Origin of the sequence: Iodobacter violaceini (genome assembly GCF_011601265.1) — a bacterium.
Classification (GTDB): domain Bacteria; phylum Pseudomonadota; class Gammaproteobacteria; order Burkholderiales; family Chitinibacteraceae; genus Iodobacter; species Iodobacter violaceini.
The window spans coordinates 114,596-172,266 of record NZ_JAAOLX010000008.1 but is presented as its reverse complement, the minus strand read 5'-3'; the positions used below and the strand labels follow the sequence as shown (position 1 = coordinate 172,266).

Below are 57,671 nucleotides of genomic sequence, written 5' to 3'. Positions count from 1 at the left end.
GCCGCGTTTAATTACAGCGTCAGGTCGCTTAATTTTGCACTGAGCACGCCCAAGCTGGATCTGAGTACCGTATCGGCAGGCGGCAGCGTGGGGGTGTCGGTCAATCTGAGCAATAGTGACACAGGCCTGGCCTTGGAAACACCTGTTAGCGTAAGTTTTAGCTCGCCTTGTGCTGATGCAGGCAAGGCCTTGCTGTCTTCGCCGGTTTTGTCGGTAGTGAGTACGGTTAATGGCGTAAAAACGGCGGTGGCATCCAGTACTTACCAGGATAAATCCTGTGCGGGCAGCGATGAAATTACTGCAACGGCGACGCTTGGGGGCGTGAGCCGGTCGGCCAAAACCACGCTGTCTGTACTGGCGGCCTCGGCGGGCAATATTGAATTTGTAAGTGCTGTTCCTGAGCTGATTTCTTTGCCGGGCACAGGCGGCAATACCAGTGCCGTGGTGCAATTTAAGGTGAAGGATTTACAAGGCAGCCCCTTGGGCGGGCAATGGGTCGATTTTGCTTTGAATACCACGGTTGGTGGCATCACCCTGGTGCAAAGTGCCGCGCAAAGCCAGCCTGGCTCAGGCCTCGTGCAAGTGGTGGTGAATGCCGGGGCGGTGAGTACGGTGGTGCGGGTAACGGCTACGCTGCGGGGGGCTAATCCTGCAATCAGCAGCCAGTCTAATGCGTTAACGATTTCAACTGGTTTGCCGCATCAGAACGGCTTTAGCTTATCGGCAGATATTGTGAACCCGGAGTTTTATACCATTGATGGCAATAGCATTGTGCTGACAGCCAGGGCATCAGATCGTTTTGGTAATCCTGTGCCCGATGGCTCTGCTGTGAGCTTTATGACTGAGGGCGGTATCGGGACGATTACGCCGCGCTGCACCATGGCAAATGGGGCATGCAGTGTCACCCTGGTCAGCTCGGGAAACCGGCAAAAATTAGTGGGAGCCGGGCGAATGACCGTGCTGGCGCATATGGTGGGAGAAGAAAGCTTTAATGATTTGAATGGCAACGGGGTGTTTGATACAGGGGAAAGCTGGTCGGATCAGGGCGAGGCTTTTTTAAATGCCGATGAAACTGCACACGCTGCGCCTATGACTTTGCTGGCGGTTGATGGGGCTGGCTATGTTGAGCCCTTTATTGATTTTAATGGCGATGGCGTATACAACGGGCCGGATGGGCAATATAACGGCGTGCTGCGCTCGGCCAGTATTCCGGGGTCGGTTGCTAAAACGATCCATGTATCAAGCAGCAGAGTGGTGATCTGGTCGGCAAGTGCCCTTGGCAGTAATGTGCTGACTTACCCTCTGAGTGCAGGCCGGCTTTGTGCGTCAGGCAGCCTGCTCAGCCAGTTTGCTTTGGCTTTGAGGGATGCGAATGGCAATGTTTTACCGGCTAAAACACAGCTTGATTTGGAAATAACGCAAACAGTTTTGGTCGATGCGCTGGGGAACGCGATTAATAACCCCGCGCAGTTAAGCGGCCTGAGTAGTTTTACTGTGCCAAGTACTGCGGTTGTTCCGCAATTTACCGGTACTTTATCTGCAGTGGCCTGCCCGATTCCGGCTGATGCGCAACTGGTGGTGAAAGTGAAGTTTCCCAGCGGGGTTGAGACCTCGCAAAGTGTGCCCCTGAATTAAAAAAAAGGCCATGTCGGATGACATGGCCTTGTTACTATTTAATCCAGTGACTGGCGGCAATAAACATCCCGCCAGAGAGTGCCATCGATACCGGCAGGGTCAGTACCCATGCCAGCAGAATGTTTTTTACGGTCTGGCTTTGTAAGCCACTGCTATTGGCCACCATGGTCCCCGCTACTGCAGAAGACAATACATGGGTGGTGGAAACAGGCATGCCGGTGATGCTGGCAATACCAATTGCAGATGCGGCGGTGATTTGCGCGGCCATCCCCTGGCTGTAAGTCATGCCCTTGTTGCCGATTTTCTCGCCAACAGTCAGTACAATCCGCTTCCAGCCGATCATCGTGCCCAGCCCCAGTGCCATCGCAATGGCGATAATGACCCACTGTGGTGCATATTCGGTGGTGGCGGATAAATCTTTACGTAAGCGGTCCAGATCGGCTTTTTCAGTTGAGGTGATGCTTGGCAGCTTGCTTACTTTTTTGGCGGTGTCGTCAAGGCAGAGCAGCAAACGGCGTACGCGAATACGTTCTGTTTCAGAAAGTTGTTCGTAGTTATGAATGCCAGCCAGCTTGGTCACCAGCTCATTACTGGCGGGCATGGTTTGCTTCGAGTCACATTTAAATTGCGGTGGCAGCGGATCTTGCGCATTTTGATCAATGTAGTCGTTCAGGCGGTAGCTGTTGCGGCTGTAAAATTGTTGTAAATGCAATGCTGCGTCGTGAGTACGCTCAATTTGGTAGGTAGTGCTGCTCATATCCACCACAAATTTACCCGGTACAATGCCGATCAGAACCAGCATTAACAGGCCAATACCTTTTTGCCCGTCGTTAGAGCCGTGTGCAAAACTGATGCCCAGTGCAGATAAAATCAGCGCAACGCGGGTCCAGAACGGAGGATGTTTTTTGCCATCCAGTGCTTTGCGTTCGTCAGGGGTGTTGTGCATGCGCGAATCAGCGCGAAATTTTTTCAGAAGCAGCAACAGGCCACCGGCCACCAGAAAACCCACGGTAGGGGAGATCAGGAGGGAGAGCATAATGTCGATTGCTTTCTGGGTGTTAATGCCTTCAAGCAGGGGGATGTCTGTCATCCATGCATTGGCAATGCCCACGCCCAGAATAGAGCCAATCAGCGTGTGCGAGCTTGATGCAGGCAGCCCCAGATACCATGTACCCAGATTCCAGATAATGGCTGCGGCCAGCAGCGCAAAGACCATCACAAGGCCTTGTCCGGATCCTACATTCAGTAAAAGCTCAACAGGCAGCAGGTGAACAATGGCATAGGCAACGCCTAAGCCACTGAGTAATACACCAAAGAAATTACAGATGCCCGATGCAACCACGGCAAGATGCGGAGGCATTGCTTTGGTGTAAATGACGGTGGCAACGGCGTTAGCCGTATCGTGAAAGCCGTTAATAAATTCGTAGGTAAGTACAAAGCCAAGGGCCAGAACCAGGCTGATGGCAACGCCATAGTCAAGGCCACTAAAAATATCGGGCATGGTAGGGGTAAATGAGTGATGACGGCGCGATTATGCCCCAAAAAGGCCCTAACCTGTTTTGATTTCAGCTGTATTGCAGTAAATATTCTTTATAAAATATTTACTGCTTTTAGGACGAGCAAGAAACGCCAATCTGTGCCGCCCACTCTGGCGGCAGCTCTGCATAATGTTCAAAATCGGTTTGCTCATCAAAGGGATGCATCAGGCATTGCTGTAAGGCTTTGATTTCTTTGAAGTCACCTTCGTCTCTTGCCTTGCGGATGGCAATCTCAGCCAGATAGTTGCGTAAAACATATTTGGGATTAACCCGGTTCATTGCGGCTTGCCGCTCGTGTGGGTCACGGTTTTCGGTGCTGAGGCGAATCTGATAATCAGCAAACCAAATATCAAATGCGCCTCTGTCCTGAAAGTGGTCACGCAGCTTTGCGCCATGCTGTGGCAGATTGCGCCAGAAGTAAGTCCAGTCGCAGCGGCTGCGATGCATCTGCTCAAACAGTATGGTGATCAGCCCCCAGTCGCTCTCCTGCCAGCAAAGCAGGCCCAGCTTCTGGCGCAGTAAATCGGCAAAGTGGCTTTCAAAATGCCCCTGATACTGCTGCAGGGCATGCAGTGCTGATTCTCTGTTCATCAGAGGAAGTAAGGCCTGCGCCAATACCTGCAGATTCCACAGGCCCATCTCCGGCTGCTGTTGGTAAGCGTAGCGGCCACTGTCATCAGAGTGGTTGCAAATATGCCCCGCATCGAAGCCATCCATAAAACCAAACGGGCCATAATCAAGCGTCAGACCCAGAATCGACATGTTGTCGGTATTCATTACGCCATGGCAAAAGCCGGTGGCCTGCCATTTTGCAATCATGACAGCAGTGCGCTCTGCGACGTTTTCGAGCAGGGCCACATAAGGATTAGGGGCAGAGGCACATGCCGGGTAGTGATGTTGTATCACCCAATCGGCCAGCTCTCTGAGTGAATCAATGTCATTGCGATAGTGCTCAAAATGACCAAAGCGCACAAAAGTGGGCGCAACCCGCAATACAACTGCGGCGGTTTCCATGCTTTCCCGCCATACGCCCTGAGCTGATCCGGCCATCCCTAAGGCACGGGTGGTTGCAATGCCCAGCCCGTGCATTGCTTCAGAGCATAAATATTCACGAATCGACGATCTGAGTACGGCCCGGCCATCTGCGCGGCGGGAATAAGGCGTAGGGCCCGCACCCTTAAGCTGCATTTCCCAGTGCTGGCCGTTGTCCGCCAGATATTCGCCAATCAAAATAGCTCGCCCGTCGCCCAGCTGGCCCGCATTGACGCCAAACTGATGGCCGGAATACACGCTGGCAACCGGCTCGCTGCCTTGTGGTAAGCGATTGCCGCAGAGATAGTCCGCGAGGCTGGCTGTTTGCTCTGCGTCACTGGCAAGGCCCATCTCATTGGCTAATTCGGCATTCCATGCAATCAAATATGGGGAAGGCAAAGGCGTTGGCTGGATGCGAGTGTAAAAATGTCCGGGTAGACGGCCAAAACGCGGTGTGAGTAAAATTTGGTCAAAAGTAAGTTTTGTCATGGATTAACCGCGTTAAGCTTGAGTAATTTAGTCGGGTATTATAACGCTTACACCTCGTTTTGAGGCGGGAAATCAGCGAAAAATGCCAGTCTGCCTGATGACTTGCTCACACATAAAAATATTGGAGAAAACCAAAATGCGACATTTTCCTGAAACCCCTGCAACCCTGTTTTTAAAGCAACAGGCGGCGGTTTTTGCCAGCCATCTCTATGCCTATGAAGAGCATGGGGGCACGAAGGTGTCTGCGCGCGAGCTGGATGTTGAAGAAAACTGTGTAGTAAAAACTTTAATTATGGAAGACGAAGCAGGAAAACCTTTGATTGTGCTTATGCATGGTGATTGCAAAGTATCGACCAAAGAATTGGCGCGTCAGGTTGGTTGCAAGAAAATTGAACCGTGCAAACCTGAGGTGGCCAACAGGCATACCGGCTTTCTGGTGGGGGGGACGAGCCCATTTGGAACTAAGAAAAAAATGCCAATTTATATTGAGAAAACAATTCTTGATTTGCCGCTGATTTATATTAACGGCGGGCGTAGGGGCTATTTGGTTTCGCTGGCCCCCGCTGAATTAATGCGAATACTTAAAGCGCAAATCGTTGAAGCCGCACTCCGGTGAGTTAAAGCCACTCTGTTGGTTTGTTCAGGATGGGTGATTGTTTCTTTATTGAGCATCAGCAAAATCTCATGGCCCGTAAATACGATTGGGCTACCATCATAAAAAAGATGGAATTGAATGATGGTAGTGTGATTTTTGCGCAGGGATGAGGGCAAAGCGGGCTTTGTCACCGGAGTGGGGCTGGACATCCCTTGATTTGCTGATCTGGATATTTATTAGCCCTGCACTTGTTTACATTTTCTTGGCTTCTTGGCTTCTTGGCTGTCTGCGGAATACAGGCCGGCCATATTATTCTCCTTCTTTCTCCTTGTTTGGCTTGAGACAAGCTGCCAGCGTGGGTTGAAAATCTATGCCGCACTCTGCAGGGCTTATTCCCTCGTATATTAGGAAATAATGTCAATCTGTCTTTGTGTAGTTTGACTGGTATTATTTTGACGTAAGAATGGCGTGATCAATGTTTAAATGTTGTTGTGTTAACTATTAAATGTGCCGTGTCATGAATGCCCAGTTTCTCATTGACCAACTCAGAAAAAATATAAGTCCGGAGCACTTTCCCATTCAGCTGGAGGCGCGTTATCCAAGCGTTTTAGCGCAAATAATGAATAGCTGGGAGCTGGATCAGCTCGATGCTTGTTTTAATGATTTACTGCTCCAGGGGCAGCAAAAGCAGGATGAATTTCCCGGGGAAATCGTTCTGGAGATTTTTCGCCTGCAAGTTGCACTCGATGCCGTTCCTAAGAAAACGCTGGAGTTATGGGGCGATATCCCTGAAGCCAAGGTTAATCCGGAGGCAAAGGCTTATCCTCTGTCTAAGGCCGCTCTGCAAGCTCAAATACGCAGGGATGCCCAGGCTATTCTGGCTCAATATGGGTTTGGTGTAAGTTCCGAAGGCTTGCATCAGGCTATTGAGCAACGCCACTATAACTTGCTGCCGCAATTTGTCCGTGCGGGAATGCCCGTTGAGCTGGCAGACGATGCGGGCTGGACGCCCGTCATGCACGCCTGTTTTGCCGGAAGACTTGATATCGTCGTTGAACTGATTGAGCTCAATGCCAATCTCTTGGTTACAGATTGCTATGGATATACTTTGCTGCATTGGGCTGCGCTGAACGGCAATGCCGATCTTGTTGCGCTCTTAATGACTTATGATTTAAATCCGCAGCAAACGAGCAGTAAAGGGATTACGCCACTGATGCAGGCGGCGGCTGGTGATCATGTTGCGGTGATGAAACTGCTTGTTGCAAAGTGCGGCATGCTGGCTGTTCACACTCAGTGTAAGGAGGGCTGGACGGCGCTGCATAAGGCGGCGGTGAACAAAAAAGTGAGCGCGGCGCTCTGGCTTGCTGAACACGGCGCCGACCCCTATTTACGCAATCAGCGTGGTGAGTCCGCTTGTTCATTGGCGCTCGAATTAAATCAGCATCGTTTGTACGATTTACTGAGCGAATGGGCCGATCGTCATGCTGCAAAGTAAATGGCCACCCTGCCAATCAAAACGCAGCAAATCTGTTGCGGTGCTTTTTGCAAAAATATCTATTTAATTTACCTGCAACGGCAGGAGCTGTTGCTCATAAAAAGAGACCGCTGAGGCGGTCTCTTTTTATGAGCGTGAATCTTTAGATTTATTTTAGGTTAAAAGCTTACAGGTTGAAGCGGGCAACCACTGTATTAAGCATCAGCGCTTGTTTATCGAGCTCCAGTGCGGTGTCCGTGTTGGCTTGTACCGCAAGATTGTTTTCTTCACTGGCCTGCGCAATACGCTCGATATTCTGGCTGATCAGATTGCAGACCTGACGCTGTTCGCGCAGTGAATCCACGATGGCATGAATGGCGGTGTGGACGGATTGGGCCGCATCATGGCTGTTTTGCACTGATTGAGCGGCCTCGCCTGCGTGCTGCACCCCAATCTGCACTTCGCTAAGAGCCTGATTCATGATAGTTGCGGCTTCGGTGGTGCCTGTCTGAATGGCATTAATGGTCTCATTGATTTCCAGCGTGGATTGGGTTGTGCGTTCGGCTAGTTTTCTGACTTCGTCCGCAACAACTGCAAAGCCCCGGCCCATGTCTCCGGCGCGTGCGGCTTCGATAGCCGCATTCAGCGCCAGTAAATTGGTCTGGTCTGCAATATCGCGAATAACCCGCGCAATCTGGCCTACTGCGTTAGAGCGGTCCTGCAACTGAAGAATGCGCTGCGTTGCCGAGCCTATGGTGTCGCTCATTTGTGATAGTGCGGTTTGCGTGGACTGAATCACTTCACTGCTGGTGTGGGTGGCAGCCAGTGCAATATTGGTTGATGCACTTACTTCTTCTGAGTTATCAGTGATGATGGATACGCTGACGGTCATTTCTTCAACAGAGGAGGCCAAAGAAGCGGAGGCCTGATTCTGTAAATCAATGGCCGATGATGTTTGTGTGCTGCCCTGGCTTAGCTCATTCGATGCACTGCCGATGGCTTTGGAGCTTTTGGCGATTTCCTGTACGGCGCTTCGCAGACTGCTCTGCATATTTCCAAGGCTGTCGAGTAATGCGCCCAGCTCGTCTTTGCTTGAACTGGGCTTGTCTTTGCTTAAATCGCCTGAGGCAATGATGCTGGCAAAGAGCGTGGTGCTGCGTACAGCATGGCTGATATCACGGATCAGCCATGCTGATATCACAACCAGGATGAGGGTGATTGCGGCAAGCAGCAAGATGTTATACGTGCGGGTGGACAGATAGGCCTGCTCAGATGTCTCGTGATCTTGTTTGGCCACATCAAGCTGCAAGGTGATGAGCTCCGATATTTTGTCGGATACCGGCTCTATTGCCGGATACATTTCACGAACAACCAATTGATCTAATGCGCCCGTGTCTTTGTTTTGCATCGCTTGCTTAAGTTTGCCGCTGACCTGATTGGCCAGTTTCATCCGCTGCTCATTTTCATGCGCGAGGCTGCTTTCTTTGTCATCCATTTTACTGGCCATATAATTGCCCCAGTCACGGCTGATTCCTGCTTCTGCTGTATTGATCAGGGCAATGCCCTGTTCTGCGGTCAGGCTGCCATTTCGCACTTTATGGCTTGTATCCACAATATTCACCGCGTAGAGATCTGCTACGCTTTTAAGATCGCGTAATGGCACAACGCGGTCCTGGTAAATACTATTCATGGTCTGGTTTGCCTGGTAAATGCCATTGAGCCCAATCAGGCTGGTAATCATTATGGCAATAATTCCCAAAGCACTCATCAGGATTAAGCGTAAGCGTAAAGACATGGCTGTCCCCGGTTGTTCTGTAAACATTATGTTAGGTATTTTTAAATAGATTAGTATTTATTTCTATTCGTTTTTTGCATGAAATAAAAAATGCATGGTTTTGTGTTGTATTTTTAATAAATTATGTGTTTTTCCGCAGGAGGGGCAGATTGTCTTTTTAAATTTTCAGAAAGTTTTTTAGTAAGAATTAATTTTTCTGTATTTGCTGTGGTCAGGCATGGGGGTGTGGTTTTTAATTTGAAGTAGCCGTTTGTTTTGACTGTTGGTTGTTTTATTGCTTAATCAGGTGTGTATGTGAATTTTTGTTGCGCGTCATCGTTATTCTTGCAATAGATTATTTTAGATTGAGGGGTGTTTTTTTTTGAGTCTTTTCTCAATTAAAATAATTGTTTTATTTTTTTGTAAGTATTTTATATAAGAGGGGATTGCCCGTTTGCGCGGCAGTCCCCTGTGTAATGTGTAAAAAAATATGCCGTTCAGTCTTTTTATTTTATGAAAAAGGGTGTTCGGTTTGTATCCATTCTTCAAAATGATCATCTTCAAAACGGTATATGCCACGGTCTTCTCTGGATAAATGCTGCTTTTCAAATAAGCGGGCCAGCGCATTATTGACTGTGTGGTTAGCAAGCTCGCCAAGTCCTAAGTGTTCGCCTAGTTTTTGCCGTGTGCTTTTACTGCTTAATCCTGTTTGCCTTGCTGCAATAAATTGCAGAATGATTTGATCTACAGGGAGTAATTCATTCCACAGGCTGTCAAAGCCCTGATCGGTATATGTTTTAGCCAGTGCTCTTTCTATGGCCGCTTCGCAGCCATAAAAGGGGCGAATTAAATATTCTTCTAAAAAACGCCGGAATAATTCGGGGGTTTGTTTGAGCTGATCAAATGCAGATGTGCCGTCTTCAATACTCAGGTGGTAGTTGCTGTCCAGAATATGATTACTTACATTGATCATATATTGGACAAATAAATTATCCAATAGCGGGAAGGGCTCTACTGGCGCCCAGTTGTAAAAAGGCTGATTGGATTTGGCAAACATATCACGCAAAGTGTGCTCGCTGCTGCCTGTAAATATCACGTGAATTCTCTGCTTGCGAATATCCAGCCCGGCGCGCAGCGCTGCGGCTAAATCGTTGTTGCTGGCGCTGGCTAAAATTTGCGCCTCGTCGATAAGCAGTAAAATGGTGTCATAGGTTTGGTCTATTTTTTGCCACATTTTACTGATCAGGCTGGACGTGGCCGCGTCGCTCTCAAAACGGGTTTCCAGGCTGCCTTCGGCCAGCGGGCTTTTGGCGTTGAGCTTGATGGAGCCAATTTTTTTGCTGCTTATTTTTTTCAGGCGGTCAAGTAAGCCGTCGCTGTTTTGCAGGCTGTGAATCACGGCCGTTGCAACGCCCTCGCTGGTGTTGTCCCGGCACTCCCATAAATTAATATAAATCACCCGATAGCCTTGCCTGCTGGCCAGCGGGGCAAGATCTTGAAGTAAAAATTCGGTTTTTCCCATGCGTCGCCGTGCAAACAGTGCCCGGCTGTTGCTGAGCTTTAATGCAAAGCTTTTAAGGTAGTAGTCAGCCAGTTCCGGGCGCTGAAAGTGCCAGTCGGGCGCGCTTTTTTCACTCATGTTTATCAATATCTATAGTAATTAAACATGTCTTAATTATATAGATATAGGTAAACGAGTCCATCAATGGTTTGAAATGCCCTGATATTGAGGGTTTTTACGCCCTATTCGGTGGTTTCTTTGCCGGGCTTTTCGGGCGGGCTGAGTAATTCATCCAGATCATTGCGCAGGCTGAGATAAACACTTTCATCAACATGCCCGCGTAGCCTGCTGATGAGCTCGTTGGCGGTTTTTAGCAGTGCTGGCCGCATTTCGGCTGGGGCATCAGCTTTCAGGTATTTAACACTGGCGTGGGCTGCAGACAGGGTGAGGCGCGAGTTGCGGGTGTTTTGTGCCTCCGGGACGAGCAAGGCAACCGCTTCATCAAAGCGCGATTTCAGCATAAGTTGCACGCCCGTATTATTTACATCGGTGATTTCCTGGCCTGTGGTCTGAATAAATTGCTTCCACGCAGGTCTTTGATTGGCCGTGCTTTCCAGTATGCCGGACATATTTTTGGTCGTCACAAAGCGTTTGGAGAGGATAGACAGCCAGCGGTAGGGCGGGGCGCTGCTGTTGGCGGTTTCAGTTTCGTTGCTTGGCGGGCAAATTAAATGCGCGGTCATGATAAAACTGATGGCCAGCTCCATACTGAAGTCGTCATCTGTCATTGCGGTTTCTATTTTGCTGAGGTCTTCTGTTTTGCCGCTAAAAATAGCCGAGGCAAGCTGTGCGGATATTCTGTTCTGGTGGGAATCGTCTTTACGTACTCTTTCCTGAACCATACGCAGGTATTTTTCGGCATCAGCAAGTGAATCTTCTATTTTTGCTGCAATTGCCAGCTGTAAAATGGTGTTGGCAGAAAGGGCGGTGGAGTTGCCCCCACAGTTTACCGCCCGGCTTAAGAGTGTCTTGGCCTTGGCGCTGTCTCCCAGCATATTGGCTAAATTGCCTGCTTTTTGCAGGCGATTAATATTGTTGGGTGTAATCGCTAGGCATTTATCAAAGACCACCATGGCTTCGTCGAGGCGGCCTTCGTTCATATACATATTTGCCAGCTCTTCGTAGGCGTCAACGTATTGGCTGTGCTGCACAATAGATGCCTGCAACAGCTGATCGGCTTTGGTTTTATTGCCCTGTTTATTGTAAACCTTGGCCAGCCCCAGCTTTGCCCATGGAACAAGGCGGCTGGCCAGAATTTCTTCGAATAAAATGCGTGCTTCTTCCAGCTGATTTGTTTCCAGTAAAAGAGTGGACAGCAGGCGCAGAAGATCTGATTTATAAGGGACTTCGGGTTTGGCCAGAAGGCCGCGGGCGGCTTCAATGGCACCCTGCATATTGTCTTCTGCGATGCAGTCATAAATAACCTGCAGGGCTTTCTTTTTTTTCCATGCAATATTGAGCCTGTCTATCAGCTGAGACCCTGAAAAAGGTTTGATCAGGTAGTCGTCAGGGCCAACTTCGGCAACGGCCACCACTTTTTCATAAGAGGCTTCTGCGGTGATCATAAACCACACTGTGCTGAGTGGCAGCTCGCCATTTCTGCGGATTTCTTCAAGCAGCTCCTGGCCGTTCATGCCTTCGCCAAAATCGTAATCACACAAAATAACGTCGTATTCAGCATTGCGCAGCCGGCGGCGGGTTTCCCCTACGCTGCTGGAAGTGTCTACGCGGGTGATGCCCACTTGCGCAAGTGTCATGCGTAAGGACTGACGAACAGTTGGCGCATCATCAGCGATAAGCGCCCGGGCGTTGCTAATTAAGTCGGTCATCGTAGTTTGGCAAGAGGAAATTGACGTGTATATTAACCATTACCTGATTATGGGGAAAGCGTGAGCGTAATGGATGTAAAGAAGGGGTTTTGAGCGCCAACTGGTTGCCGGGTACGAGGGATAGGGCAGAGAGGGGTTGGCAGACGTAAAAAAAACCCAGTCTGGCTGGGTTGTTTTGCTACCGGCAGGTTTTGAGCTTGCCAGTAAAATGCCTGAATGTTTTTCCAGAATTCCTGAGCTATTAAAGCTAAGTAATTGTCTGGTCTTGCTGGTGCCCAGAAGAGGACTCGAACCTCCACACCCGAAGGCACATGGACCTGAACCATGCGCGTCTACCAATTCCGCCATCTGGGCAATGCCTGAAGCAAAGCTTACAATTTACTGCTGGGTCATTTATAAAGCAGACCCATTTACAACATATTACTGGTGCCCAGAAGAGGACTCGAACCTCCACACCCGAAGGCACATGGACCTGAACCATGCGCGTCTACCAATTCCGCCATCTGGGCAATACATAAACTGCTTTCCGGATAATACCTGCATTAAGTAATGGTGCCCAGAAGAGGACTCGAACCTCCACACCCGAAGGCACATGGACCTGAACCATGCGCGTCTACCAATTCCGCCATCTGGGCATTACTTAAGTACATTTTAATACATCATAAGTGATTCTATAGAACGTGGTGCCCAGGAGAGGACTCGAACCTCCACACCCGAAGGCACATGGACCTGAACCATGCGCGTCTACCAATTCCGCCACCTGGGCGCTCTATAAAGCGTTAGAATGTTGCTGCGCCTCACTTAAGAGGGGGCGATTATTGTTAAAAGCGGACTCCATGTCAAGAAATAAACCTAAGAAATCTTCAAGAATTTCCACTATCCCCCAGCAGGAGGCCCCGTCTATGAGCGGCCGTTCCAAAAAAATCAAAGGCATACGCGCGTCTGATCCATTTCTGGAGCGCGAACGCGAACGCTATGAATTTCCACTTCCTTCACGAGAATTTGTGTTGCAAGTGCTCACTGAGCACGGTGCACCGATTTTTGTTGATGAATTAATGAGCATGTTAGCCATCCTTCCGGAAGAAGAAACACAGTTTCATCGCAGAATGGCGGCGATGGAGCGCGAAGGACAGGTGATGATTAACCGCAAAGGCGCACTGTGCCTGCCGGATAAACTTGATCTTTTACAAGGGCGGGTGCAAGGCCATGCCGATGGCTTTGGTTTCTTAGTGCCTGATGATGGCAGCAGCGATCTTTACCTTGGCCCTAAGGAAATGGCCAAGGTGTTACATGGTGATCGGGTTTTAGTCCGCCCAATGGGCCTGGATCGCCGGGGGCGGCGTGAAGGCAGTATTGTTGAAGTGCTGGTGAGATCCACTCAAAAATTAGTGGGGCGCTTACATGGTGAACACGGCGTGTTTACGGTTACCGCCGAAGACAAGCGCATCAGTCATGAGATTTTATTGGAGCCAAATGGCACGATGGGCGCTGAATCCGGCCAGGTGGTGATGGTAGAGCTGGTGAAGCAGCCTTCGCGCTATTCACAGCCGGTAGGCCGGGTGGTTCAGGTGCTGGGTAACTATGCTGACCCGGGCATGGAAATCGAAATTGCCCTGCGTAAGCATAATCTGCCGCATGAATTTTCTGCTGAGGCTATTTTGCAGGGCGAAGACACGCCCGCCAAAGTGCGTAAAAAAGACTGGAAGAAAGTACTTGATACGGTAGAGCGTGAGGATTTACGTGATTTGCCGCTGGTCACCATTGATGGCGAAACGGCCAAAGACTTTGATGATGCCGTTTATGCCGAGAAAAAAGGTAAGGGCTGGCGCTTAATCGTGGCCATTGCCGATGTCAGCCACTATGTCTTGCCGGGAGATGCGCTGGATGTAGGGGCGATTGAGCGTGGCAATTCGGTGTATTTTCCGCGCCGGGTTATTCCGATGCTGCCCGAGGCTCTCTCTAATGGCATTTGCTCTTTAATGCCGGATGTAGAGCGCCTTTGCATGGTATGTGATATGCAGATTACGGCGAAGGGCGAGATTAAAAAATATCGCTTTTATCCCGCTGTGATGCATTCAAAAGCGCGCCTGACTTACACCAAAGTGTGGGATATGATTCAGCACCCTGCAGGTGAAATGGCTCAGCAATATCAGCATGTATTGCCGCAGATCGATACACTTTATGCGCTGTTTAAAGCTTTTTCTGCCGCACGTGCCTTGCGTGGTGCCATTGATTTTGAAACCGTTGAAACAGAAATGCGTTTTGATGATAAGGGCAAAATCAGTGAAATTGTGCCTGTTGTCAGAAATGATGCACATAAGCTGATCGAAGAATGCATGCTGGCGGCGAATGTGTGTGCGGCAGATATTTTGCTGAAAAAAGAGCACGACTGCGTTTACCGTGTGCATGAAGGGCCAACCCCGGAAAAACTTGAAAATCTGCGCACTTATATCAAGAGCGTGGGCTTAACGCTGGATGGCGAAGAGGACCCTGTGGCAGGTGATTACGCTGTGCTGCTGGAGAAAATCAAGCTGCGCGAAGATGCGCCGCTGCTGCAAACCATGCTGCTCAGATCACTTTCTCAGGCCGTATACAGCCCTGATAATAAAGGGCACTTTGGCTTGTCCTACGAGGCCTATACCCACTTTACTTCGCCGATCCGCCGCTACCCGGATTTACTGGTGCACCGCGCAATTAAGGCTATTCTGGCAGGTAAAAAATACACACCCGCCATGAAGTGGGAAGCATTGGGCACGCAGTGCTCAATGACAGAGCGCCGTGCGGATGACGCCAGCCGCGATGTGCAAAACTGGCTGAAGTGCTATTACATGCAGGATAAGGTCGGTGAAGAATTTGAAGGCGTGATTTCCGCTGTCACCGGTTTTGGGATCTTTGTTCTGCTGGACAATGTGTTTGTAGAAGGCCTGGTGCATATTTCCGAGCTGGGCACAGATTACTTCCACTTTGATGAAGTCCGCAAAGAGCTGAAGGGCGAGCGTACGGGGCAGGTTTATCGTATGACTGGCCGAGTAAAAATTAAAGTAGCGCGTGTTTCTCTGGAAACCAGCAAGATTGATTTTATGCTGGTAGAAGAAAAACCCATGTGGGGCGATAAGCCTGTGGCCGAAGTGCCTGCAGGTCGTCGTAATGCACCACCGCGCAGCCCGGCGCCAAGGCGCGGTGGTAAGCCGGTTGCTCCGCCTTCACCTGCTGAAACAACGGTCACAGAAACTAAGCGCACTGCTGTTGTTAAAAAAACCAGCAAGAGTGCTGCAAAACCCGTCGCTGATTTGTCTGGCAGAAAAACCGCCGTGACCAGGACTAAAGCGGCCCCCCCGAAAGCAGCGGCCTCAAATCCGGCCTTAGCGAAACCTGCAGCAAAGAATGCGCGGAAAAAAGCTGTGGTACGTCAGGTTTCCGGGCCGGGAAATCTGGAGGCTGCTCCTGCCGCCGTGAAGGCAGTGCCTGCAAAAAAGGCGGTTGCACCTAAGGTTGCTAAAGCACCTGTAGCCAATCAGCCTGTAGTTGCGAAGGCAGTGCCGGTAAAAAAGGCAGTGGCACCTGAGGTTGCTAAAACATCAGTAGCTAATCAGCCTGTGGTTGCGAAGGCAGTGCCTGCAAAAAAGGTGGTTGTACCTAAGGTTGCTAAAACATCAGTAGTCAATCAGCCTGCAGCAGTGAAAGCCGTGCCTGTAAAACAAGCGGCGGCGCCTAAAGTAACTAAAGCACCCGCAGTCACTCAGCCCGCTGTGGCTAAGGCGGTTCAGAAAACGCCGCCATCTGCACCTGAGGCTGTAAAATCCGCCGTAAGAAAACCGCGTGCGCCCAGGGTTAAGCCTGCTGTTGTTAAGGAGGTGACGGCAGAGGGTGTGGATGCTGCGCCGAATAAGCGTAAACCGTAGTAAGTTATGCTCCAAAATCAAAACAGCCCGCTGACGGCGGGCTGTTTACTGGCGGGGCTTTTTAGGTGGATTTAAGTGCTTTAAGTAAGTTTTCACGCTGTATGGTGTTGATCTCTTTAATTTGCACAATATGGCGGAACATGCTGACTTGCCCCATCAGTGAGGTGCAGCTGATATTGCCAGTGAAGTCGACGTAGTTCTTTTTATTGACTTGTGTGCCTGGAATATCCAGATAAACATGGCAGGAAGTCCCCACTTTGACTTCTTTATCTGCAAGGATAATGAGGTTGTGTTCGGCCACTTCTACTGCAATACCATAGACAGGCGGAACACTGGGAGCCGTGACCATGGCCGCGCGCCAGCTTACTTTTTTACGAGAACGAGTATCAGTTGTTTGATTCATGATGCTTATCAAAATGGGCAGATTTATTTGCCGTTGAAAATACAGCGTAGCACTCGTCGTGCTAACCTTGTGCCTGAATACCGCACTGCGGTAAAGATATACTTTTAACCAAGGAGTTCTGCATGTTTATCGTCGATCGCTCGGTTGCTATCATTAAGCCACGGCAACCTTTTCTCGATTGGCTCAATCAGTTGCCTGGAAATGACATCCAGCTGACTTTAGAAGAAGTGCGTTGTGACTGTACCTCTATTTTGATCCCTGAAGCGAATGAAACTGAAGACGGCATCGCATTCATTGATGAAATTGCTGAAAAATTATTTGAAATGGAGCTTGCTTCCTGGGTTGCTGAAGAACAGCACTGGCCAGAGAAGCGAAATCTCAAAACATTCTGGGAATGGTTTGATGTTGAAGTGCATCTGGGTGTTATGGATGCTGTAGCAGAAGATATTCACAACACCCCTACAGACCATGGCTACCACTAGACGCTAGTATAAAGCTTTTGCTAGGTATATTTACTTATTGAGTGTAATAAAGGGGCGAATTATCGCCCTTTTATTTTGCAGCAGCATTTAAATAAGCCCTTGTTTTCCTCGTTTCGGTGCAAGCAAAGTAATCATGACGAGTAAGTATTACAAATACGCCTGTGTGAGTATAAGGATGGTGCTTAAGGCCAGGATGACCGGATTAAGAAATGATGTAGTAAGTATTGTGGGCGGCTTGGTTTTTTAGGACAAGCTATAATCATCTTGATGTTATTTTTTACTTATACCTTTCTTGTTTATTTTGATTAAAGTGCAGAGCTTGGATTGATCTTGTAAGTTATGAGGAGGGTTTGAAATGAAATATTTTCTTTCTGCGGCAATGCTGGCTGCAATGACATCCGCAATGGCGGCAAACGAAGCGCCAGTTTTTAATGTTGTCAATCTGGATGCCAGCGTTACGCGCGAAGTACCCAATGATTTGGCCAGTGCCATCTTATTTGTTGAATTTACAGATACTGATCCGGCTCGTTTAAGTGAGAAAGTCAATCAAACGCTGGGTGCGGGCTTAAAACTGGTTAAGCAGCAAAGTGTGGTGCAAAGCGGCGGTACGGCGTATGCCACTTACCCGCTTTATGGCAAAACCAACAAGCAAGAGGGCTGGCGCAGCCGTGGTGAATTGCGTATTTCATCCCGCGATTTTGCTGTGCTGTCTAAACTACTGGCACAGCTGCAGCAGCCGCTTGCCGGGGGCTTGCCGATGCAGCTGGCTAATGTCAGCTATGGGGTTTCGGATGAGGCACGCGCAAAAGCTGAAGAAGGCTTGATTGCGGAAGGCCTGCAGGCGTTTAAGCAACGTGCTGATCTGATTCAGAAGGGTTTTTCTGCTAAGGCATGGAAGATGATAAATGTGAATGTGAATACTTCAGGCGGTCATCGCCCGCAGCCTGTCATGATGATGAAAAGCAGCCCTATGATGGAAATGTCCGGCAGGGCAGATGCGCCGATTGAGTCGGGTGACAGCCGCTTAACCGCCAATGTTTCAGGCAGTATTCAAATCAGCGAATGAGCCCCGCGCCGCTTGTGCTGACTGCCTCCCTTTGGGAGCGGCGCTGCGTATATATAAGCCACGCAGCTGCAGCACTCGCCTGTGTTTTTTCTCCCTGGTTATGGGCCATCACACTTGTGGTGGCCTTTTCTTTGTATTGCAGCCTTTATCGTAAGTCACTTGCGCCTTGCAGCGTAATGGCTTTGCCTGACGGGCAGCTCAGGCTGACTATGATGGATGGCAAAGAGATGGATGCCTCTCTTTTGCCATCCAGCCGGGTGCTGGGCGTACTGATTGTTTTGCATCTTATGGTGGATGGGCGGCGAATTAATCTGGTGCTCTGGCCTGACAGCGCACCGGCTGATTGCCTGCGCCAGTGGCGAATCTGGCTGCGCTGGCAGTGGCCGGTTTTGCAAAAACCAAGCCGGTGATGAATTTATGCCTGTCACGTAATAATCAGCGGGGCCCGGCGTTGCTGGCTGAGCCCCTGGCTGTTATGTGCTTGCTTTTTTTGACGCTCTGCGGGCAATAAAGGCAGTGATTCCGATCAACAGCAGGGCCATATTCTCTGGTTCAGGTACGGGGGATACGGTGCCAAGGGCCACATTGCTGATGCCAGCTAAAGCATGGTATTCCAAAGCAGCAAAGCTGAATCCGGTGAAGTACTCTCCTGCCTGATTGGTTTTAAAGCCATTAAATCCCAGACCATCATTGCCATCGGGCAGGCTTAGATCTGCGAAGGTATAGCGGCTCAGGTTGGTTTCCAGAACGATGCTCGCCAGGCCGTGTGTGAGCGCGGCATCAAATCCAAACAGGGTGTAGTGTGTAAGCGACGCTATTTCCCCTTTGATGGGTGAAAAGTATTCATTTGATAAAACAGTCTGGCTGTTGCCGATAGAGTATTGCGTGCCACGGCCTATGGTGAGGTTCTCTTCAGAGAGATAAGTGATGTCACCAAGACTGAAGGGGGTGCCGGGGTAATTAAAGCCCTCGGCAAAATCATCGAAGTTGCTGTTGAAATGAATATCCCCCTGGCGGTTAAATAAATCCCGGCTGTTAAATGAAATGATGCCTGCCGAAGCGGCGAAACTTAATACGCTGAGCAGTAAGCCTAAGGTGATGTATTTCAGTTGATTACGCATAGATGTTCTCTGTGTGGCAGCGATAAAAGCCGCCCTTTGCTGATAAAGGACGGCGGGTTTTAAATAACGGTAAAAGGGCAGGGGCCACTGAGCGGGGTGTAGCCATCGTTGTATAAGCACCACGCTGCATACTGCCCAGGCGCCAGCTTGCTGGTGTCAAAGCGGGCACTGTCATTGGCTTTGCCGGTGTATTGCCAGAGGATTGAGCCCGTCGTGCCGGGTGTGATGCCGCTTTTCCAAATGCCGATCCAGTTTTTGCTGCTGAGTTTTGAGGGGGCCACAGCGTAATCAAAGCTGATCGCTGTGCCTTGTTTAACGCTGGCGTTTGTGGTTGAAAGGGCATGCACGCTGAAACTGACCGGTCCGCCCAGCACTGCATTGCCGTTTTTATATAAATACCAAACGGTGTAATCGCCTGCAGGCAGATCCTGACTGCTGAAAGTGACTGCGCCGCGAACTAAAGAAGCGTACTGCCATTGCAGTGCATTGCCATTGCCTGGCGACGTGCCCTTAGCGTAAATGCCAATCCAGTTTTGCGAATCAAGCTGGCCATTGGGGGCGGTGTAGTTGAATTCAATTGCTGAGCCCCGGCTGATATTGAGGGCCGCTGTGGTAAGCGGAGTGATCTCTGTTTTATTCCGATTGGTGCCAATGATGGGGTCAGTGCGGCTGGCGCTGCCCGTTTCCACATGGCCTGCCACACGGCGCAGGTATTGAGCATCACTATCGCTGCGGATACTGAAGTCATACCAGCCAAAACTGGCTTTCAGTTTGCATTCCACTTTACGTGTCTGGCCGGGAGTAAGGCTGTAGCTTACGCTGGCGATGCCGTAGGCGTTGTCGCTGATGGTGAGCTGGCAGGCCTTTATTCCGCTGGCGTTGGATAGTGTCAGCCACAGATTGCCGTTCAGTGCATCATAGGTGGTTTGAATTTCAGGCTGCGCGTTACCAGAGAGCGCACTCAGGCTGCCTTTAAATTCACGTAAAAACCCATTCGCGCCACGCACACTTAAGGCGTAAAGATCGGCTTGCCAGTTCCAGATTTCTTTTTCGATCCGCTTGCCTGCTTCAACGGTGTAATACCATGGGCCATCGCTGCGAATACCGGAGTAAACAATATAAGCAGCCCCCGTATTGCCCGTGTTGCCAAAGGTCAGCTCGACTTGCCTGCTGTGATTAACATAAGCCTCCACTGATAATTCATAGGGCAGGGCACAGGCGTAACGGGTGCCAGTGGCGGTTGGGCAAGGCTCTTGTATGGGGAGTGTTTGACTGACAGGTGGCTGAGGGTAGGGCTTGCCTGTGACTAAACGATAGGCTGCAGTTTTAGGCACGCTTGCAGGCCAGGCACTATTGGGCCTTTTGAAATCAAAAGCCGAGGTTAAATCTCCGCAGACGGTGCGGCGCCATGGTGAAATCAGATCACACTGTACCTCGCTGCGTTTCTTTCCGAGGCCCGCGACCAGCCATTCTTCAAGGAAGCGAATCTTGGAAGTATGGTCAAAGAGTTGTGAGCACACCCGGCCCCCTTTACTCCATGGCGAGATAATCAGCATGGGTACACGCGGGCCGAGGCCGACCGGCTCACCATGATAGCTTTCATACTGGCCAATATCGTTGAGCGTAGTCTTGCCCATATTGTCATTCAGCGGGGCCAGATCTGAAGGAACGTGGTCAAAGAAGCCGTCGTTTTCGTCGTACATCAGCATAAACACGGTTTTGGACCAGACATCCGGGTTGGCCACTAAAGCCGCTAACAGGCGCGCGGTGAGGTTTTCACCTGCATTGGGCGAGTTAGGAGAGTGCTCGGTGTAATCATTGGGGGCGCAAATCCATGAAACCTGCGGCAGACGGTTATTGCGAACATCATCGGCAAAGGCACTGACCAGCCAGTCTCCCCTGGTGCCAGGCGCATTGCTTTCTGTTGATCCTGCGGCTAATGCTCGTCCTTTCTGGTAAAGGGGCGACTGGCTGCCAAGGGCGCTGCCGTCAGCGTTTACACGGAAATTTTTAAAGTAAGCCAGATAATTGTCGCCGTAATTATCCCATTCCTGATAAACCTTCCAGCTGACATTGTTGGCTTCTAAGGTTTCTGCATAGGTACGCCAGTTTGGTGCGCTTTGAGTGACGCCCGGAGTGAGGTTGTCGTACTTCGGGTCTGCATGGTAATAACCAGCAGCATTGATGTTATATAAGCTCCCCATGCTGCTCAGCCAGCCCTGGCTGGTACCCGTCAGAGAGTACATGCGGTTAGGATCGGTAGCGCCAAAAATGGAGCAATGATATGCATCACAAATGGTAAATGCATCGGCCAGTGCATAGTAAAAAGGCAGGTCTCCACGGTCAAAATAGCCCATGGTTTGCGGTGTTTTTTGCTTCACCCAGGCGTCCCAGCCCTGCCAGGTGGCTTGCGAGCCTTTCCATGAGTGATTGGTTCCTACTGAGAGTGCGCTGGTGTTTTTAGCATCGAAATGAAAGGGTAAAACATGGCCGCCATTGGCATCAGGCTGATACCAGACCAGTTTGCCGCCGGGCAGGGTGATGGCGCGTGGATCATCAAAACCGCGTACGCCGGAGAGTGAGCCAAAATAATGGTCAAAAGAGCGGTTTTCCTGCATAAAAATGACTACATGCTCTACATCGGCAATGGTACCTGTGGCGTTATTGGCAGGGATTGCCAGTGCCTGCTGGATTAAGCCGGGCAGCCAGCCACCGGCAATAGTTGTGCCTGCTGTGGCCGTGGCATAACTTAGAAAACTTCGCCTTTCTTTCGAAAACATCTCAGATCCTTACAAAAAGTAGGGGATCATAGTTTCCTAAAGTGACGCAGGTTTTTCATTAATGTGACATTTTCTATTGCGCAGTAGTGGAAAATGCCTGCAGCAATAACCAATCAAATACTTGCTGCACAATCTCTGCCCGCGGCTGACCCGCCACCTTGGATATCCACCAGCCAGGGCCGTTCAGGCAAGGGTAATCGGTAAGGATGGCGAGGCGTCCCTGGTCTAAATTATCCGTGGCCAGCAGGCGGGGAAGGCAGGCGATGCCCCGCCCGCGTAATACAGCATCGAGCAGCAGACGAGGGTCGTCGTAAATGGCTTTTTTACGCAGATGCCCAAACTGCCCGCGAAACAGCCCTGCCGTGCGGTCATTTGTCAGCATGCTTTCTAAACACAACAGGCCAGTGTGCAAAGAATGCTGTGCCAGCGGCAGCTCTGCCAGTTGCCGGGCAAGCGCAGCGGAGCAGACGGTAATCCATTCATCCTGCAAAAAAAGGCGCTCCGCTAAGCCCGCCTCTTGAATCGGCCGGTCGCCAATCGCGATATCAACATCCACTTCATCAATAAAACGCGCTGTTTCATCGCAAGAGAGCACAAGGCAAAGATCAGGCAGAGCCGCTTGTAAGAGGTCCAGTTTAGGCTGTAGCCAGCCGTGCAAGAGTGGGGCGGGGCAAACAAGGGTGACAAGGCCCGGATCAAGGTAGGTGGCGATGTTGTCTAAACCATTTTGTAACATATCAATCGATTGCCGCACGCTGCGTTGCAGTACTTCACCCGCCACGGTGAGCTCTACGCCACGGCCAACCCGGTGAAACAGCGGCTGGCCCAGTTGTTTTTCTAAATCACTGATCTGATGGCTGATCGCCGATTGCGACAGGCAAAGCTCGTCTGCTGCACGCGAAAAATGCCCGAGGCGGGCAGCTGCTTCAAAACCGATCAAAAGCTTGAGCGAAGGAATGCGCTGGGCAGACATATGAGAAAACCTAATTGGTTGTGGCAATAAATATCAGTATTCGTCAAGTATGCCATGAATGCACAATGTTTCCCTGTCTGGCATATCGCGATTGATGCTTGAGTTCATATTGTTTTAAGCCTTGTAAAAATAAGGCAAAAAAGTAAGGAGTGTAAAAGATGAACACCCGTCGTTTATTCTTGAATCGTTGTTTTCAGGGGGGCAGCCTTCTATTCCTTGGGCCATTGCTGAGTGCCTGCGGTGGTGGCGGTGGAGACAGTGGTGCGATTGCCCCGATAGCCCCGCCTATGGCCTGGCTGATGCCGGATGAGGGGAGGCTGCATAAGGCTACATGGATGGCTTTTATTGCTGATGAAGCGATTTGGGGGCGTTCATTGCAAGGGCCGGTGCAAGATACACTGGCCCGCATCGCCAATGCCATTGTGCAGTACGAGCCAGTGAATATGCTGGTGCGTCAGCAGGATCTTGCCTTGGCAAAACAGAAGCTGAACCCAAAGGTGAGGTTGATTGTGCAGGATTTAGATGATCTATGGCTGCGTGATACCGGCCCTGTTTTTGTGAGGAATGTTCAGGGGGAAAGGGCAGGTGTCAATTTCAACTTTAATGGCTGGGGTAAGAAGCAGGCGTTTAGCAAGGATGCTCAGGTCGCTGCCGCGATCACAGGCCAGGCGGGCACCAGAATGCTCAGTACTAAGCTGGTGCTGGAAGGCGGTGGGATCGAGGCAGATGGCAAAGGCACGGCCATTATCACCGAAAGCTGCGTTTTGAATGCCAATCGCAACCCCGGCTTGAGCAAGGCGGCTTGCGAGGCCGAACTTAAAACGCTGTTGGGCATTCGCAAGGTAATTTGGTTGCCAGGGATTGCGGGCAAGGATATTACCGACGGACATACCGACTTTTACGCGCGTTTTACCCAGCCTGGTGTGGTGGTTTGTGGTTTAGAAACGGACCCCGTCTCTTTTGATTACGCCGTGACTCAGCAACATTTGGCGATCTTGCGTGCCGCCACCGATGCCGATGACCGGCCTTTGCAGGTGCATGTGCTTGAGGCCCCTGTGAAAGTTCGGCCGGAATACGCAAATAAAGATTTTGCCGCGGGTTATATTAATTTCTATGTGGCGAACGGGGCGGTGTTTATTCCTGAATTTGGTGATGCCATGGCGGATGAAACGGTCAGGCTGCAAATGCAATCTCTTTTTCCGGGGCGGGTGGTGGTGCAAATTAATATTGATCCGATTGCCGCAGGTGGCGGGGGGATTCATTGCATTACGCAGCAAGAGCCGGCATAAATCTGTTTGTTAAGGAGTAATAAAATGACAACACGGCGTACTTTTCTAAAGCGAAGCTTATTAGGCTCCGGGCTGTTGCTGGCAGGGACAATGGCAGCGCCCTTCAATGAATTAATTTTTGCTGCAGCAGATGAAGGAGGCTGGACTATGCCCGATGAAGGCGAGCCACATGCTGCAACCTGGATGGCTTTTGGCCCAAGTGAAGAGATATGGGGAAAGCGTTTGACCTCTGCTGCACAGGATAATCTGGCCACCATTGCCACCGCTATTTCTGCTTTTGAACCCGTGAATATGCTGGTGCGTGAGGAAGATTATGATGTGGCTGCGAGTAAATGCAGCAGCCGGGTTAAATTGATTGTGCAGCCGGTAGATGACTTATGGATCCGTGATTCAGGGCCAGTTTTTGTCCGCAACAGGCAAGGGCAAATGGCTGCGGTTGATTTTAATTTTAATGGTTGGGGCAATAAACAGGCGTATCAGCGAGATGCAAAAGTAGCCGGTTTTGTCGGGCAATATAGCAAAACAAAAATGCTGGAAACACGCTTGACTTTAGAAGGGGGTGGCATTGAGGTGGACGGCGAGGGTACGGCCATTATCACCGAAAGCTGCGTGCTTAACGCTAATCGTAACCCCATGTTGAGCAAGGCCCAGTGCGAGGCCGGGCTGAAACGTTTGCTTGGCGTCAGCAAAATCATTTGGCTGCCTGGTATTGCTGGGCGTGATATTACCGATGGGCATACCGACTTTTACGCACGCTTTACCAGCCCCGGTGTGGTGGTGGCAGGTTTTGATGCAGATCCTTCTTCTTATGATCATGTTGTGACCAAACGCCACCTGGAAATACTGCGTAAAGCCACCGATGCCAAAGGGCGTAAGCTAAAAGTAGTGGTGCTGCAAGGCCCATCTTCTTTGCGTAAAAAATTTGAAAGTAAAGATTTTGCGGCAGGATATATTAATTTTTATGTGTGTAATCACGCTGTGATTGCCCCTGAATTTGGTGATGCCAGGGCGGATAAAAATACACGCGATACCCTGCGCGATTTATTCCCGAAACGTGAAATAGTGCAGCTTAATATTGATGCGATAGCCGCAGGCGGCGGCGGGATTCATTGCACCACCCAGCAGCAGCCTGCTTGAGAAAAAAGCTTAATCATGTGATGGTGATTTCGGTGGAATCTGTGCCAGCGTTTTTTCTGTGGCTTGAGGTTTAGCGCTCTATTTTGGCTGGCTGAAGGCCGCTCAAGAGATGTGTCAGGAAGGCTCAGCCTCTTTGCCTCAAGTGCCTTGTACCGGCTTACTCCTATCCAACAGTACTTATGGTCTATCCTCAGTTAAACTATCGTCTGTGACTAAATGAAGAGAGCGCTTAGCAATGAGCCAAAAACGCATCGTACTTGGGGTAACCGGTGGCGTGGCCGCGTATAAATCAGTTGAACTTGTTCGCTTATTAATTAAAGCGTCTTATGAAGTTCAGGTGGTGATGACTGAAGCCGCAACAAAATTTGTCGGGCCGGTGACCTTTCAAGCGGTATCGGGCCGCCCTGTGTTTGTTGATCTGTGGGATGGCCGCGCACCGAATAATATGGCGCATATTGATTTAACCCGTGGCGCACATGCCATTGTGGTGGCGCCGGCAACGTCCGATTTTATGGCGAAAGTAGCCAATGGCTTTGCCGATGATTTGCTGTCTACTTTGGTGGCTGCCAGAGATTGCCCGCTGTTATTGGCGCCTGCTATGAACCGGCAAATGTGGGAAAACCCGCCTAATCAGCGCAATGTGGCGCAGCTGATTTCAGATGGAGTACATATTCTGGGCCCTGGCGAGGGCGAGCAGGCCTGCGGTGAAGTGGGCCTTGGCCGGATGCTGGAGCCTGAAGCGTTGCTGCAGCATATTGATGCATTTTTTCAGCTGAAATTACTGTCTGGCAAACGCGTATTGATTACTGCAGGGCCAACTTTTGAGCGTATCGATGCCGTGCGTGGCATTACCAACAGCAGCTCTGGAAAAATGGGCTATGCCATAGCCCGTGCGGCTTGGGAGTCTGGCGCTGATGTGGTGCTGGTCTCTGGTGAAACCACCTTGCCTGTGCCGCTGGGCTGCCGCCGCATTGATGTGGTGAGCGCTGAGGAAATGCTGCAGGCGGTGAATGCCGAAGTAGAAGAGGCTGATATCTTTATCAGTGTGGCGGCCGTTTCTGATTACTATGTGCTTAACCCTTCTGAGCAAAAAATTAAAAAAGACGCGCACATTCTTACCCTGGAGCTGGGCCCTAATCCGGATATTCTGGCCAATATTACAGCAAGGGAGAATCCGCCATTTTGTGTGGGCTTTGCTGCTGAATCTGAAAACTTGCTGGAGTATGCAGAAGCCAAGCGTAAGCGCAAAAAACTGCCGCTGCTGGCTGCAAATTTAGTGCAGAACGCAATGGGCGCGGATGAAAATGAAATTATTTTGCTTGATGATGACGGCGAAACCCGTTTAACTCGCGCCCCCAAGCTCGACGTGGCGCGCCGTTTAATTGCCCATATCGCGCGGCTTTATCAAAAAAGGTAAGAAAATGTCTCAAATTGATGTAAAGATTTTAGATGGCAGATTGAAAGAAAACTTGCCGCAATACGCCACCAAAGGCTCCGCTGGCCTTGATTTACGTGCCTGCCTTGATGTGCCGATGGAGCTGGCTCCAGGGGCGACCCAGCTGGTGCCAACGGGTATGGCGCTGCATTTGGACGACCCGGGCCTTGCCGCAATGATTTTGCCTCGCTCCGGCCTTGGCCATAAGCACGGTATTGTGTTGGGTAACTTAGTCGGGCTGATTGATTCAGATTACCAGGGGCAAATTTTTGTTTCAGTATGGAATCGCAGCCAGGTGCCTTTCACAATTCAGCCTATGGAGCGCATCGCCCAGCTGGTGATTGTGCCTGTGGTGCAGGTGGAATTTAATCTGGTCGATGAGTTTGCCGGGTCAGACCGTGGCGAAGGTGGCTTTGGCAGTACAGGCAAGCACTAGGCTGTTTAAGCCTTGTCAAAAAAGCGGGGGCTGAGGCCTCCGTTTTTTGATTAAATCAGGCAGAACTGCTGGCTTAAAATAATTCAATACTTCCGTTTACGGGGTGATGAAGGTTAAGCGCATCAACCGGGGCAATGGTGACTTTATTGCGGCCATTACTTTTTGACTGATACAGCGCTTCATCCGCCCGGCCAAGTACCGTGCTAAGTACCTCGGAATGAAGCAGCCGGGTGAAGCCAATGCTGATGGTGACCTGACCCACCTGGGGGAAGGTTGTCTGCTCTACTTTTTCCCGGAAACGCTCAACTGCAAAAAAGGCGTTGCTTTCACCCTGCGGGCCCATCAGGATCACAAATTCTTCCCCGCCAAAACGAAATAAGTAATCGCCGCTGCGAAAGCTTGCCTGCATCAGCTGTGCAATCAGCAGCAGCACTTCATCGCCATAGATATGACCAAACTGATCATTGATACGCTTAAAGTGGTCAATGTCCATCACGGCTAAAAAATAGGAATCATCCTCTTGCTGGCTTCGCCGGTTACTGTCTTCTTCCGCAGGGGTGTCGCCGATGCTGATGGCGGGCATTTTTTCTTGTAAGCCCATGATTTTCTGGAATTGGCGTTCCAGTGTTTTTCGATTAAGTAAGCCTGTAAGCGTATCTGTTTCACTGTATTTAAGCAGGGATAAATGGTTTTCATAGATGCGGGTCATGCCTTGCAGGGCGCGCAAATCTGTCTGCTTAAAAAGATGTTTGCCCTGACAGTCGATTAAAACATGGGGCTGATCGTTCATTTTAAGCGTGCGTACCAGACGGAAGTGGATGCTCTCCGCAGTGTTTAAGTCGGAAAGAGCGCTTTTAAGGAGAGGGTCAAAGTCATCAGAATCGCTGTTCAGGGTGTTTTGCGCCCTCCATTGCCACGCTTGCTGAATTTCTCCATTAGACAGGCTCAGTGTTTTTTTGATTTGCCAGCCGGCTTGAGAGTGCTCCGTGCCGGGGCGGCAATGATAAAAATCGACCCGTTCTAAATCGAATATTTCTTGCAGGCTGATGCCAAGGCTGATTAAAAGTGCGTCTCTGTCATCCAGACTGGTGAGGTCGGCCATTGCATCCAGCATAATAAAAGGCTTGAGGGGCATGAACAGACTCCCGCGTGTTGGATGAGCGTTTGTATCAAATGCGCTCTGTTTTATAGCTGACGGCTTAAGTTGTATGGTCAGTTTGTTGGATGGGGGCGGGTAAAAGGTGAACTATTTGTCAGATTGGGTGGCATGGCAAAAAAACAGCCGCTCATGCAATGCAGTGGGCGGCTGTTTATTAATGCAAAAAAGCTTAGAGCTGTGTTTGTAAATAGTTTGGCAGGCCTATGGCTTTGATCAGGCCAAGCTGTTGCTCCAGCCAGTGGGCGTGATCCTGTTCGGTGTCGTCCAGAAGTTTAACCAGCATGTTACGGCTGACATAGTCTTGCTCCTGCTCGCAAATGGCGATAACTCGTTTCAGTGCGGCGGCTACATCGTATTCAGTCAGTAAATCATTTTGCAGCATGGCAGGGACATCTGCGCCAATTCGCAGTGCGTCGCGCCCGGCTACATCGGGGATGCCACCCAAAAATAAAATACGGGCAATCAGCAGAGTGGAGTGGCCAATCTCATCCTGACGCTCGTGATCAATGCGCTCATAAAGTTTGCTGTAGCCCCAGTTGTGATACATCTGGCTGTGCACAAAGTATTGATCAACAGAGGTGAGCTCGGTGACGAGCAGCTCTTTTAAGCCAGCAATAACATTTTGTTTGCCTTGCATGGTGATCTTCCTTATGCGTCGATTTGTGATTGGAGGTAATTGGCAAGGCCAAGGGATACTTGTAATTCGGCCTGGGTTTCCAGCCAGTCAACGTATTCTTCTTCGTCTTCGAGCAGATCTTCCAAAATGTCGCGGGAAACGTAGTCTTGCTCCAGCTCACAGGTTTCAATGGCCTGGCGCAAAGTAGTGAGGTGGTTGCTGACCAGTTTTAAATCACAATCCAGCATTTCCGGCGTGTTTTCACCGATATATAATTTGCCAAGCTGCTGCAAATTAGGCAGGCCTTCCAGCATCAGGATTCGGGTGATGAGTTTATCTGCACGCTTCATGGCATCAATCGATTCGTGATACACCGCATCATTCAGTTTTTTTAAGCCCCAGTTGCGGTACATCCGCGCATGTAAGAAAAATTGATTGATGGCGACCAGCTCATTGCCAAGAACGCTGTTGAGCGAGTTAAGGACGAGTTTGCTACCTTGCATTGTGTATTCTCCATGGCCCCTGTCTAATTTTAAATCTATTAGTGGCGGGGTATTTGTCAGTTTTAAATCCCTTCTTTCTGTGTGGGAATTAAAAATCAGTTTCCCTGATTTATCAGCTGTTATTCTATTCTTTTTATTATTTATTGCCAGCCCATAATTTACCATTGAGCGTTTTATATTTTTTATTAAGAATGGTTCTTGTTTTCTTAATGAAATGATATTTAAAAATGAAAAGCACTTCATTGGATAAGTAAGCTTTATAATTCGGGCGGAGAATAAAAACTATTATTGTTTGTGACTTATTTATGTTATTTTTTGCTGAAGATAATCGTGAATTTAGGAGTGTTTATGGTATTGCCTGATGAAATCATTGCCCTGGCTCATCAACTGGCTGATGTAAGCGCTGCGGTAATACGCCCTTATTTTCGCAGCCCGCTGGCGATTGACGATAAAAATGATCATAGCCCTGTCACCATTGCAGACAAAGACGCAGAGCGTGTAATGCGCGGGCTGATCCTGCAAAAGCGCCCGCAAGATGGCATTATCGGCGAAGAGTTTGGCCGGGAGCGTGAAGATGCCGAGTGGGTATGGGTGCTGGATCCGATTGATGGCACCAAGTCGTTTACGGTGGGCAGGGCCTTGTTTGTGACACTGATTGGCCTCTTGCATCATGGCAAGCCGGTATTGGGCATTATTAATCAGCCTGTACAGAATGAACGCTGGCTGGGGATTACCGGCCAGGGTGCATGGCTCAATGGTGAGCCGGTTGTGGCCAACCAGATTGATCAGTTGCAGGCGGCAAGGTTGGGAACAACCGGGCCTCAGTATCTGCTTGCTGGCGCTGCAGCTTTTGCGCGATTATCCGCTGAGTGCCGCTTTACCAGTTATGGGGGGGATGGCTATCTCTATGCGCAGGTGGCAAGTGGCTGGCTGGAGCTGGTGGTGGAAGAAGGTTTAAAATTGCACGATTTTGCTGCACTGGCTCCTGTCGTTAATGGGGCAGGTGGCATGATGACTGACTGGCAGGGAAAGACACTGGATATTCACAGTGAAGGGCAGGTTTTAGCTGCAGCCAACCCGGTATTACACGCGGCAGCACTGCCATTTCTGCTGAACGCGGTATAATGGCTCTATTCGTCACATCTAACGTGGAATGCCATGTTTAAGAACACACAATACGTTTCAGAATTCACCCAATTCATGCAAGGCTATTTAGGAGATAACCCCGAGGTAGCTCAGGGCCAGCTTGAGGGCCGTGCACTGCTTTGGGATAAAGCCCCCCTGGATTTAGACGAGCGTGTACGCACTGCTGCATCAAAGGTTCAGCAAAAACCTTATCCATACCAGGCTGATTAATTGTTTGGCTTTGTAAAAAAACACCGCTGTTGATATCAACAGCGGTGTTTTTTTGTCTGTAGCGATGGATTTCAGGTGTGGTATTGGCTGATTAAGGTGTTGAGTGTGATAGCAATTTGGCGAAGCTCTTCGGAAAGCTCGCTGGTGCTGCTGGCTGTGGCGTGATTTTCTTCGCTGGCCTGAGCTATTTTCTCGATATTGTTCGCAATATCCTGGCTTGCGGAGCTTTGCTCACCAATGGCGTCGGCCATTTGGGCGATATCGCTGACGGTGTTTTTAGATTGCTGCTCAAGATGTGCCAAAGATTCGGCTACGCTCTGCGTATTGCGTACGCCGCTTTCTACCATGCGGCTGGCGTGCTGCATGCCCTCAGATGCAGTACTGGTGTCTCTTTGTACTGATTCAATTTTACTGGTGATTTCAGTGGTGGCTTGTGTAGTGCGCTCGGCCAGCTTTCTGACTTCATCTGCTACTACCGCAAAACCACGGCCTAAATCCCCGGCGCGCGCGGCCTCAATGGCTGCATTGAGGGCCAGCAGATTGGTCTGGTCCGCAATATCTTTAATTACCATCACAATGCTGCCAATTTCGCCTGAACGCTGGTTAAGCTGATCGATGACTGCAGCGGAGCTATTGATGTTTTCGGCAATCTGGCGAATCTCATCAGCAGTGCGGTTGGCAGAATGCGCACCCTCGGCAGCTGTTGACGCACCTTGCCTGGCTTCAGCATTTAAACCTTCTGCGCTGGATGAAATCATATTTACACTGACAGATAGTTCTTCAACGGCTGCTGCTGTAGCGCTTGAGGCGGAAGACTGAATTTCTGATGAATCAGTCATTTGTCTTGCTGCTGTTGATAGTGTTTCAGATGAGCTTAGCAACTGGCTGGAGTTTTTACGGGATTCGCTGATGACTTTACTCATATTAATCAGCAGGCGATTAATGACTGCCGATGACTGGCTGATTTCATCTATACCAGCCTGGTTTAGCCTGAGTGCTAAATTACCCGTCTGATCAATCTCAGTAATCACGGCCTGTAAAGCTGCCAAAGGTTTTCGAATGCTGCGAATAATAATCAGTGCGCTGGCAACGCCGATTAAAATGGCAAAAAACATGAGTGTAATAGAGATGCTGATTGTGGCTGTAGTAATGGTGTCCAGTGTTTTTTCCATGCCTTTTGCTTTTGTGATGGCGTCATCGGCCAGGGCGGTCAGGCCTTCTTGCATAGAACGGACAGGTTCTTTGTACTTTGAAAACTCGGCATTGATTTCAGCTGCCTTTTGGTATTTTTTTGCTTCTACTTCATCGGATATCCGGCTAAAGCCATCGGCATAAGTTTTAAGGTTCTGTGACAACTCATTTAATTTTTGAACATCTTCTTTGCTTGCATTGGCAGAGCCGCTTTTTATTGCTGCATTCGCTTTTTCAAGGGCAATATGCCATTTTTGATCGTATTCTTTGATTTTTTCAGTGTTTTCGAAGTTTAAAAAAATATCTTTTTCAAAACGCCTTAAATCTGTAGCCTGATGGCGGGCTTCGATCAGATCAAGCGAATAGTTTAAATCATGCTGAAGCATATTGATGGTGAGATTCGACTGGCGATTGAGGCCCCATAGTCCCAGACCACCCACGCTGATGAGTAAAAGCAAGAGGAGGGCAAATCCCCCTATTAGCCTTGCGGCAATTGTAAATTTTGAGAGCATGGAATTCTCCAAAGGGAAGCTTTGAAATAGATTGTAGAGTTGATTTAGCGTATTGCCAGCAGAAAGCGCAGAAGGTTGATAAATAGTCTGGCGAAGGGAGATTTTTATTATTTTTGTGCAAAAAAATACCGTATTCAATTGCATGAATACGGTATTGGCAGGGAGGCGTCTGAGTCAATCGGGCGTTAATTGCAGGTGATTGAGTTAATTATATTAATTACAATAAAAGTCAGTGTTTGATGCGTTTGAATTAATGCGGCATTATTTATTACGCATAAAATCAGCTGTACGAAAAAACGCATCTTCCAGGTGATCACGCAATGCGGTTTCCATTGGAATTTCTTCCATGGCCTGAAACATGCACATCAGCCATTGATCACGCTCGTCTTCACCAATAGCAAAAGGCATGTGGCGTGCGCGCAGCATTGGATGGCCATATTTTTCGATAAAACGCTGCGGACCGCCCAGCCAGCCGGATAAAAAATCAAAAAACTTATCGCGAATCACTGTGCTGTCATCGGCGTGCATGGCGCGAATGCCGCTGGCACGCGGGTCGCTATACATAATGTCGTAAAAGCGATCAACTAATTGCCGCAATACAGCGTCGCCGCCTAAAAGCTGGTAGGGCGTCATTTCTGCTACTTCTTGCATATTTAACCTTTTACTGGTTTAACTAAGCTGGCTGCCTGCCCGGCGCGGCTGCGTGCTTCATCCGTATCTGCCCCTGCCGCGAGTGCTACGCCCATGCGGCGGCGGGTAAAGCTCTCCGGTTTGCCAAAGAGGCGCAGATCGGCGCGGGGCACTGCCAGCGCCTCTGCCAGCCCTTCGAAAGCAATACCTTTTTCCTCCATGCCGCCATAAATGACGGCGCTGGCTGCGGGTTCACGCAGTGTGGCATCAATGGGCAGCATTAAGATGGCTCGGGCGTGCAGCTCGAATTCAGAAAAACGCTGGCTGGCAAGCGTCACCAGGCCCGTGTCGTGCGGGCGCGGGCTGACTTCAGAAAACCAAACGTCGTCGCCTTTCACAAACAGCTCCACCCCAAATAAGCCACGGCCGCCTAAATCCTGCGTGATCTTTTTGGCGATATCACGGGCGCGCTCCAATGCCAGCGGGCGCATAGCCTGGGGTTGCCAGCTTTCTACATAATCGCCATTTTTCTGGACATGGCCGATCGGGTCGCAGAAAAAGGTTTCGATTTCCCCGGACTGGCCTGGTGCACGGATGGTGAGCAGCGTGATTTCGTATTCAAAATCAACAAAGCCCTCCACAATCACGCGGCCCTGATCAACACGGCTGCCGCTGGCGGCGTAATCCCAGGCCGCATCGATTTCTGCTGCGTCACGAATAAAAGACTGGCCTTTGCCTGAAGACGACATTACCGGCTTAATCAGGCAGGGCAGCCCGATGGTCTCGATCGCGGCCCGCATTTCATTCAGTGACGAAGCAAACTGGTAGCTGGATGTAGGTAAGCCCAGCGTTTCAGCTGCAAGCCGGCGGATTCCTTCACGATTCATGGTGAGGTGGGTAGCGCGGGCACTTGGGATGACCACTGCAAGGCCGTCTGCTTCTATTTCTAACAGAGCGGAGGTTGCAATGGCTTCAATTTCGGGCACGATTAAATGCGGACGTTCAAGCTCCACCAGGGCACGCAGCGCAATGGGGTCTGCCATATTAATGACATGGCTGCGATGCGCTACTTGCATGCCAGGCGCGTTTGCATAGCGATCAACGGCAATCACTTCAACGCCAAGTCTTTGCAGCGCAATAATCACTTCTTTGCCCAGCTCACCGCTGCCTAGCAGCATTACTTTGGTGGCAGAGGCGGAGAGCGGTGTGCCGATACGCATAAGATTTCCCTGAGCAAGTAGATATGAAAGGGGTGAATTTTAACATGTTCAGCGGCAGGGCTGAGTACGTCTGAGGCAAGCAGGGTGTGAAGGGCAGGTGCACTATATGTGCAGATTTCTGTTCGTATTGGCGCCCGCGCTTTGATTTTTGGGCGGGCGGATTTAATGAGTACTATTTAAGGGTAAAAAACCAGACTATTCTGGCGGGTTTGTTTTTTAGGATAAAAGGCACAAATAAGTCATTGAATCTGATTGCTGCGTGTTTAGTTGATCGCTATATAGCAGGGTAGTGATGCTTTATTTGATCGTGTTTAATCGCGGGATAATTGGTGCTGTAAATGCTGTTTTGTAGGGGTATTTATTTATTGTGTATTTATTTGGCATGTATCTGGTGTGGGTTGTCAGCGTGTTATTTAGAGTGAGTGCGATTTTCTTAAGGTTAATCAATAATATTACCGTTCAAATCCATTAATCTGCTTTTTAAACGTATTTTATTTACTGGCGTAAATAAACTCGTTATGCTGCGCTCCCCTGTGTCGGTTGGGGGAAGAAGGTTTACAGATTTTTACCGAATTAAATAATAAAATGATGAGCTTAATATGAAACTACGCAATATTTTAGTCGCAGCCAGCATTCTTGCTACTCCTGCTGCATTTGCCGGCAACGACTGGTCTTTTAAAAATGTCAGTGTGAACTGGCTTGATTGGTCTAATGGCACTGAAACCCGCACTAATGCGGGTGCATTTGCCGGCAAAAAAGATTTTGCCTTTTTAGAAGTTGAAGGTGGCTTCGGTGGCGACTGGGGTGAGGCATACGGTTTCTTCGATGTTGAAAACCCAACTAAGGGCGCAAGTGAAACAGATGGCCGTGATAAGCGTCGTTATGCTGCAAAAGCCGTTGCTCGTTTTAATTTAGTGCAATTAGGTGGCGTGCCCGTACAAGCCTATGTTCACCTTTATGATGCCCGTGATCATGGTACTTTCTTTAGCCAAAACCGTGTTTTAGGCTTGGGTACCAGTCTTTCAAATGGTAATTTCTGGATTAAGCCATTTATTGGCGGCCATCAGCAATTTGATCGTAATATCGGCGCTCACGCTAATGGCGTGATGGCGGGTTATGTAGCGGGTTACAGCTTCCAAATGTTTGGTCAGTCTTTTATGGCTACCCAGTGGCATGAAACAGAATTTAATCGTGATGATAAATTCCTGACTATGGGCAGCCCGGCGGGCGGCGTGACTCAGGGTAATGCAACTGGCCAGAATGGCGCGGTATCGTTGTGGTGGAATGTCAGCAAAGAATTCACAACAGGCTTGCAATACCGCTATGCGGATCAGAAGCTGGGCTCCGCTTCATATCAGAATGCAATGATTTACACTGCTAAATACAATTTTTAATTGATATTTAATGGTGACAAATAAAAACCCGCTGCGGCGGGTTTTTATTCGCCTGTTAGTTTCATCGTAATGAAATGTCCTGGCTTACAAAATAAAATTACATGCAGGTGCCGGTGTTGAGTACCGGAAGCGCTGTACGCTCAATTAAAAATTGCTGCGGTTTCAGCAACAAAATATTTTTTTGCTGCAACTGAGTATTGATCAAATTTGCACGTTGATGTTTTCTACTTCTGGTCAAACTTGTTTATTTTCGCCACTTAATGAAAAACGTACATGTAAGAATAGCCCGCAGGGCTGATGGTTTATTTCTGTGGTTTTACGTAGTCAGAATGCGGTATTTAAAGTTTCTTCGTGTATGGGTCAAACTTTGATATGCTTTTGTCTTGAAATTTTGGTGTTTGTTCAGGTGTATGTAGCATGTTGGTAAGGTGTACTGATTATTTCTTACACTTTATCTGTTTCTATTTAATTAAAAGGGATGGGTATGAAAAAAGTTTTGCCTCTTTTGTCGCTGTGCTTTTTATTTGGCTGCGCTAACCCGGTTCGGGATGGCATTAATAATCTTCGTACTTCAGTGCGTAACGGATTTCAGGATATTAAAATTGAAGTGGCGCCTGAAGTTACTAAAGTGGCAAATTTGGAAGAATTAAAGCTGGAAGCCGCGCTGGATGATCGTTTTGATTTAAATGGTTATGTAACGTATACGAAATCATGCCATTCTTTTTTAACCATGGATGTTCGGTTTTATAGTGCAAATGGCTCTGCCCTGGGTAATAGCATGGCAATGTCAAAAAGTTATAAGTCGGGTGAGCGCGCTAAATTTAAAGCATCGTTCAAACAAATTGCTAAAGATCGTGGTGAGCTCATCAGCAAAGCTGTTGTCAGTAATTTAAAGTGCTCTTAATTGGCAATAAAAGCCGGGTGGCACGGGCAGAAACAAAAAAAGGAAGCATGCAGCTTCCTTTTTTTGTTTCTGAAGACGGCTGGTTGAATGCCGCTTTGGTTTACCTGGAGTGCCAGCGAAAGCGTGGCATGGTTTCACCATTGTGAGTAATTTCTTCAGTAAACATTGCAAGTGGCCGCACCCAAAGATCAAAGTCACCATAAAGGTGGCGGTATACCACCATTTCTTCTTCTGATTCACTGTGCCTGGCTACGCCGGTTACTTGATAAAGCGGGCCTTTGTAATGCTGATAAATGCCATTTTCAATCGTTTTTATGGGTTTATCCAATCTGTTTTGCCTTGTTCGGGTGATCAGGAAGGTTTTTAGTCCGGGCTCAGGACGGTGCTTTTTGCTTCGCTCAGCATGCCGGGGTAATCTCGGCTGTAATGCAGGCCGCGGCTTTCTTGCCGTGCCATGGCGCAGCGTACGATCAGCTCGGCCGATTGCACCAGATTGCGCAGCTCGATCAAATCGTTAGAGACCCGAAAATTGCTGTAGTAGTCGTCAATTTCATGCTGCAGTAATTCGATGCGGTGTAAGGCGCGCTCCAGGCGTTTGTTGGTGCGCACAATGCCGACGTAATCCCACATAAAGCGGCGTAATTCATCCCAGTTGTGTGAAATCACGACTTCTTCATCTGGATCGGTTACCTGGCTTTCGTCCCATTCAGGGATGGCAGGGCGTTCACTCAGAGTGGTGAGTAAAATATCTGCAGCTGCTGCTTTGCCAAGTACCATGCATTCCAGTAAGGAGTTAGAGGCAAGACGGTTGGCGCCGTGCAGGCCGGTGCAGGCCACTTCGCCTACTGCATATAAATTGGCCACATCAGTGCGGCCGGCGGTATCACTGACAATGCCGCCGCAGGTGTAGTGCGCTGCCGGTACGACAGGGATAGGCTCTTTAGTGATGTCGATGCCCAGCTCCAGGCAGCGCAGGTAGATATTAGGGAAGTGCTCTTTAATAAAGGCGGCGGGCTTATATGAGATATCCAGGTAAACGCAGTCAAAACCGCCTTTTTTCATTTCAAAGTCGATCGCACGGGCCACAATATCGCGGGGTGCCAGCTCGGCGCGCTCGTCGTGCTGAGGCATAAAGCGTGTGCCATCAGGCAGTTTTAATATACCGCCTTCACCGCGTACGGCTTCGGTAATCAAAAATGATTTGGCGTGGGGGTGATAGAGGCAGGTAGGGTGGAATTGAATGAATTCCATATTGGCCACACGGCAGCCTGCGCGCCAGCCCATGGCAATGCCGTCGCCCGTTGCTACATCCGGATTGGTGGTGTAAAGATAGACTTTGCCTGCGCCGCCACTGGCAAGCACGGTGGACTTTGCCACGATGGTTTCAACACGGTCGGTTTCTTTATCGTAAACATAGGCGCCGTAACAGTGCTTGCCTTCGCGCCCCAATTTTTGATCGGTGATTAAATCAACGGCAATATGCGATTCAAGTACGGTAATGTTGGGGTGGGCCGCTACTTTATGCGCAAGTGTATCGATGACGGCTGCGCCGGTGGCGTCTGCCGCGTGGATGATGCGTCTGTGGCTGTGCCCGCCTTCGCGGGTGAGGTGATAGCCCTGGTAGGCGCTGTCGCCTTCGGTGTCTTTAGTGAAGGGCACGCCCATCTGGATCAGCCAGTCGATGGCTTCTTTGGAATGCTCAACAATAAAGCGCGTGCTTTCCTGATCGCACAGTCCCGCGCCGGCGACATGGGTGTCCCGAATGTGCAGCTCTACACTGTCGGTACCATCGAGTACTGCTGCAATGCCGCCCTGTGCCCAGCCGCTGCCGCCGTCCCGCAACTCGCGCTTGGTCACCAGACCCACTTTGATGTGGTCAGCTAAGTGCAGAGCCATGGTCATTCCGCCAAGGCCACTGCCGATGATTAATGCATCAAATTCACGCATTGCAGGTGTTCCATTCCCAGAAAAATGGAATATTAACAGAGGCCAGACCGTCTACGCCGTGTATAAAGCCAAATCTGTCGGCTTTTGTATGCGCTGGCTTGATAAAAATCATGGTCAACCCCATGTGAGTGTAAATATCTTTTGGAGACATCTTTGATTCAGCGAACCGATCGTGATATCGATCAGGAGCTTGTTCTGCGGGCTCAGGCGGGAGATAAGCGAGCCTTTGAACTGTTGGTAGTGAAATACCAGCGGCGTGTCGCACGTCTTTTGTCGCGGCTGATTCGCGATCAGTCAGAGATCGAGGACGTGTCTCAGGAGTCGTTTATCAAGGCTTATCGCGCTTTGCCATCTTTTCGTGGCGAAAGTGCTTTTTATACCTGGCTATATCGTATCGCCATTAATACGGCTAAAAATCATTTGGCTACCCTGGGCCGCCGCCCGCAGCTGGCGAGCCTTTATGAAGATGAAGATGAAGAGGGGGAGTCGCTGGATGCTGCTGCACAAATACCGGATTACCATACGCCTGAAACTGAACTCTCTAACCGGCAGATTGTCTCTACAGTAAATGCAGTGGTTGATGAGTTACCTTCCGAGTTGCGAACGGCAATTACGTTGCGCGAAATGGATGGTTTAAGTTATGAAGATATCGCCGCCGTGATGAATTGCCCCATAGGCACGGTTCGTTCTCGGATTTTTCGCGCTCGTGAGGCTATCGCAAATAAGCTGAGGCCTTTACTGGATGTCGTCGGAAAAGATAAGCGCTGGTAAGCTTCGAAGGATATGAGAGGGTAATGTGATGAAAGAAAAACTTTCCGCCTTAATGGATGGCGAGCTTGATGTGGCAGACATCGATGGTTTACTTGCTGAAATGAAGCGCGATGCCTCATTGAATCAGGATTGGTACGATTGGCATCAGCTCAGCGATAATATGCAGGAGCACCCCTTGCTTTCTCCTCAGTTTATGACGCGATTTTCTGCGCGGCTGGCGGCGGAACCTACGGTGGTGGCACCGCAGCGTCTGAAACGCAGCTCGGTAATGAAAAAATTACTGGTTCCTTTAACTGCGGCTGCCTCAATCGCCTTTGTGGGCGTGGCGGCTTGGCAGACTAAAACAAACTTTAATACTGCACCTGCCATGGTGGCGGTACAAAATGCGAAGCCCGTGGATAAAAAACCACCTGCCATACGCGCCTACCTGGCTGCGCATAGTCAGGAATCTGGCAATGTACTGGCTGAGCGGGATATTGTTTATGCGGATTTTGGCACGGAGAATATGCGCTAGATGAGCGACTTGCTGGGTAGATTAAAGCCATTTTTGCTGTGTATTAGTTTGTTTTTGCCTGTGGGCGCCATGGCCGCAGCAGAGCTGAATAATACAGATGCCGTGATTGTACTGAACCGGATGTCTGCTGCGGCTAAACAGAATGATTTTCAGGGTCTCTTCACGCATCAGCATGGTGACTCCACGGAAACATTCAGAATTGTGCATGTAGGGAGTGAGCCGGTGGAGGTTGAGCGCCGGGAGTCGCTGGATGGTCCGCGCCGCGAGTATTATCGCAAGGGTGATCACGTCAGCATTTATCTGCCATCTAAGCGGGCAGTCTCTTTAGACCGGCGTTTCAGCTCCAAATTATTTCCCCAGCATTTGCCGGAAAACGCCGATTCGGTACTGCTGAATTACAAGCTTAAAAAAGGCGGTATGGAGCGGGTTGCAGGCTTAAATGCTCAAATTTATGAGCTTGAACCCAGAGATGTTTACCGTTTTCCGCTGCGTTTATGGATGCATATTGATAGTGGCCTGATTTTAAAGTCTGAGCGCTTGGGGCCGTATTCTCAGCCGGTTGAATTGTTTGTTTTTTCTGCACTCACCCTCGGTAAGGTTGACCGCGCATTATTGAACCCGGTTAATCCATTGCGCCCTGTAGTGATCGAATCGAATCAGGGCGTGGCCAGTGCGCCTGTTGAGCCCGCCTGGATTATCGATCATCTGCCCCGCGGTTTTCGATTTATGAAAAGTATTCAGCGCACACTGATCGGTAAAGAAATGCCGGTGGTACAGCATCTGTACAGTGATGGTCTTGTGACCGTTTCGGTCTTTCTGGAGCCTGCTGTGGCAGAAGCCAGAGAAGGGGCTTCGCATCAGGGTGCGATGCATATGCAGGTGCGGCAAATTGATGGAAAAATGGTCACCGTATTGGGTGAAGTGCCTGCTGAAACAGTTAAGGCATTTGCCCTTGCTTTTCAACCCCGTTAGTGACAAAAAATGATTGAAACAGAGGCTCAGGTGCAGCGGCTGGATGGCGTTCATGCCTGGGTGAAAATAAAGCCACATACCCCCTGTGGCCGTTGCGATCCAGAAACTGGCTGCAAGGCTATGGCGCTGAGCCGCATGTTTGCTCAGTCGCAAGATGGCTTCAGGGTTAAAAATCCTTTGTCGTTTAAGGCAGGGGATTGGGTGACGGTTGCAGTTGAAGAGCAAATGCTGCTTAAAAGTGCCGTGTGGGCCTATGGAGTGCCTTTGCTCTTGCTGATTGCCGGCGCTGCAGCGGGTCAGTGGCTTGCGCCTCAGATGCCTGCCAGTGCGGTGCTGGGTGGCGTACTTGGGTTTGTAGTGGGTTTTGTGTTGCTGAAACAGCAGCACCAGCTGGCGGCTTCGGCCGAGCCAGTCATTGTGGCGGGCAAAGCAGTGTCTGGCCCGCCGTTTCTTAGTCCTTGTCAGATGAAACGTAAACCATGATGAAAAAATTACTGTTAAGCCTTACTTTGGGCTTTGTTTCTGTCTCATCCATTGCGGCTAACTTGCCAGATTTTACTCAGCTGGTTGAGAAAGAAGGCCGGGCAGTGGTCAATATTTCTACGACCTCTACGATTAAGGAGCAGCCCCAGCAGATTGGAGATGAAGATGGCATGGATATCTTCCGCCGTTTTGGTTTTCCTGTGCCACGGATGTTGCCGCGAAATGGCCAGCAACAGCAGCCCCGCGAGCGCCAGGCCCAATCCTTGGGGTCTGGTTTTATTATGGCGGCCGATGGCTATATTCTGACCAATGCCCATGTGATTGCTCAGGCCGATGAAATTACCGTAAAGCTCACAGACAAGCGCACCTTTAAAGCAAAAGTGATTGGTGCGGATGCCCGTACCGATGTGGCTTTGCTGAAAATTGATGCCACAGGCCTGCCTAAAGTCACGCTGGGCGATGCAAATAAATTAAAAGTGGGTGAGTGGGTCGTGGCAATTGGCTCGCCATTTGGCTTTGAAAATACGGTAACCGCCGGGATTGTTTCAGCCAAGGGCCGCAGCCTGCCTGATGAAACCTTTGTGCCCTTTATTCAGACTGACGTAGCGATTAACCCCGGCAATTCGGGTGGCCCGCTCTTTAATATGGCCGGCGAAGTGGTTGGGATTAACTCGCAAATCTACAGCCGTTCGGGTGGCTTTATGGGCTTGTCGTTCTCGATTCCGGTTGATGTGGTGATGAAGGTTGCTGATGAGCTGAAGGCGACCGGTAAAGTTACACGGGGCCGTATTGGTGTGGCGATTCAGGAATTGAATGACGATCTGGCAAAGAGTTTTGGCCTGAGTAAAGTCAACGGCACACTTCTGGCCAGCGTAGAGAAAGATGGCCCGGCGGATAAGGCCGGCCTAAAACCAGGTGATGTGATTCTGAAATTTAATGGCCAGGCCATTGCCTCAGCCAGTGATCTGCCTAAGTATGTGGCTGCCGTGCGCCCTGGTACAAAAGTGCCGGTGCAAATCTGGCGCGATAAAGCCTTGCGTGATGTGAGTGTAACGATTGGCGTGCTGGAACAATCTGATCGTACCACCGCTGAGCGTGAGTATCGTGGTGGTCAGAATGACGAGGGCGGGCGCTTTGGCTTGTCATTGCAATCGGTTGATCCGGCACAGCTGAAGGGAATGGGGCTGAAGTTTGCGGTGCTGGTGCAGGCAGCCCGCGGACCTGCCGCTAAGGCTGGCTTGCAGGGAGGAGACCTGATTGTAGGCGTTGCAAATCAGGAGCTGACCAGCCTTGCCCAGCTTAAGCAAATACTGACCGCTTTAAAGCCAAATGAAGCAACGGCACTGCGTGTGATCCGTGGCGATGCCTCTATGTTTCTGACTTTGCGTGCACCTGCCAAATGATTCAGCTTAAGTTATATGGAAGAGAATATTGCAGTCTGTGCCATGTGATGCGGGATCTTTTGCAGCCGCAGGCACGGATAGCAGGTTTTGAGCTGGAGTGGATTGATATCGATGATGTCGATCATCTGGAAGCGCAATATGGCGAATGGGTGCCTGTTTTGGCGGGGTCTGACGGGGTGGAAATTTGCCATTACCACCTCGATCAAGCGGCTCTTGATGCCTATATTGCTAATTTCCGTTAAAATCAGCGGAAATTAATATTTGGGGTACGATCGCGTACCCCTTTTTCGTGAAATATCTGGCAGGCCAATGGATCATATTCGTAATTTCTCGATCATCGCTCACATCGATCACGGCAAAAGCACGCTGGCTGATCGCTTTATCCAATTCTGCGGCGGCCTTGAGCTGCGGGAGATGAGCGCACAAGTGCTCGATTCGATGGATATCGAAAAAGAGCGTGGTATCACAATTAAGGCGCAGACCGCTGCGCTGACATATAAAGCCCGTAATGGTGAGATTTATAATCTTAATCTGATCGACACCCCGGGACACGTTGACTTCTCATATGAGGTGAGCCGCTCTCTGGCCGCCTGTGAAGGCGCGTTGCTGGTTGTTGATGCCTCGCAAGGTGTTGAGGCGCAAACTGTGGCCAACTGCTACACCGCGCTGGAGCAGGGCGTTGAGGTGGTGGCGGTTTTAAATAAAATCGATTTGCCTGCAGCTGATCCAGAGCGTGTCATTCAGGAAATTGAAGACATCATCGGTATTGAAGCCACGGATGCCGTGCATGCCTCTGCTAAAAGCGGTATCGGTATTGAAGATATTCTTGAATCTCTGATTACCAAAGTGCCTCCGCCTAAGGGTAATCCGGATGGCCCGCTGAAAGCACTGATTGTCGATTCATGGTTCGATAATTACGTTGGCGTGGTGATGCTGGTGCGTGTGGTGGACGGCCAGCTCAGCCCGAAAGAAAAAATCATGTTTATGTCGAATAAGTCGCAGCATCTTTGCGAACAAGTCGGTGTATTCACGCCAAAAACAGTACAAAGAACCGTACTGAAAGCCGGTGAAGTGGGCTTTATTATTGCGGGTATTAAAGAAATTGCTAATGCCAAGGTAGGCGATACCATCACCACGGCTAAAGATCCGGCAACCGAGCCTTTGCCTGGTTTTAAAGAAGTAAAGTCACAGGTGTTTGCGGGCCTGTACCCAATTGAAGGTCACGATTACGAAAAACTGCGTGATGCCTTGGAAAAGCTCAAGCTCAACGATGCTTCCCTGCATTACGAGCCTGAAGTTTCACAGGCTTTGGGTTTTGGTTTCCGCTGCGGCTTCTTAGGTTTATTGCACTTAGAAATCGTGCAGGAGCGTTTAGAGCGCGAATTTGATATGGATCTGATTACCACTGCACCCACAGTGGTTTACGAGCTGCTGCTGAAATCAGGCGAAGTGATTCATATCGAAAACCCGTCCAAGCTGCCGGATCCTTCTAAATACGAAGAAATTCGTGAGCCAATTATCACGGCAACGATTCTGGTGCCACAGGATTATGTGGGCGCCGTGATGACGCTGTGTAATCAAAAGCGTGGTACTCAGCGCAATATGCAGTATATGGGCCGTCAGGTCATGCTGAGCTACGATCTGCCAATGGCAGAAGTGGTCATGGATTTCTTTGATCGTCTTAAGTCTGTCAGCCGTGGTTATGCCTCGCTTGATTATGATTTCAAAGAATTCCAGGCCGCTGATTTGATTAAGCTTGATGTGCTGGTTAACAGCGAGCGTGTGGATGCCCTGAGTCTGATTATTCACCGCAGCAGCAGCCAGTACCGTGGCCGTGAGCTGGTGGCTAAAATGCGCGAGCTGATCCCGCGTCAGATGTACGATGTGGCCGTGCAGGCAGCTATTGGCAGCCAGATTGTTGCGCGTGAAACGGTAAAAGCCACGCGTAAAGATGTTTTGGCAAAATGTTATGGTGGTGACGTTTCGCGTAAGCGTAAACTGCTCGACAAGCAAAAAGCGGGTAAGAAGCGCATGAAGCAAGTTGGTAACGTTGAAATCCCACAAGAAGCCTTCCTTGCGATTTTGCAAGTGAGCGATAAATAAGTGCCCTAATAAAAGTCTTCGGGCGTCGTTATCCTTCCCCGCCGTGGTATTGATACTGGCCTCAAAGGATGCCTTGCCCGAAAACTTTTACCTAAGTACTTAACAAATAAAAAGGAAAACGGATGAACTGGTTGTTTCTCGGGATTGTTTTCGTCATTTTAGGGCCGGTCCTGGTGGGTATTGGCGCCAAGCATGAGCGTAAAGGCAGTGAGCCGCCTTCTTTAGTGCAATACGGCTATCTTTGCGTGGTAATGGGGCTGTTTATTGTGCTGGTGCAATACTGCTCGATTTCTGCGGCGATGCTGATCTTTGTATTGGTGACGGGAGTGATCTGGGGGCTGGACCGGTTTGTCTGGGGGAAAAAGCGCGGTGAAAAACCAGTTGCAGACTGGGTTGAGTACGGTCGCGGCTTCTTCCCGGTATTGCTTGCGGTATTTGTATTGCGCTCTTTTCTGGTTGAGCCGTTTCAAATTCCATCCAGCTCAATGCGCCCGGGTTTAGTGGTGGGCGATTTTATTCTGGTGAATAAATTCGCTTATGGCCTGCGTACTCCCGTGATTAATAATGTAATGATTCCGGTGGGTAAGCCAGAGCATGGCGATGTGATGGTATTTAATTATCCGGAAAATCCTTCACTTAATTATATTAAGCGCGTCATTGGTTTACCGGGCGATACCGTTGAATATCGAAATAAAAAATTAACCATTAATGGGAAGGCGGTTCCAACTGCCGATTTACCCGATCATGAGTATGTTGAGCAGGGTACTTACCTGATTAATAATAAACAGTTTAATGAAAAACTGGGTACGCATGATTATTCAACCTTAGCAATGGCAGACGTGCCATCGGTTAATTTGGGGGAAGTGCGCGATTTTCCATACCGGGAAAATTGCCGCTATGATGAAGAAGGTTTCAGCTGCAAAGTACCTGAAGGCCATTTCTTTATGATGGGCGATAATCGCGATCACAGTGCCGATGGCCGTTATTGGGGTTTTGTTCCTGATAAATACGTGGTGGGTAAAGCTTTTCTTATCTGGCTTAATTTTAAAGATCTGGGGCGCGTTGGCACCTCGATTCGCTAAAGGAATAAATCATGCTTAATCGCCAGCGTGGTGTATCTTTCGGTTCTTTTTTAATGCTTGCAATTGTGGGCTCCGTGATTGCAATTACAGCATTAAAAGTTGTTCCTACTTATCTGGAATTCTTTACTGTAAAAAAAGCCATTGAGCGCACGGTAAGAGAATATGGTGCACAGCAACCCGCAGCAATTCGTGAGGGTTTTATGCGCCAGGCGTCGGTTGATAATATTCGGGATATCAGTGCTGCTGAATTAAAAGTTACTCAGGCAGGCAGTGATACCACGGTAAGTTTAAGCTACGAGCGGGTTGTTCCAATCGTGGGTAATATGAGTCTGTTGTTCGCTTTTGATATCCAAAAATCGAATACGCAGCAAGCTGCGGGTAATTAGTCGTGAGTGTTGTTCTTCCCCCAGAGCGCCTTTTAAGGGTGCTCTCTTATACTTTTAAAGAGCCAAAACTCTTTAAACAAGCTTTAACCCATCGTAGTTTTTCTTCTACGCATAATGAGCGGCTGGAGTTTATTGGCGACGGTATTTTAAATTCGCTGATTGCCCGTGCGCTTTATCTGACGTTTCCTAAGCTGCCTGAGGGTGATTTATCGCGTCTTCGGGCCAGCCTGGTTCGTCAGGAAGCGCTGGCCAGTATTGCCAGCGAGCTTAATTTGGGTGATTTTATCTGGCTTGGTGAAGGCGAGCTGAAAAGTGGCGGTCATCGCCGGCCTTCTATTCTGGCCGATGCACTTGAGGCTATTTTTGGTGCCATCTGGCTGGATGGTGGTTTTGATGCGGCAGATACGGTGGTCAATGCTTTATTTGCTTCCAGGATTGCTGCCATTGATCCGCTGCTTGGTGCAAAAGATGCCAAGACCAGCTTGCAGGAGTGGCTGCAGGCCCGCCGTTATACATTACCGGCGTACACTATTCTCAGGCAGGACGGCGAATCGCCGGATCAGATTTTTGAAGTGAGTTGCTGCATTGCAGAGGCCGAATTGCTGACTAAAGGCGTGGGCACCAGCCGCCGCGCTGCTGAGCAATTGGCGGCTGAATCCGCTCTTGCCATTCTGAGGGAGCAGTTTCCAGGCAAGCATAAAAGCCCGGACAGCGCCCCGTTAAAAAGTAAACACGCTGCCAAGCCGGCAGCAAAAGGTAAACGCGTATGAGCGAGATGGATATCCAAAACGAAGCTGTTGATTTTCGCTGCGGCTTTGTGGCCATTGTGGGCCGGCCTAATGTGGGTAAATCAACACTGTTGAATCAGCTGATTGGTCAGAAAATCAGTATTACTTCACGTAAAGCACAAACTACACGTCATCGTATTACGGGTGTGCATAGCTCTGATACGGCTCAGTTTGTGTTTGTTGACACGCCAGGGTTTCAAACCAAATATCAAAATGCACTTAATCAGGCGATGAATCGCAGCGTCACCAGCACTTTGGCTGATGTCGATGTGATTTTATATGTGATTGAGGCGGGATATTTCAGCGCTGCAGACGAAGAAGTATTAAAGCTATTGCCTGATAATCGCCCTGTGCTGTTAGTGCTCAATAAAATTGACGAGCTGAAAGATAAAAACGAAATGTTCCCGTTTATTGAAGCGATGAATGAGCGTTTTAAATTTCATGCGATTGTGCCTATTTCTGCGCAAAAAAATCTGAGTATTGATGTCTTGCTGAAAGTGGTTGAGCCACTTTTGCCAAAATCAGTGCCTTTGTACGATGTCGATCAGGTAACCGATCGCAACGAGCGCTTTTTAGCCGCTGAAATTATTCGTGAAAAGATTTTCCGCCTGATGGGTGAAGAATTGCCGTACTCCATGACTGTTGAAATCGAAAAGTTTGAAGACGATGAAACCAGAGACGGGCGTGAATTGCGTCGCATCCATGCGGCTGTTTTGGTGGATCGTGACGGGCAAAAAGCCATGCTGATTGGTCAGAATGGTGAAAAGCTCAAGCGCATCGCCACCGAAGCACGTCAGGATATGGAAAAACTCTTTGATGCCAAGGTGTTTTTGGAAGTATGGGTTAAAGTGAAAAGTGGCTGGGCAGATGACACACGTCTTGTCCGTCAGTACGGCTACGAATAAGCACTGTGGCAAGACCTAAGCTACGCATTGATAATCAGGCGGCCTTTGTACTGCATCAGTACCCGTACAAAGAAACCAGCCGCCTGCTGGATGTGTTCAGCCGGGATCATGGCCGCATCATGATGGTGGCCCGGGGTGCCCAACGCCCCGGTTCACAACTCCGCAGTATTCTTCTTGGTTTTCAGCCGGTACTTTTATCCTGGTTTGGCGTGGGTGAGCTTAAAACGCTGCACTCGGCAGACTGGCAGGGCGGTATTCCGCAGCTGAGTGGCCTGCCCTTGCTTTGCGGCTTTTATCTTAACGAGCTGCTTTTACGTCTTTTACCCCGTGATGAATCCCATCCTCTGCTGTTTGCCAGCTATTTTGAGGCGATCAGAGCGCTCTCGGTTCTGCCTGCCAGTGGGGCCGTGGAGCCGGTATTGCGTGAATTTGAGCGCATCCTGCTGGATGAAATGGGCTATGGCGCAGACTGGCTGCATTGTATCGATCAGCCGCTTGAGGCCGGGCAGCGGTATAGCTTTGATCCTACTGAAGGTATCGTCCCTGCGAGGATGAATTATCCGCAATACGACGGCAGTGCTTTATTGGCTTTTGCTGCGGGTGATTACATTCGTGCTGCAGCCCAGGGTAAATTATTGATGAGGCAGGCTTTTTCTGCGGTTTTGGGAGATGCGCCTTTGCATACCCGCCAGCTATTAATTGATTTGCAAAAGTTATAAAAGTCAAAGCACTTGCCATTACATACGCGCAAGTGTTGTTTTATATTCTGTTATCAATTGATGGCTATCAATATAATCAATTACCTATAGTCAAAAATTCAAATTCAGAATGCGTGTTTGCAATTATCATTGCATGATAATTGCCCATGGCAAGGGAAAAAAATAATAAAGGCGGGTAAAGTTGTAAATAGATGGTATAAATAATTAAAATAAATGTAGTCCTTGTCGAAGCAGGGGGAAGCTCAGTAAACTAAGCACAGACTATTGTTTAAAGAGCTGGCATGTATTCGTAAGTTTTCCTTGATGGGAGTACGTGATGATTAGCATTTCACATGAAAATGATTATATTCAGACCGTGGTTTTTGGTGAATTTACCCTGCAGGACTATCGTGAATTTGAGCAGGCCGTTCTTTACCAGTCTGAATTTCACGGACCAGTTGCTTTGTTATTTGATTTACATGAAATGCTGAGCTATACGCTTGACATGGCTTTGGAAGAAATTAAGTTTGTCCGCGAGCATGGGCAAATATTTCAGCGGGTTGCGGTTGTGAGCTCTGACCAGTGGGTGACGTGGTCCGCATGGATAAGCCGTCTGTTTACGGATGCAGAAATTGGCATGTTTACTGATAGTGACGATGCTAAAACTTGGTTGATGGAAGAAACCGACCTCAATGGGGCGACTAATGCCTGACAGGCGATTTTATGCGTAATATTCTCTCTGCTATTTTTTCCAAAGATAAATCGCCATTTGTAAATGCGAAAGCAGCTACAGCGTGGTGCAAACGCCTGCAAGAAATTGATACGCAATCCCAGCAGTTAAAAATTCATGATGCAGTTACTGCCTTTATCAGCGAAGGCAGGGCTGCAACTTCAGATGGCCTGCAGGCATTATTGCTGATCGATGATGCGGCACAATCTTCGTATGATGCTGTTTGTTACCAATATATTGCTAATCCGCGGATGTCTAAAGATATCGAAAGCCGTTTATGGAAGCAAATTACCAGTTTTGCTGCGGATATGTCTTCGGTATATCAGCTGTTTGTTCAGTCAGAAATGGAAGGCAGCAAAAAAGCTGAATTAGCATTGTTAATGCCTAAAGTATTGGCACGCAGCCTGCATTATTTATCCATTCAGGCAAAATGGCATTATTTTCGTTTTGAAAAAGTGCCTCCTAAATTATGGACTCTTTCTCATCAGCTTTATCGCCTTTCTGAAATCGAAGGTTGTGACAGTAATCCTTTCCCTTTGTATCCATCCCATGCAAATGAAGTGACTTCATGCGCAGATGAATATATCCAGATGTTAATGCTGGGCTCTTTATCCAATAATAATTTATCAGTCAGGCAAATTGACTGGGTGGATCACTGGCTGAATCAGTGGTCTAAATTAATTCAATTGTCACGGAAATTCCAGGAAGGCCGCTATCATTTATGTGTGAATTTGCAGGCAGCAGAAGGCGTGCAAAAAATTCAGGCAGAAAGCGAGGGTGAGCCATTCAGATACTGGGGTTTGCATGATTTAATGCATGAATTAGAAGATACTTTGCGCAGGCTGGAAAATGGTGCTACGCCCCGTGATTTGGGAATGGGGAAGGAGTGTCCGGCTCCACTTGCTGTTGAGCTGCTTAAACACCTCGATCTTTTCTGGCTGATGAGTATCCGCAACAGCGTGGTGCAAAGAAGTGAGCGTAAAAAGGTTGCGAAAATAGCTGATATCATTTCCGGTCTTGATTCAATTATTGCGCATGTGCGTTTGGATAATGATAAAAATACCCGCAGAAATGCGGGCGATGACCGTGGCAAAGTCGATTATGATGAAATCATGGATATGCGTCTCTATGGTTTTGTTTCTACCCGCACAAAAGAAAAGGGCGCACCATCTAAAGCGGTTGAGAATAAACCGCATGACTGGCAGGTCTGGAATATAGAGAATGAAAGTGTGGGGGGGTATGGTGCCGTTGTTCATCTTTCAGAAAATGAGTGGATCAGGCCGGGTTTATTATTGGCAAATCGCTTAGGGCGAAATGAGAATTGGCATTTAGGCGTCATTCGCCGTTTAAATCGCCTGGGGGATGATGAGGTTTATGTGGGCATTCAATCGCTTGCGGCTACACCCATTGCGGTTAGTTTATATCTGGAGAAAGAAGAGCGCCGCGAACACATTTCTTTAGCTGCAGATTCCACCCTGGGGGTTGCTGATTTGCCGCATGTGCGTACTGCACTCTATTTGCCGCATCAAATGGATGGTAAAAATGTGAATACGCTGATTTTGCATTCTGCTGATTATGGCACGGATAAAATTTATCGTGTTCAGGCGCGTGAACGGGTGTTTATGGTGCGCCTTGGCTCTGTGATTGAAAAAGGTGTGGATTGGATTTGGGTGACTGTTTTTGTGATAAGCCAGGAATAAGCATTGAATTTTAAATAAAAAAACAGCCAGAGAATTTCTCTGGCTGTTTTTTTATTTCCAGTCGGCGCGTAATATTCTGACTTGTTGCTCTAAATATTGACGGCTTGCCAGCTCAGCCGGTACAGGCTCGCCAACCATAAAGCCAATTTTGGCCCAGATGCTGCGTGGCATCTTCATCATGGCTGCGCCATCTTTGCGGCTGAAAAAGCTTCCCCATAAACCTTGCAATGCAATGGGCACAACGGGAACGGGAGTGCGCTTAATAATTTCATCAATGCCGGGCTTAAAGGTATTGATCTCACCAGTATGAGTGATTTTACCTTCAGGAAAAATACAAATGATTTCACCATCATTTAAGTATTCAGCCACTTTATTAAAAGCCTGTTCCTTCATGTTTGGATCTTCACGCATGGGGGCAATAGGAATAGTGCCCGCCGTGCGGAATATAAAATTCAGCACCGGAATTTTAAAAATACGGTGGTCCATGACAAAGCGCACAGGGCGGCGTATGGCGCCCGCAATAATCATGGCATCCATAAAGCTCACATGATTGCAGACTAATACGCACGGGCCTTTTTCAGGGATATTATCCAGGCCCTGATGGCGGACGCGATACAGCGTGTGCGTCATGACCCACACCAGGAAGCGCATCATAAATTCTGGAATCAGTGTGTAGATATAAATAGATACGCCGATATTCATCAGCGCAACAATTAATAATAATCCGCGTATGGATACGCCATTGCTTAGCAGGGCAATGCTGACACCGGCAGCCACCACCATAAACAGCGAATTCAGAATATTATTGGCGGCAATAGCCCGCGATGTGAATTCTTTCTCTGTGCGCATTTGCACCAACGCATAGAGCGGCACAATAAATAAACCACCAAAGACGCCCATCAGGGCAATGTCGGCCATAATGCGCCAGTGGGAGGCCAGGCTGATAAATTCGGATAAAGAGTAATGCGTTCCTGAGGGGTGGCCAATGGCAAAGAAGAGGTCAATGCCAAAGAAAGAAAGTCCTAAAGAACCAAATGGTACCAGGCCCAGCTCAATTTTCCGCCCGGAAAGCTGCTCGCAAAGCACAGAGCCTAAACCTACGCCAATCGAAAAGAGGGCCACAAGCAGGGTATAAACTGCGGCATCACCACCTAAAATATTTTTGGATAAGCTGGGAAGCTGGGTTAAATAAACTGCACCAAAAAACCAGAACCACGAAATACCTAACAAGCTGTTAAATACCGTTTTATTCTCTTTGACATGCTTAATAATTTGCCATGTTTCGACAAATACATTCCAGTTGATTTTAAGGTCTTTAACAGGGGCTGGCGCTGCAGGCATGCTTCTGCTGCTGATCCAGCCTAAAATGGCGACGCCAAGACAAGCCCAGATAATTAAAGATTCACCATGCGGCTGGTGTTGAATAATCATGGTGCCGGCAATTTGCCCCAAAAGAATAGCCACAAAAGTGCCCATTTCAATCAGACCGTTTCCGCCTAATAATTCCTGGTCTTTTAAATATTGCGGCAATATGGAGTATTTTAATGGGCCGAATAGTGCTGAATGAACGCCCATCATAAATAAGCAGCCCATCAGTATGGCAGCATCTTTTTGCCAGAAGCCTATGCCGGCCGCCAGCATAATGGCAATCTCAAGCAGCTTTACCCATTGTGCAACACGGGCTTTATCGTATTTTTCTGCTAATTGCCCTGCAAATGAAGAAAATAGAAAAAAAGGCAGAATAAAAATACCTGCAGCGGCATTGACCAGTGCATTAGCGCTTAGCCCTGCTGCGGATAATCCATGAAATGTGATCATCACCAATAAGGCATTTTTAAATAAATTGTCATTAAATGCGCCCAGGGATTGCGTAATAAAGAGGGGCAGGAAACGACGTGACTTCAGAAGATCGAACTGGTTTGTCTGGTGCATAAAATCTTATCCGCAGGGAATTTCGCCCAAGTCTAACCGAGAAGGGGGTGTTATAGAACGGCTTTTTTTGCTTGTGGTTTGAATCTGCTCTTTTTATTCCGTTTTATGCGCGGTAAAGCGTGCAAAACCCTGCTTAAGTCTTTGAATCTGAGGGGCTTATGGGGTGTTGTGCTTATGCGGGCCAAATTGCCCCGAGTATGCGTAAGCCCCGAGCGCCGGTTACGCCGGGAAGGTTGGCGGGCTGACGATCCAGACAGCACTTTGCCAGCCAGGCAAAGGCGTAGGTTTCCATCCAGTCTGGCGCAACACCCAGTGCTGCCGTGGTGGTGATTTGGGTTTGTGGCAGCTCCAGGGCCAGCATGCGCATCAGTGTTGGGTTGTGTGCGCCGCCGCCGCAGACATAAAGCGTGCTGATCTCATCTGCCCTGAGCGTATCGGCAATGCTGCGGGCGCTGAGGGCGCAGAGCGTGGCTTGTACATCACAGGGGGCATCACTGCGCTGGCTTAGATGCATATCAAGCCAGTTTTGATGAAATAAATCCCTGCCTGTGCTTTTTGGGGCTTTGAGGGAGAAGTAGGGGTCTTGCAAAAATTGCGCAAGTAAATCCGGCAAGACTTGCCCGCTGGCCGCCCATGCGCCGTCTTTGTCGTAACGCAGGCCCTGATGCCGGTGAATCCATAAATCCATCAGTACATTGCCCGGCCCTGTATCAAAGCCGCAGGCAGACTGTTGAGGGATGAGCAGGGAGATATTGGCGATGCCGCCGATATTGACCAAGGCGCGTTTTTGCGTGGAGCTGGCAAACAGTGCCTGATGAAACGCGGGCACCAGTGGCGCACCTTGCCCGCCCGCAGCCACATCGCGCGATCTGAAATCCCCTGCCACACTGATGCCAGTTTTTTCGGCCAGGCGGGCGTGGTTGCCAATTTGCAGGGTGTAGCCACATTCCGGCCGGTGGCGGATGGTTTGGCCGTGATTGCCGATGGCCTCGATATCGCTGGCAGCATAGCCTGCCTCTGTTAACAGGGCATGGATGGCTTCGGCGCAGGCATCAGAATGATCGTTGGCTGCCAGCTGAGCCAAGTGCAGCTCGTTGGGCTGAGGCGATTGCAGGGCAAGCAACCGGCTGCGCAGATCATCGCTTAATGGCGTGCCCCGGGCTGCAATCAAACGGGGCGGCGTGCTGGAAAAATCCACCAGAGCGGCATCAATGCCATCAAGACTGGTACCTGTCATTAAACCTAAAAATAGCCGTTGCCCGTTCAATTTATGATCTCTGTTATGTGTTCTTTGATGTGAATTGCATATTTATTCGGCCCGGGCCTGCTCAATTCTTTGCAAGAAAGCCAGCTGGTTCCTGGTTTGAGCCGCGATAGGCTGAAAATGTGCCAAGTAGCGGCTTTCAATGGGTTTTGCTGTCGGCAGCTTCAGTGCAATCGGGTCAACCTGCTGGCCGTTTACTTTAAATTCGTAATGCAGGTGCGGGCCTGTCACACGGCCAGTTGCCCCCACAAGGCCAATGACTTCGCCCTGTTTGATCTTAGAACCTTGCTTTAAGCCCGGAGTAAATGCCGACATATGCGCATACAGCGTGCTGTATTTGCCATCATGGTTAATTTCAATATGCTTACCGTAACCGCTATTGTCCTGAGTGATTTTGCTGATTACCCCATCTGCGGTGGACATAATCTTGGTGCCGGTGGACGCCGCAAAATCGATGCCTTTATGTTGGCGCCATGATTTTAACACGGGATGAAAGCGCAGCTTAAAGCCTGAGCTGATACGGGAAAATTCAACCGGGTTTTTCAGGAAAGATTGCTTAAGGCTATTGCCATCCGGCGTGTAATACGCACCTTCTGTGCTGCCCGGCGGGGTATACCAGAGTGCCTGCAGTGTTTTGTTTTTATCGCTGAATTCAGCAGCCAGGATTTTCCCTGTTTTAATTTCAACTCCGTCGTGGGTAAAGCTTTCATAGACTACGCTGAAGCGGTCACCTTTTTGCAAGCCACGGTGAAAATCAATTTGGCCGGAGAAAATATCGATTAATTGCCGGGTGACATCGTCAGGAATATTCAGCTGATCGGTGCTGGCGTAAAACGAGCTATTAATCGTACCGGATTTAACCACCGTGTGCTGCTGGGTAGTGGCCTCATCAATGCTGGCTTTAAAGCCATCTTTTTGCCGGGTGATTTTGATTTCCTGGCTTTTATTGTTGAGATAATTCAGCTCAAGCAAGGCACCAGAGCGCTCTGTTTTAGCACGCAGGCTGCGCCCGGTATGCAGCTCATACAGCGATCTGGCAACTGGATCGGTTTTGATAAACTGGCTGGCTTCTTTGTCGTCCACATTCAGCCGGTTAAGCACTGCTGACAAGGTGTCACCTGCGCGAATGACGTCTTCGTGCCAGATGGGGCTGTCACTTTGGGCGAACGATAAGGGCGGCGTTGCAATCAGCTCGGTTTGGGTATTGAGCGTGATTTCTTCCTTTGGCCCAAACTCTGCCACACCATAGGCGGTAAGAGTAATGCAGGAGGGAATCAATACAATAAGCCAACTGCGTGAAATAAAGCGGGGTGTGATGCTGGCAGAGCGGGTACTTATTCTTTTAACAAAATCCTGAATCATTCGAGGCATAGGATGACCGATAAAATGCACTGGCTATCTGGGTAGCAGGGCGTTCGTTATAAGAAGAAAGGGCGGTTTGATCCGGTTTCATACGTCTGACAGACTGCCTGGTATCGCATCAGCTGGCGGCACGATCACCTTGCCGGCGCCTGTTTTTCCGCGTTGCTGACCCGCTTTATGGGCATTGCACGGTAAATTTGGCGCCGGTGAGTGGTTTGCCCGCTTAAACAGCTTAAGGCCGGCAGGCTGCAAGGGTGAATGGCTGGAGTAACGCAGGCAGACAGGTTTTATCTGATTTTTGTTACAGAACAGTCTTAAATTCGACCGGCTGCCAGCATAACAGAATGCTAATTTTCGTCAAACTTCCTTTATTAACATTGGTTTAGCGTAATAATTACACTTAAAAATATGAACTGAATTTTGCTTCCATGATGATATCGAAAAGATGTCGCATGATGTTGGAATCCCTTTCGTTCAGCTGCCGGTAGTCTCAAAGAGCATGTTTTTTAGCCCGTGGTGTGGCTTGCTTTGTCAGAAATAATGACGTTAGCAAGAAAAAGTATCATGCCCTCAGGTTTGGGCATGTTTCATCTGGCTAAGCAGGCAATGCAGCATTTCGGTTGATAGCCCATGTAAAACCAGCCGGTGGCCTGCGTGTAAGGTCGAGAGTGGAACCAGCGGGTGCTTATTATTTAAAAGTAATAAATGCTGTGGCGTATTGAGCAGGGTGGCGACATAGACGCCCATGGTTTCATCCATTTGCAGCGAGTTGGCCGCGCGCCAGAAGTCGTTATCTGTAAGGAACAGCTGATAGACCGGTGTGAATATTTCGATCGCAGTTTGTACATCTATCCAGTTTAAGCGCCCCTGCGGCATGGTTTTTAGCGCCAGAGGTGGTTCGTTGATCATGCTGAAATCAATATTTGCAACGGCCGCGAGCGTTTTGTCTTCATCGCGCAAGGCTTGGTTCAGTCGGATGATAAAGTTGAACAGGTTTAAATCGTGTTTCAGAAATAGTTCATCAGTAAGATCATCTACCGTCAGTGGCCGCAGCGATGAAAGCGGTACGCTGACGGGGGCATTGCGCTCGATAAATTCAATAATCTGCGCGCCTAAATGAAAATGCCGCAGGATCAGCCAGTTGGCCTCGGGGGATACAAAGCCCTTTAGCCCCCGGACCAAAATACGGTGCAGCATTCTGGAGGCAGACCAGTGCTTGGGCAGAATGACTTTTAAAACCTGAATCAGAATCATGCAAAGCCGGGCTAGCGGGCGCACAAAGGGCAGCAGATACTGGCGCGAAGGCGAGGCCAGCTCGCATAACCAGGCGCGTTTGACATGATCGGGCAGCGGGGTACTTTGATCCAGATACATGGCAAGCCAAGGGTTAGGATCGCGTGGGTCGTGGGCGGCTTGTAAGAAGTCGTCTTTAGGCATGGGCGGTTTCCGGTTTTGGGGTGGAGGTTCGAATACGGAGCATTTGAGATAAATGACTGCTCTTACCTCAAATGCACAAGCAAATTCAAAAAGATTATTTTTGGTGCCTTCGGCTCGGTGTTTAGGTGCGGCATCCCCGCGAAGTATTTAATTTCTGAACGGCCAGAAATCCTGGTACGCAAAGAAGGCTGCCCCAACCAGCACGAAGGCCCCGTGCCACTCGCAGTGTTGAATGTCCAGAGTCTCCGGGCTTCAAAAATCCTTAAAACCTAATGGAAAATATCTTAATTCAAAGCCTGTTTTTCTCCGTGAAACTCCGTGTTTCAAGATATGGGTTTTACTCAATATGCTCAAACTGCATTAAATAAAGCTGTGCGCAGCGTTTGGCGGTGTTGAGTATGGCGTGAGCTGCTTTGGGATCGATGGCGAGGGTGATTTCTACGGCAGCCAGCCAGCGGGCCAGGTGGTGTTCGTCATTGCTGCCGTGATATTCCAAGAATTTAAAGGCTTGTGGTGGCAGGGCTACTTGCTGGCGCAGCATGGGCAAGAGCGCAGGTACGATGCGCTGGCCGGTGCCTTCGATGATATAAATTGCGCCCAACAGGCCAATGGGGTTGGGGGTGGCTGCAAGGGTGTGCAGATAGCTGTTGAGCGCTTCGCCACCGGGGTTGCGTTTCAGTGCGGCCAGCGGCAGCTCGCCGCCAGCGGCTTGGTAGTCCTGATACAGGATTTCAAAATCGTGTTGTTCGTCATCGGCG

Annotated in this window: 51 protein-coding genes and 4 tRNA genes (2 of these 55 running past the window's edge); 29 read left to right on the top strand and 26 right to left on the bottom strand. The window is 49.3% G+C overall.

Annotated features, from left to right (window positions below):
• Positions 1-1,635: the 3' portion of a hypothetical protein gene (locus HA050_RS16080; RefSeq protein ID WP_166828304.1), read on the top strand. 396 nt of this gene lie to the left of the window's left edge; only the last 1,635 of its 2,031 coding nucleotides appear in the window; its start codon lies beyond the left edge, outside the window; its stop codon occupies positions 1,633-1,635.
• Between the two features lie 34 nt (positions 1,636-1,669).
• On the opposite strand, the gene HA050_RS16075 is transcribed toward HA050_RS16080, so the two are convergent.
• Both HA050_RS16075 and HA050_RS16070 read right to left on the bottom strand, forming a co-directional pair.
• Positions 1,670-3,085: an inorganic phosphate transporter gene (locus tag HA050_RS16075; RefSeq protein WP_439898221.1), complete on the bottom strand. Its 1,416-nt coding sequence runs from the start codon at positions 3,083-3,085 to the stop codon at positions 1,670-1,672.
• A 160-nt stretch (positions 3,086-3,245) separates the two neighbouring features.
• The gene (locus HA050_RS16070; protein WP_166828298.1) at positions 3,246-4,694 is read right to left on the bottom strand and encodes a protein adenylyltransferase SelO; all 1,449 of its coding nucleotides are present in this window, start codon (positions 4,692-4,694) and stop codon (positions 3,246-3,248) included.
• 136 nt (positions 4,695-4,830) lie between these two features.
• On the opposite strand from HA050_RS16070, the gene HA050_RS16065 reads away from it, so the two are divergent.
• Together HA050_RS16065 and HA050_RS16060 are read left to right on the top strand one after the other, a co-directional pair.
• Positions 4,831-5,310 (top strand): aminoacyl-tRNA deacylase, encoded by a 480-nt coding sequence (locus HA050_RS16065; RefSeq protein ID WP_166828295.1) that lies wholly within the window; start codon positions 4,831-4,833, stop codon positions 5,308-5,310.
• A 496-nt stretch (positions 5,311-5,806) separates the two neighbouring features.
• Positions 5,807-6,784, top strand: coding sequence for an ankyrin repeat domain-containing protein (locus tag HA050_RS16060; protein WP_166828293.1), 978 nt, complete (start codon positions 5,807-5,809; stop codon positions 6,782-6,784).
• Between the two features lie 166 nt (positions 6,785-6,950).
• On the opposite strand, the gene HA050_RS16055 is transcribed toward HA050_RS16060, so the two are convergent.
• From HA050_RS16055 to HA050_RS16025, 7 genes are all read right to left on the bottom strand, one after another.
• Complete coding sequence (locus HA050_RS16055) at positions 6,951-8,558, bottom strand: methyl-accepting chemotaxis protein (RefSeq protein WP_166828290.1); 1,608 nt, start codon at positions 8,556-8,558, stop codon at positions 6,951-6,953.
• A 490-nt stretch (positions 8,559-9,048) separates the two neighbouring features.
• Positions 9,049-10,176: an ATP-binding protein gene (locus HA050_RS16050; RefSeq protein WP_166828288.1), complete on the bottom strand. Its 1,128-nt coding sequence runs from the start codon at positions 10,174-10,176 to the stop codon at positions 9,049-9,051.
• A 104-nt stretch (positions 10,177-10,280) separates the two neighbouring features.
• Positions 10,281-11,927, bottom strand: coding sequence for a response regulator (locus tag HA050_RS16045; RefSeq protein ID WP_166828285.1), 1,647 nt, complete (start codon positions 11,925-11,927; stop codon positions 10,281-10,283).
• Between the two features lie 269 nt (positions 11,928-12,196).
• Positions 12,197-12,281, bottom strand: a tRNA-Leu gene (locus HA050_RS16040).
• Positions 12,282-12,351: 70 nt separating this feature from the next.
• Positions 12,352-12,436, bottom strand: a tRNA-Leu gene (locus HA050_RS16035).
• 41 nt (positions 12,437-12,477) lie between these two features.
• A tRNA-Leu gene (locus tag HA050_RS16030) sits at positions 12,478-12,562 on the bottom strand.
• A gap of 46 nt (positions 12,563-12,608) precedes the next feature.
• Positions 12,609-12,693 (bottom strand) — tRNA-Leu (locus HA050_RS16025).
• A 136-nt stretch (positions 12,694-12,829) separates the two neighbouring features.
• Between HA050_RS16025 and rnr the strand changes: the two genes are divergently transcribed.
• The gene (gene rnr / locus HA050_RS16020) at positions 12,830-15,829 is read left to right on the top strand and encodes a ribonuclease R (protein WP_166828282.1); all 3,000 of its coding nucleotides are present in this window, start codon (positions 12,830-12,832) and stop codon (positions 15,827-15,829) included.
• Between the two features lie 61 nt (positions 15,830-15,890).
• Here rnr and HA050_RS16015 read toward each other — a convergent pair whose 3' ends face one another.
• On the bottom strand, positions 15,891-16,232 hold the full coding sequence (locus HA050_RS16015; protein ID WP_099396900.1) for a hypothetical protein: 342 nt from the start codon (positions 16,230-16,232) through the stop codon (positions 15,891-15,893).
• Between the two features lie 122 nt (positions 16,233-16,354).
• On the opposite strand from HA050_RS16015, the gene HA050_RS16010 reads away from it, so the two are divergent.
• The 3 genes from HA050_RS16010 to HA050_RS16000 all read left to right on the top strand — a co-directional run bounded on the left by HA050_RS16010 (position 16,355) and on the right by HA050_RS16000 (position 18,190).
• Complete coding sequence (locus tag HA050_RS16010) at positions 16,355-16,714, top strand: hypothetical protein (RefSeq protein ID WP_099396899.1); 360 nt, start codon at positions 16,355-16,357, stop codon at positions 16,712-16,714.
• 355 nt (positions 16,715-17,069) lie between these two features.
• A complete protein-coding gene (locus HA050_RS16005; protein WP_099396898.1) occupies positions 17,070-17,780 on the top strand; it encodes an SIMPL domain-containing protein in 711 nt (236 codons plus the stop codon).
• Positions 17,777-18,190, top strand: coding sequence for a protein YgfX (locus HA050_RS16000; protein WP_166828279.1), 414 nt, complete (start codon positions 17,777-17,779; stop codon positions 18,188-18,190). Before HA050_RS16005 ends, HA050_RS16000 begins: the two co-directional genes overlap by 4 nt.
• Positions 18,191-18,253: 63 nt before the next feature.
• Here HA050_RS16000 and HA050_RS15995 read toward each other — a convergent pair whose 3' ends face one another.
• The 3 genes from HA050_RS15995 to HA050_RS15985 all read right to left on the bottom strand — a co-directional run bounded on the left by HA050_RS15995 (position 18,254) and on the right by HA050_RS15985 (position 22,654).
• On the bottom strand, positions 18,254-18,901 hold the full coding sequence (locus HA050_RS15995; protein WP_166828276.1) for a PEP-CTERM sorting domain-containing protein: 648 nt from the start codon (positions 18,899-18,901) through the stop codon (positions 18,254-18,256).
• Positions 18,902-18,960: 59 nt separating this feature from the next.
• Complete coding sequence (locus HA050_RS15990) at positions 18,961-21,681, bottom strand: phosphocholine-specific phospholipase C (protein ID WP_166828273.1); 2,721 nt, start codon at positions 21,679-21,681, stop codon at positions 18,961-18,963.
• A 73-nt stretch (positions 21,682-21,754) separates the two neighbouring features.
• The gene (locus tag HA050_RS15985; protein WP_166828270.1) at positions 21,755-22,654 is read right to left on the bottom strand and encodes a LysR family transcriptional regulator; all 900 of its coding nucleotides are present in this window, start codon (positions 22,652-22,654) and stop codon (positions 21,755-21,757) included.
• 158 nt (positions 22,655-22,812) lie between these two features.
• Here HA050_RS15985 and HA050_RS15980 point away from each other — a divergent pair, with 158 nt between their 5' ends.
• The 4 genes from HA050_RS15980 to dut all read left to right on the top strand — a co-directional run bounded on the left by HA050_RS15980 (position 22,813) and on the right by dut (position 26,951).
• The gene (locus HA050_RS15980) at positions 22,813-23,943 is read left to right on the top strand and encodes an agmatine deiminase family protein (RefSeq protein ID WP_166828267.1); all 1,131 of its coding nucleotides are present in this window, start codon (positions 22,813-22,815) and stop codon (positions 23,941-23,943) included.
• A gap of 24 nt (positions 23,944-23,967) precedes the next feature.
• Positions 23,968-25,080 carry an agmatine deiminase family protein gene (locus tag HA050_RS15975; protein WP_166828265.1) on the top strand — a complete coding sequence of 371 codons (1,113 nt, stop codon included), beginning with the start codon at positions 23,968-23,970 and terminating at the stop codon, positions 25,078-25,080.
• 235 nt (positions 25,081-25,315) lie between these two features.
• Entirely contained in the window at positions 25,316-26,497 is a 1,182-nt protein-coding gene (gene coaBC, locus HA050_RS15970; RefSeq protein ID WP_166828262.1) for a bifunctional phosphopantothenoylcysteine decarboxylase/phosphopantothenate--cysteine ligase CoaBC, read from the top strand.
• Between the two features lie 4 nt (positions 26,498-26,501).
• Positions 26,502-26,951: a dUTP diphosphatase gene (dut, locus tag HA050_RS15965; RefSeq protein WP_099396890.1), complete on the top strand. Its 450-nt coding sequence runs from the start codon at positions 26,502-26,504 to the stop codon at positions 26,949-26,951.
• Positions 26,952-27,024: 73 nt separating this feature from the next.
• On the opposite strand, the gene HA050_RS15960 is transcribed toward dut, so the two are convergent.
• The 3 genes from HA050_RS15960 to bfr (HA050_RS15950) form a co-directional block, all read right to left on the bottom strand.
• Complete coding sequence (locus HA050_RS15960) at positions 27,025-28,086, bottom strand: GGDEF domain-containing protein (RefSeq protein ID WP_166828259.1); 1,062 nt, start codon at positions 28,084-28,086, stop codon at positions 27,025-27,027.
• Between the two features lie 193 nt (positions 28,087-28,279).
• Complete coding sequence (bfr, locus tag HA050_RS15955) at positions 28,280-28,747, bottom strand: bacterioferritin (RefSeq protein WP_099399380.1); 468 nt, start codon at positions 28,745-28,747, stop codon at positions 28,280-28,282.
• An 11-nt stretch (positions 28,748-28,758) separates the two neighbouring features.
• Complete coding sequence (gene bfr, locus HA050_RS15950; protein WP_166828257.1) at positions 28,759-29,229, bottom strand: bacterioferritin; 471 nt, start codon at positions 29,227-29,229, stop codon at positions 28,759-28,761.
• A gap of 348 nt (positions 29,230-29,577) precedes the next feature.
• Here bfr (HA050_RS15950) and HA050_RS15945 point away from each other — a divergent pair, with 348 nt between their 5' ends.
• Both HA050_RS15945 and HA050_RS15940 read left to right on the top strand, forming a co-directional pair.
• Positions 29,578-30,354, top strand: a complete 777-nt coding sequence (locus HA050_RS15945; protein ID WP_166828254.1) for an inositol monophosphatase family protein — start codon at positions 29,578-29,580, stop codon at positions 30,352-30,354.
• A gap of 33 nt (positions 30,355-30,387) precedes the next feature.
• Positions 30,388-30,585, top strand: coding sequence for a DUF3460 family protein (locus HA050_RS15940; RefSeq protein WP_166828251.1), 198 nt, complete (start codon positions 30,388-30,390; stop codon positions 30,583-30,585).
• 71 nt (positions 30,586-30,656) lie between these two features.
• Here the strand turns inward: HA050_RS15940 and HA050_RS15935 are convergent, their stop codons facing one another.
• From HA050_RS15935 to purT, 3 genes are all read right to left on the bottom strand, one after another.
• Positions 30,657-32,288, bottom strand: coding sequence for a methyl-accepting chemotaxis protein (locus HA050_RS15935; RefSeq protein WP_166828248.1), 1,632 nt, complete (start codon positions 32,286-32,288; stop codon positions 30,657-30,659).
• A gap of 261 nt (positions 32,289-32,549) precedes the next feature.
• A complete protein-coding gene (locus HA050_RS15930) occupies positions 32,550-32,939 on the bottom strand; it encodes a group II truncated hemoglobin (protein ID WP_166828245.1) in 390 nt (129 codons plus the stop codon).
• Between the two features lie 2 nt (positions 32,940-32,941).
• Positions 32,942-34,138 (bottom strand): formate-dependent phosphoribosylglycinamide formyltransferase, encoded by a 1,197-nt coding sequence (purT, locus tag HA050_RS15925; RefSeq protein WP_166828242.1) that lies wholly within the window; start codon positions 34,136-34,138, stop codon positions 32,942-32,944.
• Positions 34,139-34,737: 599 nt separating this feature from the next.
• On the opposite strand from purT, the gene HA050_RS15920 reads away from it, so the two are divergent.
• Both HA050_RS15920 and HA050_RS15915 read left to right on the top strand, forming a co-directional pair.
• A complete protein-coding gene (locus HA050_RS15920) occupies positions 34,738-35,532 on the top strand; it encodes an outer membrane protein OmpK (protein WP_166828239.1) in 795 nt (264 codons plus the stop codon).
• A 484-nt stretch (positions 35,533-36,016) separates the two neighbouring features.
• Entirely contained in the window at positions 36,017-36,436 is a 420-nt protein-coding gene (locus tag HA050_RS15915; RefSeq protein WP_166828236.1) for a hypothetical protein, read from the top strand.
• Between the two features lie 100 nt (positions 36,437-36,536).
• On the opposite strand, the gene HA050_RS15910 is transcribed toward HA050_RS15915, so the two are convergent.
• On the bottom strand, positions 36,537-36,764 hold the full coding sequence (locus HA050_RS15910; RefSeq protein ID WP_205836469.1) for a DUF1653 domain-containing protein: 228 nt from the start codon (positions 36,762-36,764) through the stop codon (positions 36,537-36,539).
• Between the two features lie 35 nt (positions 36,765-36,799).
• On the bottom strand, positions 36,800-38,383 hold the full coding sequence (gene nadB, locus HA050_RS15905) for an L-aspartate oxidase (RefSeq protein ID WP_166828233.1): 1,584 nt from the start codon (positions 38,381-38,383) through the stop codon (positions 36,800-36,802).
• A 153-nt stretch (positions 38,384-38,536) separates the two neighbouring features.
• Between nadB and rpoE the strand changes: the two genes are divergently transcribed.
• The 14 genes from rpoE to HA050_RS15835 all read left to right on the top strand — a co-directional run bounded on the left by rpoE (position 38,537) and on the right by HA050_RS15835 (position 50,918).
• Positions 38,537-39,154, top strand: coding sequence for an RNA polymerase sigma factor RpoE (gene rpoE, locus HA050_RS15900; RefSeq protein WP_205836468.1), 618 nt, complete (start codon positions 38,537-38,539; stop codon positions 39,152-39,154).
• Between the two features lie 28 nt (positions 39,155-39,182).
• On the top strand, positions 39,183-39,668 hold the full coding sequence (locus HA050_RS15895) for a sigma-E factor negative regulatory protein (protein WP_166828230.1): 486 nt from the start codon (positions 39,183-39,185) through the stop codon (positions 39,666-39,668).
• The gene (locus tag HA050_RS15890; RefSeq protein ID WP_166828227.1) at positions 39,669-40,640 is read left to right on the top strand and encodes a MucB/RseB C-terminal domain-containing protein; all 972 of its coding nucleotides are present in this window, start codon (positions 39,669-39,671) and stop codon (positions 40,638-40,640) included. It abuts the gene before it with no gap.
• Between the two features lie 9 nt (positions 40,641-40,649).
• Positions 40,650-41,123, top strand: coding sequence for a SoxR reducing system RseC family protein (locus HA050_RS15885; RefSeq protein ID WP_166828224.1), 474 nt, complete (start codon positions 40,650-40,652; stop codon positions 41,121-41,123).
• A complete protein-coding gene (locus tag HA050_RS15880) occupies positions 41,120-42,526 on the top strand; it encodes a DegQ family serine endoprotease (RefSeq protein WP_166828222.1) in 1,407 nt (468 codons plus the stop codon). The genes HA050_RS15885 and HA050_RS15880 overlap by 4 nt, the downstream gene beginning before the upstream one ends.
• Positions 42,523-42,768, top strand: coding sequence for a glutaredoxin family protein (locus HA050_RS15875; protein ID WP_205836467.1), 246 nt, complete (start codon positions 42,523-42,525; stop codon positions 42,766-42,768). Before HA050_RS15880 ends, HA050_RS15875 begins: the two co-directional genes overlap by 4 nt.
• Before the next feature lie 67 nt (positions 42,769-42,835).
• Positions 42,836-44,629: a translation elongation factor 4 gene (gene lepA, locus HA050_RS15870; RefSeq protein WP_166828219.1), complete on the top strand. Its 1,794-nt coding sequence runs from the start codon at positions 42,836-42,838 to the stop codon at positions 44,627-44,629.
• A gap of 122 nt (positions 44,630-44,751) precedes the next feature.
• The gene (gene lepB / locus HA050_RS15865) at positions 44,752-45,711 is read left to right on the top strand and encodes a signal peptidase I (RefSeq protein ID WP_099399362.1); all 960 of its coding nucleotides are present in this window, start codon (positions 44,752-44,754) and stop codon (positions 45,709-45,711) included.
• Positions 45,712-45,722: 11 nt separating this feature from the next.
• The gene (locus HA050_RS15860) at positions 45,723-46,097 is read left to right on the top strand and encodes a DUF4845 domain-containing protein (protein WP_166828217.1); all 375 of its coding nucleotides are present in this window, start codon (positions 45,723-45,725) and stop codon (positions 46,095-46,097) included.
• A 2-nt stretch (positions 46,098-46,099) separates the two neighbouring features.
• Positions 46,100-46,867, top strand: a complete 768-nt coding sequence (gene rnc, locus HA050_RS15855; RefSeq protein WP_166828214.1) for a ribonuclease III — start codon at positions 46,100-46,102, stop codon at positions 46,865-46,867.
• Entirely contained in the window at positions 46,864-47,790 is a 927-nt protein-coding gene (era, locus tag HA050_RS15850) for a GTPase Era (RefSeq protein ID WP_099399359.1), read from the top strand. The genes rnc and era overlap by 4 nt, the downstream gene beginning before the upstream one ends.
• A gap of 5 nt (positions 47,791-47,795) precedes the next feature.
• Positions 47,796-48,509 (top strand): DNA repair protein RecO, encoded by a 714-nt coding sequence (recO, locus tag HA050_RS15845; RefSeq protein ID WP_166828211.1) that lies wholly within the window; start codon positions 47,796-47,798, stop codon positions 48,507-48,509.
• A 316-nt stretch (positions 48,510-48,825) separates the two neighbouring features.
• A complete protein-coding gene (locus tag HA050_RS15840; RefSeq protein WP_166828208.1) occupies positions 48,826-49,200 on the top strand; it encodes a SpoIIAA family protein in 375 nt (124 codons plus the stop codon).
• An 11-nt stretch (positions 49,201-49,211) separates the two neighbouring features.
• Complete coding sequence (locus HA050_RS15835; protein ID WP_166828205.1) at positions 49,212-50,918, top strand: cyclic-di-GMP receptor FimW-related protein; 1,707 nt, start codon at positions 49,212-49,214, stop codon at positions 50,916-50,918.
• Between the two features lie 51 nt (positions 50,919-50,969).
• Here the strand turns inward: HA050_RS15835 and HA050_RS15830 are convergent, their stop codons facing one another.
• The 5 genes from HA050_RS15830 to HA050_RS15810 form a co-directional block, all read right to left on the bottom strand.
• Positions 50,970-52,850, bottom strand: coding sequence for an MFS transporter (locus tag HA050_RS15830; protein ID WP_166828202.1), 1,881 nt, complete (start codon positions 52,848-52,850; stop codon positions 50,970-50,972).
• 172 nt (positions 52,851-53,022) lie between these two features.
• On the bottom strand, positions 53,023-54,117 hold the full coding sequence (locus HA050_RS15825) for an anhydro-N-acetylmuramic acid kinase (RefSeq protein WP_205836466.1): 1,095 nt from the start codon (positions 54,115-54,117) through the stop codon (positions 53,023-53,025).
• A gap of 42 nt (positions 54,118-54,159) precedes the next feature.
• The gene (locus tag HA050_RS15820; RefSeq protein ID WP_166828196.1) at positions 54,160-55,485 is read right to left on the bottom strand and encodes a M23 family metallopeptidase; all 1,326 of its coding nucleotides are present in this window, start codon (positions 55,483-55,485) and stop codon (positions 54,160-54,162) included.
• Positions 55,486-56,046: 561 nt separating this feature from the next.
• Entirely contained in the window at positions 56,047-56,913 is an 867-nt protein-coding gene (locus HA050_RS15815) for a DUF6999 family protein (protein ID WP_166828193.1), read from the bottom strand.
• Positions 56,914-57,250: 337 nt separating this feature from the next.
• Positions 57,251-57,671 carry the 3' end of an iron-containing redox enzyme family protein gene (locus HA050_RS15810; RefSeq protein WP_166828190.1) on the bottom strand. 1,445 nt of this gene lie beyond the right edge of the window, so 421 of the gene's 1,866 nt are visible here — the last part of the coding sequence; the start codon falls outside the window, past its right edge; its stop codon occupies positions 57,251-57,253.

Excerpts from the sequence above, each read along its gene's own strand:
- HA050_RS16070 (WP_166828298.1), bottom strand. The coding sequence starts at position 4,694 with ATGACAAAACTTACTTTTGACCAAATTTTACTCACACCGCGTTTTGGC.
- HA050_RS15930 (WP_166828245.1), bottom strand. The coding sequence starts at position 32,939 with ATGCAAGAAGTAGCAGAAATGACGCCCTACCAGCTTTTAGGCGGCGAC.
- HA050_RS15980 (WP_166828267.1), top strand. The coding sequence starts at position 22,813 with ATGAACACCCGTCGTTTATTCTTGAATCGTTGTTTTCAGGGGGGCAGC.
- HA050_RS15985 (WP_166828270.1), bottom strand. The coding sequence starts at position 22,654 with ATGTCTGCCCAGCGCATTCCTTCGCTCAAGCTTTTGATCGGTTTTGAA.
- lepB (WP_099399362.1), top strand. The coding sequence starts at position 44,752 with ATGAACTGGTTGTTTCTCGGGATTGTTTTCGTCATTTTAGGGCCGGTC.
- HA050_RS16005 (WP_099396898.1), top strand. The coding sequence starts at position 17,070 with ATGAAATATTTTCTTTCTGCGGCAATGCTGGCTGCAATGACATCCGCA.
- HA050_RS15835 (WP_166828205.1), top strand. The coding sequence starts at position 49,212 with ATGCGTAATATTCTCTCTGCTATTTTTTCCAAAGATAAATCGCCATTT.
- HA050_RS15815 (WP_166828193.1), bottom strand. The coding sequence starts at position 56,913 with ATGCCTAAAGACGACTTCTTACAAGCCGCCCACGACCCACGCGATCCT.
- purT (WP_166828242.1), bottom strand. The coding sequence starts at position 34,138 with ATGCGTATCGGCACACCGCTCTCCGCCTCTGCCACCAAAGTAATGCTG.
- HA050_RS16015 (WP_099396900.1), bottom strand. The coding sequence starts at position 16,232 with ATGAATCAAACAACTGATACTCGTTCTCGTAAAAAAGTAAGCTGGCGC.
- HA050_RS15990 (WP_166828273.1), bottom strand. The coding sequence starts at position 21,681 with ATGTTTTCGAAAGAAAGGCGAAGTTTTCTAAGTTATGCCACGGCCACA.
- HA050_RS15875 (WP_205836467.1), top strand. The coding sequence starts at position 42,523 with ATGATTCAGCTTAAGTTATATGGAAGAGAATATTGCAGTCTGTGCCAT.
- HA050_RS15935 (WP_166828248.1), bottom strand. The coding sequence starts at position 32,288 with ATGCTCTCAAAATTTACAATTGCCGCAAGGCTAATAGGGGGATTTGCC.
- HA050_RS15975 (WP_166828265.1), top strand. The coding sequence starts at position 23,968 with ATGACAACACGGCGTACTTTTCTAAAGCGAAGCTTATTAGGCTCCGGG.
- HA050_RS16050 (WP_166828288.1), bottom strand. The coding sequence starts at position 10,176 with ATGAGTGAAAAAAGCGCGCCCGACTGGCACTTTCAGCGCCCGGAACTG.
- HA050_RS15830 (WP_166828202.1), bottom strand. The coding sequence starts at position 52,850 with ATGCACCAGACAAACCAGTTCGATCTTCTGAAGTCACGTCGTTTCCTG.
- HA050_RS16010 (WP_099396899.1), top strand. The coding sequence starts at position 16,355 with ATGTTTATCGTCGATCGCTCGGTTGCTATCATTAAGCCACGGCAACCT.
- HA050_RS16045 (WP_166828285.1), bottom strand. The coding sequence starts at position 11,927 with ATGACCGACTTAATTAGCAACGCCCGGGCGCTTATCGCTGATGATGCG.
- HA050_RS15860 (WP_166828217.1), top strand. The coding sequence starts at position 45,723 with ATGCTTAATCGCCAGCGTGGTGTATCTTTCGGTTCTTTTTTAATGCTT.
- bfr (WP_166828257.1), bottom strand. The coding sequence starts at position 29,229 with ATGCAAGGTAGCAAACTCGTCCTTAACTCGCTCAACAGCGTTCTTGGC.
- HA050_RS15995 (WP_166828276.1), bottom strand. The coding sequence starts at position 18,901 with ATGCGTAATCAACTGAAATACATCACCTTAGGCTTACTGCTCAGCGTA.
- HA050_RS15940 (WP_166828251.1), top strand. The coding sequence starts at position 30,388 with ATGTTTAAGAACACACAATACGTTTCAGAATTCACCCAATTCATGCAA.
- HA050_RS16055 (WP_166828290.1), bottom strand. The coding sequence starts at position 8,558 with ATGTCTTTACGCTTACGCTTAATCCTGATGAGTGCTTTGGGAATTATT.
- lepA (WP_166828219.1), top strand. The coding sequence starts at position 42,836 with ATGGATCATATTCGTAATTTCTCGATCATCGCTCACATCGATCACGGC.
- HA050_RS15890 (WP_166828227.1), top strand. The coding sequence starts at position 39,669 with ATGAGCGACTTGCTGGGTAGATTAAAGCCATTTTTGCTGTGTATTAGT.
- HA050_RS16000 (WP_166828279.1), top strand. The coding sequence starts at position 17,777 with ATGAGCCCCGCGCCGCTTGTGCTGACTGCCTCCCTTTGGGAGCGGCGC.
- coaBC (WP_166828262.1), top strand. The coding sequence starts at position 25,316 with ATGAGCCAAAAACGCATCGTACTTGGGGTAACCGGTGGCGTGGCCGCG.
- HA050_RS15915 (WP_166828236.1), top strand. The coding sequence starts at position 36,017 with ATGAAAAAAGTTTTGCCTCTTTTGTCGCTGTGCTTTTTATTTGGCTGC.
- HA050_RS15820 (WP_166828196.1), bottom strand. The coding sequence starts at position 55,485 with ATGCCTCGAATGATTCAGGATTTTGTTAAAAGAATAAGTACCCGCTCT.
- HA050_RS15920 (WP_166828239.1), top strand. The coding sequence starts at position 34,738 with ATGAAACTACGCAATATTTTAGTCGCAGCCAGCATTCTTGCTACTCCT.
- era (WP_099399359.1), top strand. The coding sequence starts at position 46,864 with ATGAGCGAGATGGATATCCAAAACGAAGCTGTTGATTTTCGCTGCGGC.
- HA050_RS15960 (WP_166828259.1), bottom strand. The coding sequence starts at position 28,086 with ATGCCCCTCAAGCCTTTTATTATGCTGGATGCAATGGCCGACCTCACC.
- nadB (WP_166828233.1), bottom strand. The coding sequence starts at position 38,383 with ATGCGTGAATTTGATGCATTAATCATCGGCAGTGGCCTTGGCGGAATG.
- HA050_RS15945 (WP_166828254.1), top strand. The coding sequence starts at position 29,578 with ATGGTATTGCCTGATGAAATCATTGCCCTGGCTCATCAACTGGCTGAT.
- HA050_RS15880 (WP_166828222.1), top strand. The coding sequence starts at position 41,120 with ATGATGAAAAAATTACTGTTAAGCCTTACTTTGGGCTTTGTTTCTGTC.
- HA050_RS15840 (WP_166828208.1), top strand. The coding sequence starts at position 48,826 with ATGATTAGCATTTCACATGAAAATGATTATATTCAGACCGTGGTTTTT.
- HA050_RS15895 (WP_166828230.1), top strand. The coding sequence starts at position 39,183 with ATGAAAGAAAAACTTTCCGCCTTAATGGATGGCGAGCTTGATGTGGCA.
- HA050_RS16060 (WP_166828293.1), top strand. The coding sequence starts at position 5,807 with ATGAATGCCCAGTTTCTCATTGACCAACTCAGAAAAAATATAAGTCCG.
- HA050_RS15885 (WP_166828224.1), top strand. The coding sequence starts at position 40,650 with ATGATTGAAACAGAGGCTCAGGTGCAGCGGCTGGATGGCGTTCATGCC.
- rnr (WP_166828282.1), top strand. The coding sequence starts at position 12,830 with ATGAGCGGCCGTTCCAAAAAAATCAAAGGCATACGCGCGTCTGATCCA.
- HA050_RS16065 (WP_166828295.1), top strand. The coding sequence starts at position 4,831 with ATGCGACATTTTCCTGAAACCCCTGCAACCCTGTTTTTAAAGCAACAG.
- bfr (WP_099399380.1), bottom strand. The coding sequence starts at position 28,747 with ATGCAAGGCAAACAAAATGTTATTGCTGGCTTAAAAGAGCTGCTCGTC.
- dut (WP_099396890.1), top strand. The coding sequence starts at position 26,502 with ATGTCTCAAATTGATGTAAAGATTTTAGATGGCAGATTGAAAGAAAAC.